The sequence below is a fragment of the Micromonospora sp. CPCC 205546 genome (assembly GCF_036902715.1).
Lineage (GTDB): Bacteria > Actinomycetota > Actinomycetes > Mycobacteriales > Micromonosporaceae > Micromonospora.
The window spans coordinates 1-57,671 of the sequence record NZ_JBAKHL010000041.1; the positions used below are offsets into that span (position 1 = coordinate 1).

Sequence of the window (57,671 nt, forward strand, 5' to 3'; positions counted from 1 at the left end):
CACCCTCGCCCGGGAGCCGGCCCCCGGGACCAGCCCGTAGGCCGCGGCACGGGGAGCGGGGCGCCACGGCCCGGGCCGTGCCGGCCCGGGCCGGCGGCCGGCGTCAGCCCGCGGGAGGGCTCGCGCGGCGGTGGGCGGCGGCGGCGACCGGGCGACGGGCCAGTCCGGCGGGGCTGCGAAACAAACCTTCATTGCCGACGGGTCAACATGTAGACAATATTCGTCGTTCTGTCTATCGTCAGCACCACTTAGCGATGTCCTTCGATTGAAAAGAGGTCGTCAATGGTGCACACCAGACGGTGGGCCGGCATCGCCACGGCGCTGCTGGCGACGGAGCTGCTGGTCGCGGGCACCGCCGCCCACGCCGCCGAGCCCACACCGGATCCGGTGCGGGTGAGCGTCGAGGACGCCGTGGCTGCCAAGCTCCGCGGGCAGGTCCAGGCCTCGGCGGCGGAACACGCCGAACGCGCCGACAGTTCCGAGGCGGAGCACGCCGAGAGCTCCGAGACCCGCGTGACCGTCACCCGCAAGAACGGCACGTGGGCCTTCGGCACGGCCGTGGCCGTCACCGGCCACGAGAAGGACGTCCACCCGACCGGCGCGATCTTCATCGCCCGTGCCGAGGCCGGCACGTGGCGGGTGAACTTCGACGGCGAGGCCGGGTTCAGCGAGCTGGCCGCCGAGTCGCCCCTGGTGAACAAGCAGGAGAAGGCGACCTTCACGCGTACGCCGGGCACCATGCAGGCGGGCGGCGACTACCGCACCGGGATGGCCCTGCCCTTCGCGGTGGGCCAGACGTGGACGCTGACCAGCGGCCCGCACGGCTGGGGCGGCTACGAGGCGCCGTACAGCTCGATCGACCTGGCCGGCGGCGACCAGGTGGTCCGGGCGGCGCGGGCCGGCACGGCGTACACGATGTGCACGGGGTGGATCCGGGTGATCCACGACCGCGGCTACTCGACCGACTACTACCACCTGTGGAGCAGCATCTCGGTCAACGGCGCCGCCGTCGGCCAGGGCGCGTACCTGGGCTACACGGGCACCGACGTCACCTGCGGCGGGGCGGCGTACGGCCGGCACGTCCACTTCGGGCTGCGGCAGAACAGCGCCTACGTCGGCATCGCCGGCCACAGCATCGGCAAGTGGGAGTTCGCCAACGGCGCTGCCGCCTACCAGGGCGGGGCGCGGCACGGCTCGGCCTGGGCCGGCGCCGGCGCCGGCCTCTACAACTACGGGGCGCTGGGCTTCAACCAGGCGGTGGTCGACGCCAACGGTGGGGGCTCGGTGAACAAGCGGTCCGGTCCCGGCACCGGCTATGCCGTGCGGGGATCGGTCGGCGACGGCGCCACGGTCACCGTCTCCTGCTCCGCCAACGGCACCTCCCACGCCGGGCGGTACGGCACCACCGCGCTGTGGAACCGGCTGAGCGACGGCACCTGGGTGTCCGACGCCTACCTGGCCAGCGGGGTGAACGGCCCGATCAACGGTTGGTGCTGACCGGCACCCGACCGGAGCGTCGACGCAGGGGCCGCGCCATCTCGGCGCGGCCCCTGCGCCTCGTGGGGGGCCGGGCGTCGGGCGGGTCAGCCGGGCAGGCCGAACTGGAGCGAGACGTGGACCCGCTCGGTGACCGTCTCCCGCCCGCCGAGGGCGTCGCGGACCTCGGCGGTGAACGCGGCCCGCTCCGGCGGCGAGGGCAACAGGCGGGGTGACATCGCGGAGAAGACGCCGCCGACCATGTCGTGCACGGTGAGCGGCGCGGCGTACTCCACCGACGACTCCACCACCCGGTAGCCGGCGGCGGCGAGGGCGTCCCGGTTGCGCCGGCGGCCGGCGGCGTCGGTCTGGCACGTCGCGGTGACGGGGTGCCCGAGCAGTCCTTCCAGGCATCCGCGCAGGGTCTGGGACCACTCGGCGTCCTGTGACCAGAGCGGTGCGCCGTTGGTGATCACGACGATCCCACCGCCGGGGCGCAGCAGCGGCCGGGTGGCCCGCAACAGCGCCTCGCGGTCCATGAAGTGGATCGCGACGGCGACAGACAGGGCGCCGACCGCCCCGTCGCCCAGCAGCCGGCCCAGGACGGGCAGGTCGGTGTCGGCGCCGAGCAGCCACGCGGCGTTGGTCGCTCCCGCGTCGAGGGCGGCCCGGCGGGCCAACGCCAGCATGTCCGGCTCCGGATCCACGCCGACGACCGTGCCCACCCGGGCGGCGAGCGGCAGGCTCAGCTGGCCGGTGCCGCAGCCGAGGTCGACGACCGTGTCGCCGTCGTCGAGACCGAAGGCCCCGACGACGGCGTCGATCACCTCCGGCGGGTACCCGCGCCGGTGTCTCGCGTAGTACGTGGCCACCTCACCGCTGAAGCCCGCTCCCATGCCGCCAGCCTCCGGTCCCACGGCCCGCGAGGCGAGCGATTCTGCTCAGGGCAGCGCGACCCGGGCCGCCGACGAACCGCCGGGCCGGTCGGCTCGGCCCCGGACTGCGAGGAGGAGGGGCCCCGTGGCTCCGGTCTCCGGCGCGGGAGTGTCCGGGGAGACGACCACGGGGATGGGATGACGGGTGCGGGAGGTGCGCGTCTGCGCGTACGCCGTCGAGGATGCGCAGCTCGCGCGCCGCCGTGACCCGGATGGCACCGGGACGAGGCCGTCCTCCTGCGCGCGACGCGACGGCCTAGAGCCGGTGGCTGACCCAGACGTTGGGCTCGACGTAGACCGCGTGGTCGTGCCTCACGTCGCAGTGCACCGGCGCGAGGGCCCCGGGCACGTGGACCGACCCGCTGGTGTCGAACGGCAGGCCCGTCCAGCGCCGCCAGTCGGCGAGCGTTCCGGTGATCGTCATCGACCGGGGGGCGACGCGTTCGATGCGCCCGCCCGCGCGGACGTGCACCCGCAGCCACGGGTCGACCGGCAGGCCGTCCTCGCGGACCTGCGCCGCGTACTCCTCCATGGGCAGTTCGGGCCGGGTGTGCTTGCGGCTCGGTCGTACGGGCGCGACCAGCGTGTCGTAGCCCAGTTTCGCGACGGCCTCGCGCATGGCGGCGAGCATCACGGCGGACAGCCCGGTGCCCCGGTGGTCCGGCCGGATGCAGATCTCCAGGGCCGAGACCATGTTCGTGTCGGCACCGGTGAGGCGGTCGAGGGTGCAGCGCTGGATCACCCGGTCCCAGCCGCCGTCGGGAAGCTCGGGTTCCGTCCAGCGAAACGGCGCCGCGTACGCCCGGGCGACCGGTCGTGCGGGATCGGCGGGGTCGACGGCGGCGAACACGAACCGGGGATACAGGTCGTGGGCGACGCCGTAGTACAGCGAGCCCATCGGGTCCCACAGCATGAACGGCGGCCACGCCCCGTCGAAGCCCTCGTCGAGCGGACGGGCGAGGTCGGGGCGGTCCGCCAGGCTCACGATGTCGAGGGTCACGGCGGAAACGTAGAGCGCCGGGGCGGCGCGCGCACCTCAGTTTCGGGGGACCCGGGCGGCGCCGTCGGACGCGCAGGTCAGCGGATCCGTCGACGTGTAGACGCCGGCACGGTCGGCCGCCGCCGCTTCGGCAGCCCGTCCGCCGAGGCCTCGTCGACGGGATCTCCGCTGATGAGCAGGCCGTAGCAGAGCGGTGCCGAGACGGCGCGGACGACTTCGGCCGCGTCCGTGCCGGCGGGCAGCTCCGCCCGCTGCACGGCCTGTCCGACGCAGGAGCCCACTCGGCGATGCGTACGGCACAGAAGCGATGCAGCGCCTCGGCGGCACGGGGGTCGCGGGTCGCGGGTCGATGACCGGGGACCGCGGGCGGGAGACGGGCGGCCGCCCGTCTCCCGCCCGCCCGCGGCATCCCTCCGGCAGGCGCCGTCCCAGCCAACCGGGTCGCGTCGCCGAGCGGTGTCGAGCCGGTGACACGTCGGATCCGGGCGCAACCCGTCGTCAGCGCAGCGGGTCGAAGGGGAGCAGCTCCACGGGCTGACCGCCGCCGGTGATCTGCTCGGCGAGCAGTTCGCCGGTGAGCGGACCGAGGGTGATGCCCCACATGCCGTGGCCGCCTGCGGCGAAGACGCGCGGCGACCGGGTCCGGCCGATCAGGGGAAGGCCGTCCGGGGTGCAGGGCCGCGACCCGACCCACTCGTCGGTACGGGCGTCCAGGTCGGCGCCCCGCAGCAGGGGTCGGGCGGCCTCGGCGATGGCCGAGATGCGGCGCCGGTCCAGCGGCGCCTCGGCGCTGCGGAACTCCATCATCCCGGCGACGCGCAGCCGGTCGCCCAGCGGCGTGCAGGCCACGCGCTGGGCGGGGAAGTAGACCGGTCCGGCCGGCAGGTGCTCGATCGCGACGCTGAAGCTGTAGCCGCGGCCGGCCTGCACGACGGTGCGGACGCCGAACCGCCGGGCGAGCTGGCCGAGCCAGGTGCCGGTCGCCAGCACCACCGCGTCGTAGCGCTCGTCGGTGCCGGCGGAGGTGACCACCCGGACCCCGCCCGCCTCGTCGCGGACGTCCACGACGTCCACCCCGGCCACGATCGCCCCGCCCCGCGCCCGCACGGAGTCGGCCAGCGCGTGCACGTACTGCCCCGGGTTGACGTAGCGCTGGTCGTGCAGGCGGATGGCGGCGCCGACCGCGTCCGACAGCGAGGGCTCGACCTCCCGCGCCTCGGCCCCGCTGAGCACGTCGAACTCGATCTCCTGGCCCGCGGAGCGGATGTGCGCCAGCTCGTCGAGCAGGACCGTCCGTTCGGCCTCGGTCCGGTACGCCGCGAGGAACGACTTCGCCTCGTGCGTCGGCGCCGCGACCCCGCCTTCCGTCAGCGCGTCGAACGCCGCCAGCGCCCGTCGGTTCATCGGGATGAAGGCCCGCATCGCGCTCTGCCACTTCGACGGCGTGCTGTGCCGCGCGAAGCCGGCCAGGAACCGCAGCAGCCGGGCGTCCGCGCGCGGCGGCACGTAGACCGGCGAGGACGGGCTCAGCACGGCGCGCACCCCGTAGCGCAGCACAGCCGGCTCCGGCAGCGGAGTGGTGATGCCGGGGGTGAGCCAGCCCGCGTTGCCCCACGACGCGCCCGCCGCCACGCCCGTACGGTCGAGCACGGTGACCCGGACCCCCCGCTCCTGCAGGAACCAGGCGGTGGCCAGCCCGACCATCCCCGCGCCGACGACGGCGACGTGCTGGGGGGCGGGCACTGACTCGACGGGGGACATGTCGTTTTCTCCTTCAGGCGCAACAGGGATTGCGGCCAATCCTGTCCCCGTCGGGCCGAGAGGTCATTGTCCGTTGCGGCCAAGGATCGCCCAGGTCATTGGCCCCGGCGCACAAGAGCGGGGCACAATCGCGGCATGCTCACCGTGGCTGGCGTGGTGGACGCGGCCGGTGCCGCGTTGCTCAAGATCGTCGTTCCCGCCGACGAGGCGGAGGTACGCGACGTGACCCTCGCCGAACTCGACGACGCCACGACCGGCCAGAGCGGGGACCTCGTCCTCGGTGCGGGCGTCGTGACCACGGCCCAGGCCCTCACCGTCGTCGCGCGCTGCCACGAGGCCGGGGCGGCCGGCCTCGTGCTCAAGCCGCCGCTGGCCGCGCACCCGGACGTGACGTCGGCCGCCACCGAGCGGCGACTGACCCTGGTCGAGCTGCAGCGCCACGGCTCGTGGGCCCAGCTCGTCTGGCTGCTCCGCGGGGTCATCGACCGGGCCGTCGCGCCCGGCTCGCCGGAGACCGGGGAACCCGGCGTGTACGACGAGCTGTTCGCCCTCGCCGACGCGACCGCCGCCGTCGTCGACGCGCCGGTGACGATCGAGGACGCCCAGTCCCGGGTGCTCGCGTACTCGTCGCGCCAGGACCGCACCGACCCGGCCCGCGTGTCGACGATCGTCGGCCGTCGGGCCCCCGGCAACGTCATCGCCCACTTCCGTTCCCGGGGCGTCTTCCGCAAGCTCGCGACGGGCAGTGAGTTGATCTTCGTGCCGCAGGGGCCGGACGGGACGTTGCCCCGCCTCATCATCCCCATCCGCGCCGGAGGGGAGCTGCTCGGCTCGATCTGGGCCGTCGTCGAGGGACCGGTGCCGGAGAGGCGGTTGCGCGACCTGCAGGGCACCGCGTCCGTGCTCGCCCTGCACCTGCTGCGCCTGCGCGTGCAGGCCGACGTCGCGCGCCGGGTGTCGGCCGACCGCCTGCGGGCCGTCCTGCGGACCCCCGGCGGGACGGGACGCGAGGAACTGGCGCTGCCCGAGGGACCGTGGCGGGTCGTCGCACTCGGCGCGCACGGCGGGGCAGGGGAGATGGTCGACAACCTCGCCCTGTGGGAGTCGATCAGCCGCCGGCACGGCTGGCGCCAGCCGCTGCTGGCAGACGTGGGGAACGTCCTGTTCGCCGTCCTGGCCGACGAGGGCGCCGCGCCGGGGTCGCGGCGGTGGATGGAGAAGCTGGTCCACGACGTCGCCGCGCACGACCCGGGGCTGTACGCCGCCTCCGGCGGTGTCGCCCGGGACCTGGCGGAGCTGCCGCGGTCGCGCGCCGAGGCGGCGGAGCTGCTCGCGTTGCGCGCCCCGACCGGGCGCCGCAGCCCGGTGCTGCGGTTCGAGGACCAGTGGGCCGAGGTGGTCGTGCACCGGGTGGTCGCCGCGGTGCCCGCCGTCGACCTGCTGGTGGGTGGGCCGCTGCCCGGCCTCGTGGCCCACGACCGGGAGCACGGCACCGACTACGTCGCGACGGTCGCCGCCTGGCTCGACCAGCAGGGCGACCCGAAGAGGGCCGCGCGGCAGCTGCACGTGCATCCCAACACGCTCCGGTACCGGCTACGCCGCCTCACCGAGGTCGTCCCGATCGACCTGGAATCGCCGCGTACGCGGCTGGCGTTGCAGATCCAGCTCGCGGCGCTGAGCCCCACCCTGTCCCCGCCGCGACCGACGGGGTGACAGCCGCCCCCGCAGGGCGGGCCGGGGCAGCGAGCGGACCCGGCGACTCCCCGTCGAGCCGCCCGGCGGCCGCGCGGCCCTGCCCGAGGGCCTCGGCTGGGGCCGGCGGCGGTGCCGGGACCTCGGCCCGCTCAGGCGAGACGGTGGTCCAGCGCGGTGTGGCGGCGCCCGGCGCCGACGGTGCGCACGGCGGCGGCGAGGGCGCGGCGGGAACCGACCAGGACGACGAGCTTCCTGGCGCGGGTGACGGCGGTGTAGAGCAGGTTGCGTTGCAGCATCATCCACGCGCTGGTGGTCAGCGGGATGACGACGGCCGGATACTCGGAGCCCTGCGAGCGGTGGATCGTCATGGCGTACGCGTGGGCGAGTTCGTCGAGTTCGTCGAAGTCGTAGTCGATGCTCTCGTCCTCGTCGGTGCGTACGGTCAGGGTCTGCTCCTCGGGGCTCAAGGCGGTGACGATGCCGACGGTGCCGTTGAAGACGCCGGCCTGGCCCTTGTCGTAGTTGTTGCGGATCTGGGTGACCTTGTCGCCGACGCGGAACACCCGTCCACCCAGGCGGCGCTCGTGCTGCCCCTCGCGGGCCGGGGTGAGCCGCTGCTGGAGCAGCGTGTTCAACGCCGCCGCGCCGGCCGGGCCGCGGTGCATGGGGGTGAGGACCTGGACCTCGCGGCGCGGGTCGAGGCCGAAGCGGGCGGGGATCCGGGCGCAGGCGACGTCCACGGTCAGCGCGGCGGCGGCCTCGGTGTCGTCGCAGGCGAACAGGAAGAAGTCGCTCAGGCCCTCGAGCAGGGGCGGCCTGCCGGCGTTGATGCGGTGGGCGTTGGTGACGACCCCGGACTCCGCGGCCTGGCGGAACACCCGCGTCAGCCGGACCCGGGGGATGGCCGGGGCGGCGAGCAGGTCCCGCAGGACCTCGCCGGCGCCGACGGAGGGGAGCTGGTCGACGTCGCCGACGAGCAGCAGGTGCGCGCCGGGCGGTACGGCCTTGACGAGCTTGTTCGCCAGGATGAGGTCCAGCATGGACGCCTCGTCGACGACGAGCAGGTCGACGTCGAGGGGATTGTCTCGGTCGTGGCTGGCCTCCCCACCGGGGCGCAGCTGCAACAGCCGGTGCACCGTGGCCGCCGGATGCCCGGTCAGCTCCGACAGTCGCTTAGCGGCGCGTCCCGTCGGCGCGACGAGGGTCACCTTGGCCTTCTTCGCGGCGGCGAGTTCGACGATCGAGCGGACGGTGAAGCTCTTGCCGCAGCCGGGCCCGCCGGTCAGTACGGCCACCCGGGAGGTGAGGGCGAGGCGGACCGCCTGCTCCTGCTCGGCGGCCAGCTCGGTGCCGGTGCGGGCCTTCAGCCAGGCCAGTGCCCTGCCCCAGTCGACGCCGGTGAAGTGGGGCAGCCGGTCGGCGCGGTCACGCAGCAGCCGCAGCAGGGACCCGGCGAGGGACTGCTCGGCGCGGTGGAACGGCACCAGGTAGACCGCCGCCGTGGGCTCGCCGTCCGGTCCCGGCAGCGTCTCGCGGACCACCCCCTCCTCGCCGACGAGTTCGTCGAGGCAGGCGGTGACGAGGCCGGCGGGCACATTGAGGATCTTGACCGCGTCGTCGACCAGCCGGGGGTGGGGCAGGTAGCAGTGCCCGTCGTCGGTGGCCTCCGACAGGGTGTGTTGCAGGCCGGCCTTGACCCGCTGCGGGCTGTCGTGCGGGATCCCGACGGCCTGGGCGATGGTGTCCGCGGTCTTGAAGCCGATGCCCCACACGTCGGCCGCCAGCCGGTACGGCTCGTCGCGCACCACCCTGATGGAGGCGTCGCCGTACTGCTTGAAGATCCGCACGGCCAGGGAGGTGGACACGCTGACACCCTGGAGGAAGACCATGACCTCCTTGATGGCCTTCTGCTCCTCCCACGCCGCGGTGATCTTCGCGGTGCGCTTCGGCCCCAGACCGGGCACCTCGACCAGGCGGGCCGGCTCCTCCTCGATGACGCGGAGCGTGTCGAGGCCGAAGTGGGCGACGATCCGCTCGGCGAACACCGGGCCGATGCCCTTGACCAGCCCGGAACCGAGGTAGCGGCGGATGCCCTGGATCGTGGCCGGCAGGACGGTGGTGTACGAGTGCACCTCGAACTGCCGGCCGTACTGCGGGTGCGACGACCACCGGCCGGACAGGCGCAGGCTTTCGCCCGGCTGGGCTCCCAGCAGCGCGCCGACCACCGTGAGTAGGTCGCTGCCGCGGTCGGTGGCCACCCGGGCGACGGTGTAGCCGGTCTCCTCGTTGACGTACGTCAACCGCTCGAGCACCGCGTCCAGCACGGCCGACGGCGGGCGGGTGGGGGCAGTCACCCGCCCATCCTGCCTCCTGCCGACGCGGGGGCGCCGCCGGCCCGGCGGGACGGGTGTCCAACCCGACGCGGCGGGCCGGACCCGGGGCGGCGACGGCGATCCGGGTGCCGGGAACCTGACTGTCGGGCTTCCTCGGTGGCGCCGTACCGGCACGATGGCATCGTGACCGAGCCTGAGAACGTCGGCGCCGATCTGGTCGTGGGCGCTGCCCACGCGGCGGTCGGTCGCATCGCCCCCGAGGAACTTCCGGTCTTCGACGAGGTGGCCGCCGGCTGGCGGCGGCAGCTGTCGAAGGGACACGTGAGCTGGTCCGTCCCGCAGGGTGGGGTCGGCTTCGGCATCGACGTCACCCTGGTCACCGAACTCGTGCTCCAGGTGGTGGCCGCCGCCGTGGGCGAGGTCCTGGTCCTCGGCGCCGCCACCGCCCGGGCCGGCCTGCTGCGTCGCCGTCGCCGCGAGCTGCCCGCCCCGACCGACGCCGGACCGGGCCTGGATCCCGAGCAGGCGCGTCGACTGCGCGAGGCGTGCCACCGGCACGCGCTGGCGCTGGGCCTGGACCCTGGCAGGGCGGAACTGCTCGCCGACGCGGCCGTCGGCGCGATGGTCGATCCGCCGGACGCATGACCGGGCCCGGCGTCGGCGGGACCCACCACGACGGCGGTACGGCCGCGAACGGCACAACTGGCGGCGAGGTCGGCGTCGGCCCCGGCCCACGTCTACCGCCGGACCGGCTCGGCTGGCTCTACGCCCTCGTGCTGGCGTCCCTGATCAGCGTCGGGATCAGCGCGGGTGGGCTCTACTTCCTCGCCGACCGCTCGCTCTCCCGGCCCTGGGCGGCCGCCGTTGACGTCTGCACCCGGGCCCATCCGATCGAGGCGGCGGCGCAGTCGGCCGCCCGCGACCGCTGCCTGGCCGGGCAGTTCCGCCGGCGGGGAGTGGTCATGCTCGCCGGGGCGGGGATCGCGCTGGGCGCGGCGGGGGCGCTCGTCCTGGTCCTGCCGCTGGCCGACCGGCGTCGGCTTCGCCGCCGGCTCACCGTGCCGGGCGCGCAGGAACGCTTCGCCGATCTCTGCGGCCGCAACGGATTGGCCGCCCGGCACCGGCCGAGGCTGGTCGTCGCCGCCCCGCCCGTACGGCAGGCGTACACCACCGGTGGCGTGGTCGGCCGGCCGACGGTGGTGCTCCCGGCGGCCGTCGCGGTGGCCCACGGCGACCCGGCGCGGTTCGACCCCGTGGTGGCGCACGAACTCGCGCACGTCCTCGCCCGGGACGTGGCCTGGGCGTCGGCCGTCCGGGCCCTGATCTGGCTGCCGGTGCCGGCGGTGCTCGCCGCAGGCCTGCTCGAGGTGGCCTTCTTCGGGCCGAACGCCACCTACCTGACGGCCCTCGGCCGGGCGACGGTCGTCGCGGTGTTGACCGCCCTGCTGGCGGCCGGGCTGCTGCGGCGGCGCGAGCGGGAAGCCGACCGGTACGCCGCCAGTGCCGGCCACGCCGAGCGTCTGGCCGCTCTGCTGCGCGCCGGGACGGCGGGTCCCACGCGACGGCGTCGGCTGCTCGCCCGACATCCGGATCCGGCGACCCGGGCGGCGGCGCTGGGCCGGCCGGCGGACCCGCCGGGCGGCCTGACCCACGGGCTGGCGGTCGGCGCGGTCGCGATGCTGGCGACGGGCGCCGCCGACGCCCTGGTGCGTGACCTCTTCCTGACCGCGCAGGCGGCCGTGGGCCCGCCCGTCGCGGTCTGTGTCGGCGCCGTCCTGCTGAGCCTCGGACTGCTGCCCGCGCTGGTCCGCCGGGCCGCCGCCGGGCCGGCCGGCTGGTGGCGACCCGTTCTCGGCGCGGCCATCGGCTTCGCCGTGACGGCGTTCCTCGCCACCGCACTGCCGGTTCCGGGCAGCTCGGGCGTCTCTGCCCGGCCGGACGTCTCCGTCGCGCTGCTCGTCGCCGCGCTCGCGGGGCCACTCGCCGCGTCGGTGGCCGGCCTCTGCGTGCTGCTGGCACGACTGGTGGTCGCCCGCCGGCCCGGGTCGGTCGGCTGGCGTACGGCCACCTACCTGGTGGCGGCCGCCGCCGGTGTCGCGGTCCTCTGGCCGTTGCCGGCGCTGGCGTCCGTGCCGACCGACGGCCACGCGGCCCGCAACTGGCTGGTCTTCGCGCTGCCCCGCAGCGGTTGGCCGCTGCTCGCGCTGCTGGTACCGGTGCTGGTCGGCCTGCTGCTGCGCGGGGCCGGGCAGGGGCGCCGACGCCCGCCGCGCCGGTGGGACCGGGGGGTCGTGGCGGCGGTCCTGACCGCCGTGCTGATCGGTGCCGGAGCCGCCGTGTGGCGGACCGAGCTGTTCCCGCCGCACACTCTGGCCGAGGCGAACCGGCAGGCCCAACAGCGCTGGCTGCTCTGCGCGCTCACCGGCTGGGCGGTCCTGGTGGTACTCGCGCTCGGCCGCCGCGCCGGTGTCGGCCGGGCGCTGACCGCCGGCTGGGCGGCCGGCACGGCGGCGGCGCTGTTGCAGTACGCACACGCCCTGGCGACCGGACGGGCGGACGGGTGGGACACCGCCGAGGCGCACCTGCTGGCCCCGCTGGCCTGGCTGGGCCACCTCGTCGCGGTCACCCTGCCGTTCCTGGTGTCCCGGCCGGCCGTGCCCGGACCGGCCCCGTCCTCGCCGGGCGGCGCCCGGGCGCCCGTCGCGGCGGTCGCGGTGCTGGCGGCCCTGCTCGCGGTGGCGGTGCTCGGGCCGGGGATCCCCGGGACGTACGCCCCGTTTCCGGTTGCCGGTCGGACCGGAGCCGCGGCGGCGTCGACGGCTCCGGTCGACCCGCCGGCGCCCGATGCCACCCCGGGGCCCACGCGGTCCGCGCCGGGGCGGGCCCACCCCCGCCGACCGGTCACCCCGGCGGAGGGCCGCCGGGGGGCCGGCGCGGTCGGGGCGGTGCTGCCCCGGGGCTGGCGGGTGCCACCCGACCGGGCTGAAGGCGGCGGCTCCCGGATAGACCCGTCGGCCTGCCGGCCCCTGGCCGAGGACTCCTACCTGGACCGGCTCGGCGGCGCCGAACGGGTCCGGGAGCGGGCCCGCTACGCCACGGCGCCCGGCCTGACCGCCACCGCGTCGGCCGAACTGGTGATCGAGATCAGGTCCCACGCCGAACCGGTGCCCGCCTCGGTGCTCGCGGAGGCGGAGTCGGCGCGCCGGGCCTGCCCCCGCTTCACCGCCCGGGGCACGGACGGCGCGGCGGTGCGGTTCGCGGTCGACGCGCAGCCGCCACCCGCGCTCGGCGAGCAGTCCTGGCGGGTGGACTACCGGCTGAGCGCGGGCAGCGGACGGGCCCGGATCACCGGGCGGTCGGCCTTTGTGATCGTCCGGGCGGGACACAACCTGGTGACCGTCTACGCCAACGCCGTTTCGGAGCCCCTGGACGAGCGGCTGCTCGGTGCGGCGGTCGAGGCCGCGGTGGCGGGACTGGGCGACTGACCGACCTGGGCGTTGGCGCGGCCGGCGCGCGTCCGGTCCTCACGGCGCCCAGGGCGCGGCGACGTTCCAGGTGCTGTCCGCGCTCCAGAGGGTGGGCGTGTCGTAGGCCGTGCCGCCGGCGCCGTCGCTGAGCCACACCTCGGAGTTGAAGTGGCGCAGGAACGAGCCCCGGAAGTTGTACGACTCCAGCGAGACCCCGCTACCGGTCAGCCCGGTGCGGGCGCACCAGGTGGCGTCGGCGCGCATCAGCGCCGAGCCGTCGTTCGGCGAGTTGCGGACCCGGGACTCGGCGTGCCGGAGGTACTGCCCCGGGAAGTTGACCGACTCGAAGGAGTAGCAGCTTGCGTCGGCCAGCCCCGCCCGGATCGTGTAGGTGGCGTCGTTCTTGAGCAGCGCCGTGCTGCCCGCGTCGACGATCTCGGTGTAGGCGAGGCTGTCGCGGTGCCGCAGGTACCTCCCCATGTGTCCGGGCGTGGTCACCTGCAACGACCGTCGTGTGTTCAGCGGCAGCGCCACCGGCTGGTTGTCGCCGAGCGACCTGGAGGCGTCGATGAGCGCCTGGTTCGCCGCCCGGACCCGGGACTCGACCATCTTGACGATCCGGCGGTCGTAGGTGAGGAAGCCGTTCAACTCGCCTTCGAGGTCGGTGATCTCGGTGTACACCGAGGCGCTGAGGCCCTTGCCGAGCATCAGGTTCCGGGTGCCCTGCACCAGCCCGACGTACCGGTCGGTCAGGGCGGTGGAGTTCGGCTGCCACTCGTAGGCGAAGAAGCTGCCGCTGGGGCTGTACTCGTGCCCCGGCGTCCGCAGGCCCAGGCCGCCGAACTCACCGAGCACGGCGATCCGGGAGGCCGACGGGCTCGGCGACGCGGGGCCGAGGTAGGCGTGCCAGTCGTCGATGTCACCGTTGCCCGGGTCGCCCAGGGACTGGCAGCAGTTGTGGCCGCTGTGCACGTTCACCAGGCGCGTCGGGTCCTGGTTGTTCACGTTCTGCCCGACCCGCCGGGTGTCGGCGAGCGCGCGCTCGCCCCAGCCCTCGTTGTAGACGGTGTACGCGACCACCGCCGGGCTGCTGCGGTGCTCGTCGACGACCTCCCGCGCCTCGGCCTCGAACTGCGCCTGCTGGGCGTCGTCGGCGTTGACGTCCTGCGCGGTCAAGGACGGGACGTCCTGCCACACCAGCAGGCCGAGGCGGTCGGCGTGGTAGAACCACCGCTGCGGTTCGACCTTGATGTGCTTACGGACCATGTTGAACCCGAGGTCCTTGTGTTTCTGCAGGTCGAAGGCGAGCGCCGCGTCGGTGGGGGCGGTGTAGAGCCCGTCCGGCCAGTACCCCTGGTCGAGGGTGCCCGCCTGGAACACGAACTGGCCGTTGAGCTTCGGACGCAGCACCCCGCCGACCATCCCGGTGCTGATCTCCCGCATCCCGAAGTAGTGCGTCGTCCGGTCCGTCCGGGCGCCGCCCGGGTCGCGCAGCGTCACCCGTAGGCCGTAGAGGAACGGATCGTCCGGGGACCACCGGCGGGCGTTCGGCACCGGCACGCTGAATTCGGTGAAGCCACCGGCGGCAGAGCCGACCACCGTGGTCCCGTCCAGCGCCTCGGCCAGCACACTGTGCCCGGCGACGTTCCCCCGGGTGAACACCCGCACCCGTAGCGTGTTGCTGGACAGGTTCGGGTACACGTCGACGCGGCTGATCGACGCGGTCGGCACCGGCTCCAACCAGACGGTCTGCCAGATGCCGGAGTTCGGGGTGTAGAAGATCCCGCCCGGGCTCTTGGTCTGCTTGCCGATCGGCGGCAGGCTGCCGTCCTGACGGCTGTCCGTCGGATCCCACACCTTCACCACGATCTCGTTCGTGCCACCGTTCAGATGCGGTGTGACGTCGAACGTGAAGGCGTCGTAGCCCCCGCTGTGCCCACCGACCTGAGCGCCGTTGACCCACACGGTGGCCTGCCAGTCGACCGCTCCGAAGTGCAGCAGCGTCCGGCGTCCGGACCAGTCGGCCGGCACGGTGAAGGTGCGCCGGTAGAACAGGTAGTGGCGGTTGTCGTTCGCGGCGCGCTGCACGCCGGACAGGGCGCTCTCCACCGGGAACGGCACGTTCACCCGCTCGGGGAGGTTCGTGCCGAACTGCGGGGCGTCGTTGGTGGCGGACTGGCGGAGTTGCCACTCACCGTTGAGGTTGAGCCAGTCGGGCCGGGTCATCTGCGGTCGCGGGTATTCCGGCAGGGGCGTGCCGGTGAGGGCCTGGCTGGTCCACGGCGTGGTCAGTGGGGGCGTCTTCGCGGGGGCCGCCCGGGCCGGGGACACCGGCGCGAGCAGGGCGGCCAGCAGGGTGAGGGCGGCCGTGAGCGGCAGGGTGCGGATGCGGGCGCGACGTGTCATGCCGTCTCCGATGTGGACGGGTCGGCGCGGGCGCGGGGACGCGCCCGTGCGACGGGACGGGGGCTCTCCGGGATCGGGCGTACGGCGGTGTAGGCCGGGGCAGGACGACCCGCGCGGGCCGTCCTGCCGCGGGTGGCGCGGTCAGCTCAGCGGCTCGACCCAGATGTTGCGGTAGTGGACGTTGAGGCCGGGGTCGCCGTGGTCCTGCAGCCGGATCGGCCCGACGGAGGGACCCTCCGGGGCGCCGTTGCCCGTGGGCCCGTTGATCACCGCGTTGTCGTGGACGGTGACGCCGTTCCACACGACCGTGACCCGGGCGTTCTCCGTCTTGGCTCCGGCACTGTCGAAGCGGGCCGCGCGGAAGGTGACGTCGTAGGTCTGCCACGTCTCCGGGGCGGTGGCCGCGTTGACCGACGGCGCGATCTTTCCGTAGATGGCGCCACCCTCGTCGTTGGCCGGGGTGGTGTCGCCGAAGGAGTCCAGGACCTGGAGCTCGTAGCGGTCCTGCAGGTAGATCCCGCTGTTCGCGCGGGCCTGACCGGTGACGTCCGGCGGGAGGTTGGGCAGCCAGAACTCGACGTGCAGCCGGAAGTCGCCGAAGCTCCGCCGGCTGCGGATGTCGCCGCCGAGAACCTCCACCCCGCCCTTGGCCAGCGGCCACGTCGCGGGGGTGCCGTTGGCGGACTCGAAGTTGTCGAGGCTGGACCCGTCGAGGAGCGTGACCCGGCCGGTGTCGACTCCGGAGCCGTGGGCTTCGAACTCGTAGATCCGGGCCGCGTTGTCGGTGGTGCTGGTGGGCTTGGTGACGTTGAGTCGGACGTATCTGGCCTGGGTGGGGGAGACGTCGTGGGTGGTGGTGCTGGCGGTGTTGGCGGTGACGTTGGTCGTCGTCGTCCACGTCGTGCCGTCGGTGCTGGTCTGGATGGTGAAGTCGCGGGTGTTCCAGGCGGTGTCCTCGCCGCCGGCGCCGGCGTGCCTGACGACGAAGCGGCTGACGCTCTGGGTGGCGCCGAGGTCGACCCGCAGCCACCTGCTCGTGCCCGACGAGCACCACTTGTCGCTGTTCCCGCCGGTCACGCTGCCGTTCACAGCCTTCGCCGGGCCCTCGGTGGCCGAACACGAACTGTCGGCCGTCGCCGCCCTGCCCAGCGCGAGGTTCATGGTGGCGGCCTGCCCACCGTAGGCCTCGAACTCGTAGATCCGGGCCGCGTTGTCGGTGGTGCTGGTGGGCTTGGTGACGTTGAGTCGGACGTATCTGGCCTGGGTGGGGGAGACGTCGTGGGTGGTGGTGCTGGCGGTGTTGGCGGTGACGTTGGTCGTCGTCGTCCACGTCGTGCCGTCGGTGCTGGTCTGGATGGTGAAGTCGCGGGTGTTCCAGGCGGTGTTCTCCCCGCCGGCGCCGGCGTGCCTGACGACGAAGCGGCTGACGCTCTGGGTGGCGCCGAGGTCGACCCGCAGCCACTTGTTCGTGCCCGTCGAACACCACTTGTCGAGGTTGCCGCTGGTGACCGTTCCGTTGACGGCCTTGGCCGGGCGCTCGGTGGCCGAGCAGGAACTGTCGGCCGTCGCCGCCCTGCCCAGCGCGAGGTTCACGGGCGGCTGCTGACCCGGGATGGCGTTGAGCGTGTACCACGCCTCGGTGCTCCACAGCGACTGACCGTTGCTGGCCGCGAACGGCCTGGGCGATCGGATGTGCACCACCCGACCGGGCTTGAGGCCGTTGATCACGAGCGTGACCGTCCTGCCGTCCTGCGACAGGCTGGCCGACGAGACCGGCAGGCTCTCCTCGTCGATCTTCGGCCCGCCGTACGCGGCCGTCGCCACGTAGCGCCACTGCTTCACCCGGTACCTGGTGGCCAGCGCCGTGGCGGTCGCCGCCGACAGCGGCTGGGTGTACTCGATCTCGAAGCCGTTGGGCAGCGCCCGCATCGCCCGCATGTCGAAGTGGTTGGCGCCGTTCGGGGCGATCTTCTGCAGGCCGTAACTGAGCTTGCCGTCCTGCCCCCAGTTTCCGCCGCCGTGCAGGCCGCCGGTGTAGATGGCGCCGTCGGGGCCGACGCTCACCTCGGACACCCCCGCCTCCAGGCCCTGGGTCATCCGGAACAGCGCACCCTGGTACTCGCCATTGACCTTCTCCAGGTAGGCGCGCTGGAGCCCGCCGTAGGTCACGTCGCCGATGACCATCTGCCCGGCGAAGGCGCCCTGGGTCAGCATGACCGGGGTGCTGGGCGAGTTGCCGATCTCGTTCTGCGGCATCCAGAGCACCGGCTGGACGACCGGGTTGTCGTCGAACGGCCCGGGCGGATTCATGTAGTGGTTGAAGAAGCGCCCCTGCTTGACGTGCACGAGCTTCGACGACGGCAGCCAGCCACCCTGGTTGTCGGTGACGAAGATGCCACCCTCGGGGCCCCAGCCGATGCCGTGGGGCGTACGCAGGCCGCCGGCCACGTAGTCGATCGCGCCGGTGCTCCGGTTCACCCTGACGGTCGTGCCCCGGTTCGGCGCCGGTTGCGGGTCGGTCGTGGCCCCACCGTAGTTGATGGACACCGAGAGGTTGAGGTAGAAGTACCCGTCCCGGTAGAGCAGGCCGAAGCCGAACTCGTGGAAGTTGCTGCCGAACGGCCAGGTGGCCACGGTGCGGTACTGGTCGGTCACCCCGTCGCCGTTGGTGTCGTTGAGCTCGGTGAGCTTCGCCTTCTCCGCGACGTAGATCTTGCCGTCGACGATCTTGAGTCCCATCGGCTCCTGCAGCCCGCTCGCCACCCGCTGCCGGGTCACCTGCGCGGGGCTGGTGGTGCCGGTGACGTTGCCCAGGATCCACACCTCGCCCACGCTGGTCAGGGAACCACCCCAGGTGGCCACGGCCAGGCGGCCGTCGGGGAACCAGTCGAACCCGGTCACCTGCGGCTGGAAGCCGCTCGGGCGCAGGTCGGTCAGGGTGTAGTTGGGGTGCACCGAGGTGAGCGGCAGCCCGTCGCCGGGGGAGTCGCCATTGGCCTCGCACTCCTTGCGGCCGGGTGCGGTCACCCGGACGACGCCGGCGTCGGTGCTCAGCGCGGAGTTCGGCACGTCCACGAACGCGCTGGAGCCCGGTGGCTGCCACTGCAACGTGAGCTGCTGGCCGCCCGTACGCTCGAAGTGCTCGATGCGCAGGGAGTGGGTTCCGACGGTCAGGTCGACCGCGCCGTCCTTCGGCGCCGGGCCGTGCGCGCCGTCGTGGTCGACGATCAGCGTGTCGTCGATCAGCAGGCGTGACCCGTCGTCGCTGATCAGCCGGAAGGTGTAGCGCCCGGCCTGGGTGACGTTGACGTTGCCGAGGACGTGGACCAGGAACTGGTCCTCGATGCCGAAGTCGGCCGCGGTCGTCCAGTTGATCGTCGGCATGAGCTTGTCGACGTTCGGGGTCTGGCCGGCCTTGAGGGTGCAGAGTCTCTCCAGCGGCACCTGCAGGTCGAAGACGCGCAGGGTGACGCCGGGTTCCTGCGGGGGCGCAGCGGCGGCCGCGCCCGGCGGGGACAGCCACAGGCCGGTGACCGCCATCACCGCGGCGATGGCGCTCGCGATGGGCACGCGTGCTCGTCGGGACGGTCCGGGCATTCTTCTCCTCCAGGGGAGCGGGACAACGACGTACGTCGTCGACGCGGCGCTCGGGCTCAGCGGCGGGCCCGGACATCGAACGGACATCGTTGTCATGTCCTGATGGTTGGCCTGGCACGCCGCTGCCTGGTCAGGCAAACATTATGATTCTTAAATCTAAATGTCTAGATGTTTGCGCGAGATCGTCTCAACTTTTGTCCGGACGATCAAAAGTCCCGGACGCCGCCCGGCGCCACCGCCGGCCCCGGTGCGGTGCGTCGGCCGAGCGCCGGTCGACGCCGCACCGTCTGCGACGGGGACGCGGGAGAGGTAGGCTGTGGGAGCGGGTACGCGTGGCCGAGGCCACGCCCAGACCACCCGCCACCTTCCCGGCCTGCGGCTGCCAGCGAATCCGTTCTGCGCCGCCCTGCGAAATCTTGGAGTACGTGTTGGCAGATATGACGCCGCCCACCCTGAACCCCTTCGAGTCGGCAGGAGACGCGCACCCCGACCGCGAACGCGCTCAGGCGGTGGACGTCAGCGCGGACGCGATGACCCGCATGCGCAGCCCGTTCGTCTCCCGGGACACCGATCGCGCCTGCGCCGACGAGGCCGACCGCCACTAGGCGCACGGGCGGGAGCCTGCGCACCAGATCCGCCACCTGACGGGACCGCGCCACCGTGCCGGCGGCCCGCCTCGTCCGACCGTCGAGTAGTGCTCCGACCGGTTCACCGGGTGGGGCCGGACTGTGCAGACTGGGACGATGCCCACCACCGAGTCGCCCACCCGCCGTCGTCGCACCCAGCCGCTCGTGGCGGTGGTCACCGTGCTCGCCGTGGTGATCGGGCTCGGCGCCTGGTCGCTGCGGGGCCGAATCGGCGGCGAGGACGCCCCACCGTGGCCCGAGGCCGGCGCGGCGTCGGGCGCCGCCCGGGCGGACGCCGTCCCCACCTGCGCCGGTCGGGCGGTCCGAGCGCCCCGCGAGCTGCGCGGCATGTGGATCACGACCGTGAACAACATCGACTGGCCGAGCCGGCGCGGGTTGCCGGCGGAGTCGGCGCGGGCGGAGCTCCGGGGCTGGCTGGACCTGGCGGTGCGGCGCAACCACAACGCGGTCTTCGTGCACGTGCGCCCGAGCGGGGACGCGCTCTGGCCGTCGGCGTACGCGCCATGGTCGGAGTGGCTGACCGGGCGACGCGACGGCCGCGACCCGGGCTGGGACCCGATGGAGTTCATGGTCGCCGAGGCGCACGCCCGCAACCTGGAGTTCCACGCCTGGTTCAACCCGTACCGGGGCGGGCAGCCGGCCACGGTGGGCGGGCCCGGCCCGAGGCTGGACCGGCTCGCGCCGACGCACCCGCTGCGACGGCACCGCGACTGGGTGGTGACCTATCCCAGCGCCGACCGGCCCGGCAGCCGCCTCTATTTCAACCCCGGCATCCCGGAGGCACGCGCGTTCGTCGAGGACGCGATGCTGGAGGCGGTCCAGCGCTACGACGTCGACGGGGTGCACTTCGACGACTTCTTCTATCCGTACCCCGAGGCCGGGCAGGACTTCCCGGACGACGCGACGTTCGCCCGGTACGGCCGGGGGTTCACCGACAAGCACGCCTGGCGCCGGGACAACGTCAACACGCTGGTGCGCGAGATGAGCGAGCGGATCAAGGCGATCAAGCCGTGGGTGAAGTTCGGCATCAGCCCGTTCGGCATCTGGCGCAACGAGCGCACCGACCCGGCCGGCTCGGCGACGGCCGGGTTGCAGAGCTACGACGACATCCACGCCGACACCCGGCTCTGGGTACGGGAGCAGTGGCTGGACTACGTCGTGCCGCAGCTCTACTGGCACATCGGGTTCGGCAGGGCCGACTACGCCAAGCTGCTGCCGTGGTGGGCGGCCACGGTGCGGGGCACCCGGGTGCAGCTCTACATCGGCCAGGCCGACTACCGGGTGGGCGAGCGCGGGGCCTGGCGCGACCCGGCCGAGCTGGACCGCCAGCTCGCCCTCAACCGCCGGTACGGCGTGAGTGGAAGCGTGCACTTCAGCGCCGCCCAGGTGCGCGCCGACAAGCTCGGGGCGGTCAGCCGGTACAGCGGCGCCCACTACGCGGGCCCGGCGCTGGTGCCCGCGATGGCGCAGCTGCCGGCGGCGCCGCCGGCCGCTCCCACGGTCACCGACGCGCGGCGCGCGGACACCGGCGGGGTGACGCTGGCCTGGCGCGGCGACGGCGCGACGAGCTTCGCCGTCTACCGCGTGGACGGCGACGCGGCCCGGCTGGTCGGCGCCGCCCGGGGTGCCGGCTGGGTCGACCGCACCGCACCCACCGGTCGACCGCTGTCCTACTGCGTGTCCGGCCTGGACCGCAGCGGCAACGAGGGCCCGATCAGCGCGCCGATCTCCGTCGACGCGCGGTAGCGCGCCGGGGCGCCGTCCGGCGGCAGCTCCATCGCTCCCTTGTAGCACCTCGCACGTCGGGAGGGCCGCCCCCCGGATCTGCGTCGGTGTCCGGGTGGTGCGGCGGACCGAGCACGGGGGCGACCCAGTGCCCGGGGCGCTCGCCCTCGTGCCGCCCCGCTGGCGAGGCGGGCCGACCCGCTGGCGAGGCGGGCCGATCGCGCGGGCTACCCTGCGGCGGTGGTGGACGGTGCGGACGGGGAGCGGTTGGCGGCGTCGCTGGCCGACCGGCTCGACGCGGTCACGTTCACCGACCTGACCACGGACGAGGTCACCGCCCGCCTGATCGACGCGGTGGTCGACTGGGCGGCGGAGCAGGGGTGGCGGGTCTACCGGCGGGCGTCGAGCGTGCTGCCGCTGCCGCCGCCGATGTCCGCGCAGCAGTCGGTGCTCGACGTCGCCTGTGCCCGCCCGGACGGGCCACCGGTCGTCGTCGAGGTCGATCACGGTACGCGCCGCCGCACCTGGGAGAAGCTGCTCGCCGAGGCAGACGCGGGGCGGATCCCGCTCTGGGTGCGCTGGGGCGCGGGCCGGCTGGCCCCGCCGCCCGCGCCGATCCTGATGGTGGCCTGCGAGGTCAGCAGGCGCCCGGACCCGACCGGCAAGGGCCGGGTGCACAGCCGCTCGGCGCGGGCCGACATGCCGCCGCCGGCGCATTCGGGCGTGCGGGCCGAGACGGTGGCCGCCGTCGAGTTGCCGCTGCCACCGCCGGAGGCACCCGGAACCGGGGCCTGATCCGTGGCCGGGCCGTGCCAGACTGTGATCGTGGACGAGACGCCGAGCTTCCTTCGCCCCTTCGTGCTGACGCCGGCCGCACGCCCGCACGAGCGGGAGGCGAACCTCGACTGGTACGTACCGGACGGCGGCGGTCCGCACCCCGCCGTGGTCCTCGTCCACGGTGGACCGCTACCGGACGACCTGCAGGTGGGTCCCCGCGACTGGCCGGTCTACCGCGGCTACGGTTGCCTTCTCGCCGACCTCGGCCTCCTGGCCGTCACCGTCGAGCACCGGATGCGCGTCGTCGCCGGTCCGCAGGGTCCCGTCACCGACTGCGCCACGGCCGCCCTCGACGTCGCCTCGGTGGTGGACCGGGTGCGCGCCGACCCGCGCGTCGACGGCGAGCGGATCGCCCTCTGGTTCTTCTCCGGCGGGGGGCTGTTGAGCACGGACTGGCTGCGCGACCGGCCTTCCTGGCTGCGGGCGGTGGCGTTGACGTACCCGCTCCTCGCGCCGATGCCGGGTTGGGGCGTCGACCCGCGCTTCGCGCCGGCCACGGCGCTCGGCGAGCCGGGTGCGCCCGTGCCGCCGCTGTTGCTCACCCGGGTCGGCCGGGAGCGTGAGGAGCTGGCCGAGACGGTCGCGGCGTTCCTCGACGCGGCGGGCGACGCCGGCGTACGGGTGGAGGTCGTCGACGTGCCGGGCGGGCAGCACGGGTTCGACATGCTGGACCACACCGACGAGTCCCGGCGGGTGGTCGGGCAGGCGGCCGACTGGGTCTCGCGGCGGCTGGCCCGGTGACCGGGCCCCCTGCCATCCGCTCCGGGGCCGCCCGCGGGAGTCTGCCGACCAGGGACACGGGCACCCGACACCGCAGTTCGCGGCGGGGATCTTGCGATCGTGGGTACGCCGACCCGCGCCCGAGGGGAAGTGATTCGTGATGGCAGGCGTCCCCGCCGATCCGAGCGTCCTGCATCCGGTGCCCGGGCAGCCGCGGGTGGTGTTGTTGAAGCCACTGGTCACCTCTCCGCTCATCGAGGTCGGCGAGTTCTCCTACTACGACGACGCGGACGACCCGACCTCCTTCGAGACCCGCAACGTGCTGTACCACTACGGGCCGGAGAAGCTGGTCATCGGGAAGTTCTGCGCACTGGGCGAGGGTGTGCGGTTCATCATGAACGGCGCCAACCACCGGTTGGACGGCCCTTCGACGTTCCCCTTCCCGATCATGGGCGGCTCCTGGGCCGAGCACGTCGACCTCGTCACCGGCCTGCCCGGACGGGGTGACACCGTCGTGGGCAACGACGTCTGGCTCGGTTACGGCGCCATGGTGATGCCCGGAGTCCGCATCGGCCACGGGGCGATCGTCGCCTCCGGTTCCGTCGTCGTCGACGACGTCCCGGACTACGGCGTCGTCGGCGGCAACCCGGCCCGGCTCATCCGCCGCCGCTACAGCGACGAGGACGTCGTCCGTCTGCTGGCGCTGGCCTGGTGGGACTGGCCGCTCCCGCACCTCACCGAGCACCTCCGCACGATCATGTCCGGCGGCATCGACGCCCTGGCGGCGGCGGCACCCGGGCGTCGGTAGCGAAGGTCCGGGGCCCACCGCCCGGGCAGATCCTGACGCCGCGGTCGCGCACCGCACCCACGTGCCGCGCTCCGAGGGCCGGCGTCGTCGGAGACCTCGCCCACCGCACCGACCTCGGACAGGGACCGGGAGCCTGGGCCGAGCTGGGTGCGGATACTCAGCGTCGGATCGGTGCGACAGCTCAGGCGTTTCCGGCCGGGCGCGCCGAGGATTCCCACATGACCGAGACGCTGCGTCGATATTCTGATCCGTCCCACCTCGCGTCACCACGACTGACCGTCGGCGAACGCTGGCGACGGGGACGACTGACGGTCTTCGGCCGGGTGCTCGGGGCGGCGGTGCGGCTCGCCGCACACCATCCCGCGTCGTGGCGGTGGTCCGCCCGGCGGCACCACCCGGTGCTGGACCGGCTCGCGGCGGCGAACGCGCGTGCCGGTTGCGCGCTCGCCGCGCTGGACGTCCCGGCGTACCGTGCCTACCTGCGTGCCCGGCCGGCCGGGCAGCGCCGCCGGCTGCGGGACTTCCCGGAGACCGACAAGGTGAGCTACGTCGTGCCCTTCGACCCCGCCCGGCGCTGCCGGGGCGGCCGGCTGCCGGGTCGGGGCGTGGTGGTCGACGAGTCGGCCGGCTCGTCGGGCCGCCCGTTCAACTGGCCCCGCGGCGAGCGGGAGCTGCGCGCGGTGCACCGCGACATCGTCGGCTACACCAGCCTGGTCTTCCCGATGCGGCGCCCGTTCGTCATCAACGCCTACTCGATGGGCGCCTGGGCGACCGGGACGACGACCGGCGCCGCCATGGCCCGGATCGCGGTGGTCAAGAACACCGGGCCCGACCTCGGCAAGATCGTCGACACGCTCCGCGAGTTCGGTCCCGACTTCGACTACCTGGTGACCGCGTACCCGCCGTTCCTCAAGCACCTGCGGGACCGGCTGGACGCCGACGGGTTCGACTGGTCGCGTCACCGCATCTTCGCCAGCTGCGGGGGAGAGGGGATGACGGAGGCGTTGCGCGGCTACCTGGAGGAGCGGTTCCTGCGGGTCCGCTCGGCGTACGGCGCCTCGGACCTGAGCATCGGCATCGGCGCGGAGACCCGGTTCACCGTGTGGTTGCGGCGACGCCTGCGCGACGATCCCGGGCTGCGCGAGGCGCTGCTCGGCGCCGACGAGCAGCGCTTGCCGATGGTGTTCCAGTACAACCCGCTGACCACCTATCTGGAGACCAACGAGCGCCGGGAACTGCTCTGCACCATCACCGGTCCCGACGTGCTGCAGCCCCGGCTGCGCTACAACGTCGGCGACGAGGCGCTGCTGGTCGACTTCCCGCGGATGCTCGACCTGCTCCGCGGTGACCCGCGGCGTTGGGCCGAGTGCCGCGCGGCACTGGCCAGCGAACGGATGACCCTGCCCGTGCTGCTGCTGTTCGGGCGCAGCGACTCGACGGTGTCCTACCTGGGCGCCAACCTCTACCCGCAGGACGTGGAGTACGGCCTCTACACCGGCAACCCGTACGCCGCCGAGATCAGCCGGTTCTGCCTGGCGCTGACCGAGGACGCCACGCTGGAGACCCGCCCCGTGATCCACCTCGAACTGCGCCGCCCGCTGTCCGGGTCGGAGCGCGAGGCGCTCGCCGCCGCCTGCCGCAGCGGCGTACGCCGGCACCTCGCGGCGGTCTCCCGCGACTTCGCGCAGTCGCTGAGCGAGGACCCGACCGCCGGTGACCTCCGCGTCGAGCTGCACGAACCGGACGCCGGCCCGTTCGCCGGACGACAGAAGATCAAGAACGTCTACCTGGTGGGTGAGTGATGCGTACCCGTGACTTCTCCCGCGCCCCGGCGCGCGCCCAGGCCGGCGCCATGTTCTTCGGCGCCACCCGCTACCGCGGGCCGCTGGCGATCCTGCGGCTCTTCCCGGCCTGGCGCCGGATGGTCCGCGACATGCGCCGCATGTCCGGATACCGCTGGCACCGGGTGTACTGGGAGTTCCCGTTCACCCTCGGCACCGTCGCGTTCTTCAGCGACCGCGAGGCCCTGCTGCGCTTCGCCCGCTCCCGCCACCACCGCAAGCTGATGGTCTGGCTCACCGACGGCGACCGCAACGCCACCGCGGGCTTCATCCGGCTCTTCACCGCCGAACCCGACGGCTACTCCAACGGGCTGTGGCGGGCCGAGTCCACCGAACTGGGGCACATCGAGACGTTCACGCCGCTGGGCTCGGAGACGGTGGGACCGGCGGTGCGGCGATGACCGCCCCGCACGCTCTCCAGCAGGTCGTCGACCGGCGCGGCCTGCGCGAGTTCGTGGCGCTCACCGACCGGGTGTACGCCGGCGAGCCGCGCTTCGTGCCCCCGTCGCGCCAGCAGGTGCGCCGGTGGTGGCGCGACGGCGTGCCGATGTACGTGCTGCGCGACGGCGACACGGGTGCGGTCGTCGGCCGGACCACCCTGCACACGGACGCCGCCCTCGACGCCAAGCTCGGCCGCCGGTGCCAGCTCTTCGGGCTCACCGAGTTCACCGACGCGGCGGCGCAACCGCTGTTCGAGGCGATGGCCGCCGCCGCCCGCGCCACCGGCGACCGCGAGGCGCTCTTCGGGCCGGTGGCGTTGCTGCCCAACGAGTCCGGCGGGGTCATCACCTCCGGGTACGCCGACCGGGGCTTCATCGACAGCGCCTGGAACCCGCCCCGGTACGTGAGCGCCTACGAGGCGTACGGATTCCACCGGCGGTTCGAGTCGGACACCTGGATCTGCCCGGTCTCCGCCGGCGGCGACGCCCCGATCGGCACCGACCCCGACGGCGCGCGGCTGACGGTGCACCGGGGCGACGTGCGTCGGCTCGCCGACCAGCTCGAGCTGCTGCGCGGGATGCTGAACGCGTCCTTCGCCCAGCTCGGCTACTACACCGAGATCTCCGCCGCCCAGCTGCGCCGGCAGACCGACGGGCTGGCGTACCTGCTGGACGAGTCGCTGCTGCTCTACCTGACCCGGGCCGGGCGGCCCGTGGCGTTCGTGCTGTGCGTGCCGGACATCAGCGAGTTCGTGGTGCGGGTCCGCGGCGACCTCAACCTGGTCAACCAGCTCCGGCTGCTGGCGGCCCGACGCCGCTACCGGCGGGAGGCGGTGCTGATCGTCAAGGGTGTGCTGCCCGAGCACCAGGGGCGCGGATACCAGCGCCTGCTCTCCGCCGCGCTGCGGCGCAACCTGCACGCCGGCGGGTACACGACGCTGCGCAGCACCTACGTCGGGCGGGACAACCCGGCGTCGGCCGCGCAGTACCGGGCGCTGGGCGGCCGGCCGCTGCACGGGTACACCTTCTACGAGAAGGCGCTGTGATGTCGCTCGCCGCGTTCCGCGCGCTGGAGCCGCTCTGCTGGCGGGCGCCGAGCGCGCACAACACCCAACCGTGGCGGCTCGACCACCGCGGCGGCGAGGTCCGGGTGGGCTGGGACCGGGCCGACGCGCTGCCGGCGGCCGATCCCACCGGGCGGGACCTGCGGCTGTCGCTGGGCGCGTTCGTCGAGACCTGCCTGGTCGTCGCGGCCGACGCCGGCCTGCGGATGACGTTCGTCGCCGACCACTGCGCCGACGAGCGCCGGGTGGGCTGGCTGCGGGCGTCACCGCACCGCTACGACACCCCGTTCGGCGCGATGCAGGTGCTCACCCGTCGCACCCACCGGGGTCGGTTCTCGGCCGGGCCGCAGGCCGCGGTGGTGGCGGCCGTCGACGCCGTCGCGCGGGCCCGCGGCGGGGCGGTGCGCACCGTACCGGACGCCGGCCTGCTGGCCCGCCTGCTGAGGGTCGCCGACCGGCGGATGTACGGGGATCCCGCGGTGGTCGGCGAGTTGCGGTCGTGGCTGCGGCTCACGCCGGCGCACCCGGACTACCGCCTCGACGGGCTCACCGACCGTTGCCTGAACCTGTCCGGACGCGAGGCCACCGCGTTGCGGGCGGCGCTGGCGGCCTACCCGGGACTGCGCCGGCTGGGCCTGCCCCGGCTGCTCGCGGCCGCGTCCGGCAATCCGCTCGCGCTCGGCGGCGCCGTGCTCGTGCTCGTCGGGCCGGCCGGCATGGACGACGCGGCCCAGGTCGAGTTCGGCCGGGTGCTCGCGCGCACGTGGCTGACCCTGCACGCGGCCGGGCTCGCGGCGCACCCGCTGAGCCAACTCGTCGACGCGCCCGCCACCCGCGACGCCCTGGGCTCCCTGCTGGGCGTGGCGCCGGAGCGCCTGCTGCACGTGGCCCGGGTCGGCCGACCGGTGGGGCCGGCGGCACCCTCGGCGCGCCGGGTGGGCGGCGTCGGGCGGAGCGTGCGTTGACCCCGGCGATGGCGGCACGGCCGCGTCGCGCACGGCGGGGCCGGCGTTCGAGGTCAGGACGCCTGGCTGGTCGCGGCCCGCCGGATCGCCGAGCGGTCGGCCGCCGGCTCCGACCCGGCGCGGCGGATCGGGGTGAACAGCCCGCCGACCGCGACCAGCAGGCACCCCGATCCCGCGACGAGGGTGACCGCGGTGACGCCGTACCGGCTCGCGGCCCACGTCAGCACCGCCGCGCCGGCCGGGCCGAGCGAGTAGTGCGTGCTCCAGAACGCCGAGGTGACCCGACCGAGCAGGTGGTCAGGCGTGATCTCCTGGCGCAGCGACATCGAGCAGATCCCACCCACGCTGACGCCGCAGAGGTACACCGCGCTCAGCACGGTCACGCCCCGCACGCTCCCGACGACGCCGATGCCCACGATGGCGAGACCGCACGTCGCAAGCGCGCCGATCCAGGTCGTGCCGAAGCCGCGCCGGCGGCGCAGGGGCGCCACCAGCAGCGCTCCGACGATCGTGCCCAGCGCCGCCAGGCCCAGCACCGTGCCGACGGTGCGGTCGGAGCCGCCGAGGTCGTGCTTGACGTGGTAGACGAGAACGTCGGTGAAGCCGTACGTCAGGAAGATGAAGACCGACAGCAGGACGGTCAGGGAGCGGAGCACGGGTTGCCGCCAGAGGAACCGCGCGCCGGCGAGGAACTCGGCCAGCCGACCCTCCCGCCGCGCCGCGCCGTCGACCGCCGCGCCCTCGTCGGGCCGCCGCAGCCGTACCAGCCAGAGGCCGGCGGCCGACAGGGCGAAGCTGGCCGCGTTGACGGCGATGGCCGCCGTGGGACCGAACCGGGCCGACACCACGCCGGCGAGCAGCGGCCCCACCACGGCTGCCGCCGCGTACGTCGCCTGGAGACGCCCGTTGGCCTCGGTGATCCTGGGCCGGTCGACGAGGTTGCGCACCGCGGTCACCGCGGCGACCTGGAACACCATGCCGGCCGCCTCGCAGATCGGCAGGACGACGAAGAGCAGCCAGACCTGCGGACCGGCGAGCCACGCCAGGGGAACGAGGCCGTAGAGCACCAGCCGGGCCAGGTCGGCGGTGATCATCAGTTTCCGTCTGTCGTACCGGTCGACCAGGATGCCGCCGAAGATCCCCGCACCGACGGACGCGGCTCCGGCCACGGCCGTGAGCAGGCCCATCTGGGCGACCGATCCGGTCGCGTGGAGCACGAGCAGCGGCACCGCGAGGTAGGCGAACGAGTCACCGGCGGCGGAGAGCGACTGCGCAGCCCAGTAGGCGCCGAAGTCGCGGTCACGCCACAGGGGACGCCGGGCCGGGTCGGTGCGTCGGCTCATGTCGGCGAGGGTAATCCGGCCCTCGACGCAGCGGTGTCCCCGGCACGCCCGTCCTGCCGCGCGGCGGCGGGCAGCACGCCGGTGGCCGGTGTGCTCGCCGCGCCGGTGTGGTTATGTAGGCTCGTGTCGATCTTCGCGGGAGGCCAGTCGGTGATTGAACTTCACGTCGAGCCGGAGCTGCTGGAGAAGGCGGCGCGGGTCTGCGACGACCTGCGCGACGACCTGCGCGGTGGCGTGTCCGACCTCGGGGACGAGACGCGGACCGCGGTCGCCGGCCTGCCCGGCTGGCAGACCCGGACGGCGTTGGAGCGGCTGCGCTGGTCGTGGTCGGACGACCTGAGGAAGCTGGACAGACACGTGTCGGCGGTCGGCGACGCCCTGCAGGGCTGCGCGATGGACTACCGCTACAGCGACGAGGCCAGCGCCGCCCACTTCGACCTCCCCGGGCGGTGACCGCTCCGTGGTGACGTACGCGGACCTGCGCGAGGCGCGCCTCGCGCCGCTGCGTGACGCCGCGCAGGCCTGGACGGACCTGTCGCGGGCCTGCGCGAAGCTGGAGGAGCGGTGCGGCGCCGAGCTGACCCGGCCGCTGCGCGGCTCGGGCTGGCAGGGCCCGGCCGCCACCGCGGCGTTCGGCCGCCTCGACGAGCTCGACGACGAGTTCGAGGTCGCCAGCCTGCAGACCCGCACCGCCGCGAGCGTGCTGCGGGAGGCGGCGCAGGAGTTCGGTGACCTGCAGCGGCGACTGGAGTCGGCCGTGGGCGCCGCCCGGTCCCTCGGCCTGAGCGTGGACGACGCCGGACGGGTCTCCGCGCCGGCGCCCGGGGCGGAGGGCGGGCAGGACCCCGACGCGGACGTGATCCACCGCCGGCACGTCCAGAACGCCGCGACCTACACCGACCTCATCACGCGGATCGTCGCCGAGGCCACCGAGGTCGACGGCCGGATCGCCCATGCCCTGACGCGGTTGACGGCCAGCGCCCCGGGGGAGTCGGCCTGGGAGTACGACAAGGCCCGGGACGGCGCGCTCGCCGCCGCCGCGGCACTTCGGTTGCGCGAGGAGGACATCCCGGCACCGGGCAGCGACCCCGCCGACGTACGTGCGTGGTGGAGCGGTCTGTCCGACGACGAGCGGCAGGTCTACCGCACCGCCTACCCGGAACGGATCGGCGCGCTCGACGGACTGCCCGCCGTCGACCGCGACGCGGCGAACCAACTGGCGCTGCGCGCCTTCATCGGCGACGACGTCGAGCGCCGCGACCGGGCCGACCCGCGGCACACCGCCGCGGTCATGCTGTTGGACAAGCTGGAGGGCGCGGAGAACGCCGCGCCGCACGAGCGGCTCTACCTGCTCTCGCTCGACCCCACGGGTGACGGGAAGGCGGCGGTCGCGATCGGCGACCCGGACACCGCCGCGCACACGGCCGTCCTCGTTCCCGGCGTCGGCACCGAACTCGCCGACATCCGTGGCCTGATCGGGCGGGCCAACGACCTGCGGGAGGCCTCGGTCGAACTCGCCCCCGCCGGCGCCGACGTCTCCGTCGTGGCCTGGCTCGGCTACGACACCCCGTCGGCCAACCTCGACATCGTCAGCGCCGTCTTCGGCGCCAGGTCCGAGGCCGGCGCCCGCGCGCTCGACGGCTTCGTCGACGGGCTGCGCGCCTCCCACGACGACGGTCCCTCCCACCTGACCGCCATCGGCCACAGCTACGGCTCGACGGTGCTCGGCGAGGCGGCCAGCAACGGTGACGGCCTGGCCGTGGACGATCTGATCGCCGTCGGCAGTCCCGGCATGCGCGTCGAGAACGCCGGCGAGTTCAACGTCGACCCGAGACACGTGTGGGCCGGCGCCGCGGCCGACGACACCGTCGTCGCGCGACCGGAGGAGACGGTCGGCTGGCTCGACGGCGTGCCCGTCGTCGGTGACTGGCTGCTCGACAGCGTCGTCGGCATCCATGGTCCCGCCCCGCACGAGCCGGAGTTCGGCGGCAACGTCCTGGAGGTCGACACCTCCGGCCACAGCGGATACTGGGCGCAGAACAGTCAGATGCTGCGCTCCCAGGCGGCCGTCATCGTCGGCGACTACGAGGCGGCCGCGCTCGCGCACGGAAGGGCGCCATGACCCTGCGGCGCCGTGCGCCCCGGTGGCCCGCCGTGGCGCTGGCGGCCGTGCTGCTGCTCTCCACCGCCTGCGCCGGCGGTGACTCCGGTTCCTCGACAGGAAAGGACGACCCGTTGCAGACCAAGGCCATCGCCGAGGTGAGCGCCCTGGCCGAGGCTCGCGCCCGGGCCGTCGCCACCACCGCCGGTGTCGGGCTCGACGACTGGCGGACCAACACCTCGCCCTGCCAGGGCCGGCGGGGCGAGATCGCCGACGACGGACGCTGGACGTTGAGCGGCTTCGCCGGGCTGCCGGTCCCGCCCGCCGACCAGATCCCGACGCTGCGACGGATCCGGGACATGTGGCAACAGCAGGGCTACGAGGTCACCGAGGACCGCACCTTCGCCGACGGCACCCGGGGGGCGCTGTCCATGCGCGACCCCGACACCGGGATCACGATCAGCCTCACCACCACCGCGAGCCGCGACCGCGTCGCCCTCATCCTGGCCAGCGACTGCTACCGGCCCGCAGCCGGGGAGGATCCCGCCAACGGGTAGCTCGCGTCGGCCGCGCGCCGGGCGGCCGAGCGCCCTCGTCCGTGGTCGGGCCGCTGCGCGCGGGGTCTGCGCCGGCGGCCGGGGCGTGGGCGGCCGTCCGGCGTCTCGCCGAGCCGGCCAGCGGCGTGCCGGCATCCGCGCTCAGTGCGCGGCGCGCTTCCAGTAGCCGCCGAAGTAGACGCGCTCCTTGGCGATGCCGCGTTCGGCGCACAGGTGCCGCCGGACGGTCGTGACCATGGCGGACTCGCCGGCGACGAAGGCGTACGGCGTGCCGGCCGGCAACGCCAGGTCCCGCAGCGTACGGATCACCACGTCACTGCCGCCCGCCGGTGCGCCGCCCCGGTGCAGCCACGTCAGCGTGACGCCGGGCGGCGTGCGTACCTCGATCTCGTCTTCTGCCGAACCCACCTCGATCAGCGCGATCGCCCGCGCCTGCGGCGGTAGCGCCTCGACGGCCGCGGTGATCGCCGGCATGGCGGTCTCGTCGCCGACGAGCAGCTGCCAGTCGGTGTCGGCGGGCGGGGCGTACGCGGCGCCGTCACTGAGCACGCCGATCGGGTCGCCGGGCGCGGCGCGCAGCGCCCACGCGGAGGCCGGCCCGGCGTCGCCGTGCAGGACGAAGTCGATGTCGAGCTCGCGCCGCCCGACGTCCAGGCGCCGGGCGGTGTAGTTGCGGACCACCGGCCGCCGTTCGGCGGGCATGGCCTGCAGGGCGGGCCACCACTGCGCCGAGTCGGGCAGGTGCAGTTCGGCGCCGGGCGCGGGGGCGAGGAAGATCCGCACCAACTGGTCCGGACCGTCGTGACCGAAGCGGTCGATCTCGGCGCCGGTCAGGGTGATGCGCCGCAGGTGCGGCGTGAGCGCCCGGTTGGCGACGACCTCGGCGAGCATCGGGCGCTTGATCAACCCGGCGTCGACCGTAGCGGTGCCGACGGTCATGCTGCGCTCCTTCGCGGCTCGCGGGCCACCTTCCGTGTCCACGTCGAGTTAGGTTAGCCTGACCTGACAAAAACGCGTCGGCGCACCCTCTCCGATCGATGTTCATCCACATGCTCGGGGGGTTCGGGCGGTGCTGCGGCCTCCGGTCGTCCCAGCTCGGACGGCATGCGATGGGTCGCCTTCGATCGAGTCGCGGTAGATCAAGACCCCCCGGAACCGTGTGTTAGGTTAGCCTCCCCTTACCTGACATCGAGGTGTAGTTCCATGCGCGCAAACCGCTTCCTCACCGGAGTCGTCGCCCTGGCCGCCACGTTGGCGCTCACCGCCTGCGGCGGGTCGTCGGAGGCCGAGGAGGCCTCCGACAGCGGCAGCTCCGCGGCGTTCCCGGTCACCATCACGCACGCGCTCGGCACGACGACGATCAAGGAGAAGCCGAAGCGGGTGGCGACGGTCGCCTGGGCGAACCACGAGGTGCCGCTGGCTCTCGGCGTCGTTCCCGTGGGGATGGCGAAGGCCAACTTCGGCGACGACGACAACGACGGCGTCCTGCCCTGGGTCTCCGAAAAGCTCAAGTCGCTCGGCGGGACAACACCCGTGCTGTTCGACGAGAACGACGGCATCAACTTCGAGGCGGTCGCCGACACCAAGCCCGACGTCATCCTCGCCGCGTACTCGGGCCTGACGCAGCAGGACTACGACACGCTGAGCAAGATCGCCCCGGTCGTCGCCTACCCGAAGGCGCCCTGGGCCACCGCCTGGCGCGACACCATCAAGCTGGAGAGCCAGGCCCTGGGCCTGGCGAAGGAGGGCGACGCGCTGATCGCCGACTTCGAGAAGCGGATGGGCGAGGCCGCCGCGAAGCACCCGCAACTGGCGGGCAAGTCGGCGATGTTCATGACGCACGTGGACCCGACCGACCTGAGCAAGATCGGCTTCTACACGACGCACGACACCCGGGCCCAGTTCTTCAACGACCTCGGGATGAAGGTCCCGGCCGGCATCGCGAAGCTCTCCGCCGGCACCGACAAGTTCACCCTGAACCAGAGCGCCGAGCAGATCCAGGTCTTCGACGACGTCGACGTCATCGTCGCCTACGGCGACGAGAAGCTGCTTGCCGCCGCGCAGGCCGACCCGCTGCTGTCGAAGATCCCCGCGATCAAGCGCGGCTCGGTGGTCATGCTCTCCGGCGCCACGCCGCTGGGCACCGCGGCCAACCCGACCCCGCTGGCCATCCCGTTCGTGCTGGACGACTACGTCGCGATGCTCGCCAAGGCCGCCGACCGGGTGTCATGACCGCACTCGACCGGTGTGCCCTGCCGGACGTCGCCGTGGTGCGGCGTCCGGCGCGGGTACGCCTGCTGTGGTTCCTCGTCGCGGCCGTGGTGCTGCTGGCGCTCATGGTGGCGTCGGTCGCGCTGGGCTCGCGCGACGTCGGCTGGTCCGACATCCTCGCCGCGCTGCGGGGCGCGGACGCGACCATGGAGCAGGCGGCCGTCACCAAACGGATCCCGCGCACCCTGCTCGCCGTGACCGTCGGGGCGGCGCTCGGCCTGGCCGGGGGAGTCATGCAGGGCGTGACCCGCAACCCGCTGGCCGACCCCGGCATCCTGGGCGTGAACATGGGGGCGTCACTCGCCGTGGTCGTCGCGATGGTCACGTTCGGTCTGTCGTCGGCGACCGGCTACCTCTGGGCGGCCATCCTCGGCGCGGCGATCACGGCCGTCTTCGTGTACGCCGTCGGCTCCCTGGGCCGCGGCGGCGCGACGCCACTCAAGCTCGCGCTCGCGGGCGCCGCGACGTCCGCCGCGCTCGCGTCGCTGATCAGCGCCTTCGTGCTACCGCGCAACGACGTCGCCGGCAACTTCCGTTCCTGGCAGATCGGCGGGGTCGGCGGCGCGACGTACGACAGCATCCGACAGGCCATGCCGTTCCTCCTGGTGGGCTTCGCGATCTGCGTCCTGTCGGCCCGGGCGCTGAACTCGCTCGCCCTCGGTGACGAGCTCGCGGCGGGGCTCGGGGAGCGGGTCGCGGTGGTGCGGGCCGTCGCGGCACTCGGCGCCGTGCTGCTGTGCGGCGCCGCCACGGCGGTCGCGGGACCCATCGGCTTCGTCGGTCTGGTCGTCCCGCACGTGTGCCGCCTGCTGATCGGCCTCGACCACCGGTGGCTGCTGCCGTTCTCCGCGCTCCTCGGCGCGGCGCTGCTCACCGCCGCGGACGTCGTCGGCCGGGTGGTGGCGCGCCCGGCGGAGATCGACGTGGGGATCGTGACGGCGCTGATCGGCGCGCCGTTCTTCATCTACATCGTCCGTCGGCAGAAGGTGCGCGAGCTGTGAGCAGCACGACTCTCGAGGCCGTCACCCACGGCCGGGTACGCCGTACGCGCCGCAGGCGCGGCGTGCTCGTCGTGCTCACCGTCCTGGTCCTCGCCGCGTTCGCCGTCTCGCTGATGGTGGGACACACCTTCTACCCCCCGGCGGACGTCCTGGCGGTGATCGCCGGCGAGGACGTCCCGGGGGCGTCCTTCACCGTGGGCACGCTCCGCCTGCCCCGGGCGGTGCTCGCGATCCTGGCCGGGGCCTGCTTCGGGCTGGGCGGGGTCACCTTCCAGACGATGCTGCGCAACCCGCTCGCCAGCCCCGACATCATCGGCATCAGCTCCGGGGCGAGCGCCGCGGCGGCCTTCGCGATCGTGACGCTGCACCTCGGGGAGGCGGGGGTGTCGGCCTTCGCGATCGTCGTCGGGCTGGCGGTGGCACTGGTCGTCTACACCCTGTCGTTCAAGGACGGCGTCGCCGGCACCCGCCTCGTGCTGATCGGCATCGGCATCGCCGCGATGCTCGACAGCGTCACCGCGTACGTCCTGACCCAGGCCGCCGAGTGGGACCTGCAGGAGGCGATGCGGTGGCTGACCGGCAGCCTCAACGGCGCCACCTGGCGGGAGACCCTTCCGGTGGCCGTCGCCGTGGCCGTCCTCGCGCCGGTGCTGCTGGGTCAGGCCCGCAACCTCGCCATGATGCAGCTCGGCGACGACACCGCGGCGGCGCTCGGCGTACGCCTGGAGCGCACCCGGCTCCTGGTCATCGTCGCGGCCGTCGGCCTGATCGCCTTCGCCACCGCGGCCACCGGGCCGATCGCCTTCGTCGCCTTCCTTTCCGGGCCGATCGCCGCCCGGATCGTCGGCCCGGCCGGCTCGCTGCTGCTGCCCTCCGCCCTCGTCGGCGCCCTGCTGGTGCTCGTCGCGGACTTCGCCGGCCAGTTCGCCTTCGACACGCGCTACCCGGTGGGCGTCGTCACCGGCGTGCTCGGCGCCCCCTACCTCATCTACCTGCTCATCCGCACCAACCGCGCGGGAGGCTCGCTGTGACCACCACCCACACGCTCGCGGTCGAGAGCCTGACGCTCGGCTACGCCGACCGCGTCGTCATCTCCTCGCTCGACCTCGTCGTGCCGCCCGGGAAGATCACGGCGATCGTCGGCGCCAACGCGTGCGGCAAGTCGACCCTGCTGCGATCGATGTCGCGCCTGCTGGCGCCCCGCGCGGGCCACGTCCTGCTCGACGGGAAGCAGGTGCACCGGCTGCCGGCCAAGCAGCTGGCCCGTACCCTCGGCCTGCTTCCGCAGTCGCCGACGGCGCCCGAAGGGATCACGGTGGCCGACCTCGTCGGCCGCGGGCGCAACCCGCACCAGCGCGTGCTGTCCCGCTGGAGCAGGGAGGACGACGCCGCCGTGGCGGCGGCCCTGGACGCGACGCAGACGGCGGACCTCGCCGACCGCTCGGTCGACGAGCTCTCCGGCGGCCAGCGGCAACGGGTCTGGATCGCGATGGCCCTGGCCCAGCAGACGGACCTGTTGCTGCTCGACGAACCGACGACGTTCCTCGACGTCAGCCACCAGGTCGAGGTCCTCGACCTGCTCACCGACCTCAATCTGACGCGCGGGACGACGATCGTGATGGTGCTGCACGATCTCAACCTCGCCGCTCGCTACGCGGACCACCTCATCGCTCTGGCCGCCGGGAGGCTGTACGCCGCGGGCGAGCCGGCACAGGTGCTGACGCAGGAGTGCGTCCGTGCCGTGTTCGGCCTCGAAAGCCAGGTGATCATCGATCCGACGTCGGAGAAGCCGCTGATGCTGCCGATCGGCCGTCACCACGTCACGGCCCGTCCGGGCCTCGACCTGGGGGTGGGTAACTGACGACTCGTCGAGCCCCCGTTCGCCGGGGCCATTAGGTGAGGCTAACCTGGCCCTCGATCGCTGGGAGGGCGCATCTCGTGTACACCTCGTTCGTCCAGGCCGCCCCGGGCCGCGGAGTGCGGACCATGACCACCACCCGCGCCGACGGCACCGTCGCGCCGCGCTCCGGCGCCCCGTCCGCCGGCCGCCGCGACGGTGCCCTCGTGCCGTCCACCCGCTCCTGACGCTCGTGGCAGCCGAGAAGATCAGCGGTGGGACGGTCCTGCGCCGTGCCCTGCGCCGCCAGCGCGGTCGCGTGGTGGCCGGCACCGCGCTGCTCTGCACCCACCAGGCCGCCGAGGCCCTCGTCCCGGTCGCGATCGGCGTGATCATCGACCGCGCGGTCGCCACCGGGGACGTACGCGCGCTGCTGCTCTCCCTCGCCGGCCTCGCCGCCCTGTTCACCGTCCTCGCCTTCGCCTACCGCACCGGCGCCCGCCTGGCGTACGCCGCCGTGGAGCAGGAGGCCCACCTCGTTCGGGTCGAGATCGCCCGCAGCGCCCTCGACCCGCGCGGGAACCGCTCGGGCATGCGCGACGGCGAACTGCTGGCCGTCACCGCCTCCGACGCCGAGTTGTCGGCGCTCGTCGTGCGGGTCGCGGGGCTCGGCGCCGCCGCGCTCACCGCCGTCGTGGTCGCCGCCGTCGCGCTGCTCGTCGTCGACGTCCCGCTCGGCCTCGGGGTGCTCGTCGGCGTGCCGCTGGTGGTCGTCGCCCTGCAGCGGATGGCGCCGTTGCTCAGCCGGCGCAGCGCGTCGCAGCAGGAGACCCTCGCCACCACGACCGCGCTCGCCGTCGACCTGGTCACCGGCCTGCGCGTGCTGCGCGGCATCGGCGCTCAGGACCACGCCGCACGCCGGTACGCGGCCGCCAGCCGCCACGCCCTCGACGTGACCCTGCGCGCCGCCACCACCAAGGGCCTGCACCTCGGGCTCACCACCACGGTGAACGGTCTCTTCCTCGCGGCGGTCGCCGGCGTCGCCGGCTGGCTCGCGATCGAGGGCCGGCTCACGATCGGCGAACTCGTCGCCGTCGTCGGGCTGGCCCAGTTCGTCGCCGAGCCCGTGCAGACCCTCGGCTACTGCGTGCAGCTTCTCGCCATGGCCCGCGCCTCCGCCGGGCGGGTCGCCCGGGTGCTCGGCGCGGAGCCACTCACCCGGCCGGGCGACGCCGGGCCGCCCGCCGCGACCGGGTCCCGGCTCGCCCTCGACACCGTGCGGTACGCCGGCCTCGACGGGGTGTGCCTGCGGGTGGGCGCCGGTGAGGTCCTCGGGGTGCTCGCCTACGACCCGGGCGAGGCCGAGGCACTGGTGGCGCTGCTGTCCGGCCGCGTGCCGCGGGAGGACTACCGGGGCACGGTGTACGTCGACGGCGTGCCCGCCGACGACCTGCACATCGACGCCGTGCGGAGCATCCTGCTGGTGGAGCAGCATGACGTGGCGCTGTTCGAAGGGACGCTGCGCGCCAACATCGCCGCCGGCGCCGAGGTCGACGAGGCGGTCCTGCGTGCCGCGGTGCGCGCCGCGGCGGCCGAGGACGTGCTCGCCGCGCACCCGCACGGCATCGACCGCCTGCTCATCGAGCGGGGGGCGAACCTGTCCGGCGGGCAACGCCAGCGGATCGGGCTGGCCCGGGCACTCGTCGCCGACCCGCCCGTGCTGGTGCTGCACAACCCCACCACGGCGGTCGACGCGGTGACCGAGGCGCTGCTCGCCGAGGGACTGGTGGCCGCCCGTGCGGCGGCGGCCCGCGGCACGGTGCTGATCACCAACAGCCCGGCCCTGCTGCGGGTAACGCAGCGGGTGGCCGTGATCGACCACGGGCGGGTCGTCGCCGAGGGCCCGCACGAGCAGCTGCTCGCGCGCGACGCCCGCTACCGGGAGGAGGTCCTGCGGTGACCGAGGAGTCGACCACGCTCGGCGTCGGATCCCGACAACTGCTGCCCACGGCCACCGGACGGCAGACCTGGGCCGCCCTGCGGTCCGAGTTCGCCCGGCTGCCCGGGCTCAGCGCCGCCGCCGGCGCGTTGCTGGTCGCCGCCGCCGCGACCGGGCTCGTCGCCCCGTGGGTGCTCGGCCGCCTCGTCGACGACGTCATCGCCGGGTCCGACACCCCGCGGATCGTGGTCTGGGCGGGCGTGATCGCGGGCGCCGCGGTGCTCGCCGGCCTGCTCACCGCGATCGGCGCCGCGCTCGCCGCACGCCTCGGCGAGACCGTGCTGGCGCGGCTGCGGGAGCGGGTCCTCGACCGCGCCCTGCACCTGCCGTCGGCCACGCTGGAACGTGCCGGGACCGGAGACCTGGTGGCCCGCGCGGGCGACGACGTGGCCGTGGTGACGAACGTGATCGCCACCAGCGGCCCCGCCTTTCTCGGCGCGCTGCTGTCCATCGTGCTGACCGCGGTGGGGCTCTTCGCGCTGGACTGGCGGCTCGGCCTCGCCGGGCTGGCCGCGGCCCCCGCCTACGCGTTGGCGCTGCGCTGGTACCTGAATCGCTCGATGCCGTACTACGCGCGTGAGCGCGTGGCCACGGGCGAGCGGACGCAAGTCATGGCCGGCGCGCTGCGCGGCTCCGCGACCGTGCGCGCCTACCGGCTGGAGGACGCGCACGTCGGTCGGATCGCCGATCGCTCCGCCGTGGCCCGTGACCTGTCGTTGGAGATCTTCAGCCTGCACACGCGGTTCGGGCTGCGGATCAACCGGTCGGAGTTCGTGGGGCTCGCCGCCGTGCTGCTCGCCGGGTTCCTGCTGGTCCGCGACGACCTGGTCACCGTGGGCGCGGCGACCACCGCCGCGCTCTACTTCCACCGGCTGTTCAACCCGATCGGCCTGCTGCTGCTCCAGTCGGACTCCGTGCTGCAGGCCGGGGCGAGCCTCGCCCGGCTGGTCGGCGTCACCTCACTGCCCGGCTCCGCCGCGCCCGACGGCTCCGCACCGGCCCGCGAGGGACGCCCTGGGACCGTGGCGCAGGACAGCCCCGGGCCGGCGACGCTGGAGGTGGTCGTCGCCCGGCACTGCTACGAGGACGGACCCGTCGTGCTGCGGGACGTCGCGCTGCGCCTGGCGCCGGGCGAACGCGTCGCTCTCGTCGGCGCGAGCGGGGCGGGCAAGAGCACGCTCGCCGGCATCGCCGCCGGGATCATCGCGCCCACCCAGGGCGCGGTCCGCCTGCGCGGCGTGCCACTGACGGAACTGGACGAGCACCACGTCCGCCGCGAGATCGCCCTGATCAGCCAGGAGGTGCACGTCTTCGCCGGGACGCTCGGCGACGACCTGCGCCTCGCCAACCCGGACGCCACCGACGCCGAGGTGCGCGCCGCACTCGACCTCGTCGGCGTCACCGGCTGGCTCCGCGCCCTGCCCGAGGGCCTCGACACGTGCGTGGGGGAGGGCGGGCGGCAGCTCACCGCCGCCCAGGCCCAGCAACTCGCCCTGGCGCGCCTCGTCCTCGCCGACCCGTCCGTCGCGGTGCTCGACGAAGCCACCGCGGAGGCGGGCAGCGCGGGCGCGCGCGACCTCGACCGCGCCGCCACGGCGGCCACCGAGGGCCGCACCACCCTGATCGTCGCGCACCGCCTCAGTCAGGCGGCCACCGCGGACCGCGTCGTCGTCCTGGAGCACGGGCGCGTCGTCGAGCACGGTACGCACGCGCAGTTGCTGGAGGCCGGGGGCGGCTACAGCGACCTGTGGCGTTCCTGGAGCACGCCCGATCCCGTGCCGCCGAAGGGACGCGAGGGCGAGGAGGCCCCCGCCGCCCGTCGTCAGCGGCCGGGCGCGCCGTCGGGTCGGGACGCGAGCGCCACCCGCGCGCCGGCGTGAGTCGGGCGAGGCGACGGTCGGCCTCCGACCCACCTCGGCACCGGCGGCGGGCGCTGCCCGGGTGACGCGCCCACCGGGGTGCGGCAGGATGGATCCGTGGACATCGAGCCGGTCGAGGCCGCACCCGCGCAGGCGTTCCCCCGGGCGGTCCTGCGGCAGCGCTGGGACGACCTGACGTTCCTGCACTGGGCGGTCGCCCCGGAGCTCGTCGCACCGATGCTGCCCGCGGGGACCCGTCCGGACACCCTCGACGGGGTCAGCTACGTCGGCCTGATCGGCTTCCGGATGGTGGGGCTGGGCCTCGGCGGGGGACCGGGGGTGCCGTACTTCGGCACCTTCGCGGAGACCAACGTGCGGCTCTACTCGGTCGACGGCACCGGCCGGCGCGCCGTGGTGTTCCGTTCGCTCGACGCGTCGCGGCTGGTCCCGGTGCTGGTCGCCCGGGCGACCCTGCGGTTGCCGTACATGTGGTCGGCGATGCGGCTGGAGCGCGACGGGGACCGCTACACGTACCGGTGCCGGCGCCGCTGGCCCGGCCCGGTCGGCGCGGCGAGCCGGATGGTGGTGCGGGTGGGGGAGCCGATCGCCGATCCGACCCCGCTGGAGCACTTCGTCACCGCCCGGTGGGGCCTGCACACCCGGGCGCACGGGCGGACGCTGCACCTGCCGAACTGGCATCCCCGGTGGCCGCTGCACCGGGCGCGGTTGCTGCACCTGGACGACGAACTGGTGGCGGCCGCCGGGCTGCCGGCGCCCGTCGGGGCACCGGCCAGCGTGCTGTATTCCCCCGGCGTCCCGGTCCGGTTCGGCCCGCCGGTCAGCCTGCGGCGGGCGCGTCCTGCCCAAGTCAGGCAGTCAGCCTGAGCCGCCGACCCTCGGTTGCCGATGGTCGGTCAGCCGGAACCCGACGCCACGCACCGAGTCGATGGCCACGCCGGTGCCGAGTTCGTGCAGCTTGCGGCGCAGCCGCTTGACCAGGGACTGCACGTCCGCCCTGCGTTCGCGCCCCTCGTCACGCCAGACCGAACGATGCAGTTCGGCGTAGCTCCACACCCGCACCGGCTCGGTGGTCAGGCAGGCGAGCAGGTCGTGTTCGAGCCGTGTCAGGCCGACCTCGCGGCCCCGGCTGCGGACCGTCGACCGGGCCGAGTCGATCAACAGCACGTCGTCGTCCGCGGCGGCTGGCGCGCCGACCGGCGCCGACGGGGCGAGCGGCGTCGGCGCCGCGATCAGCCTGCGCAACTCGTCGAGGTCGGCGACCAGCAGCAGCGGCGCGACGCCGTCCAGACGCTCCGCGAGTCGTATCCGCTCGGCTGGCGACGGCGTCACCGCGATGATCAGCGGAAATGGTTCCTCTGCCGGGCCTGGACCAGCCGGCGCCGTGCCTTCGTCGCGTGCCCCCACAGCACCCACCCGGAAACTACGGGCAGCCTCTGCCCATCTTCGTCATGACAGTGCCAATCATTGGCAAGCGCCCCATTCGCCGGCCAACGGCTAGTGACAAATTGCTTACGGCAAGTCTTGATCGTCCATTCTTGTCGATCATAGTGTCCAGACGGGCAGCCGGCGCGACCCGCGCGGTGCCTGGGGGGCATGCAGGGGGCGGATCCGGATCGACCGAACGGAGCCGGGCCCCGGCACCCTCCACCATGGCTCGTTCCACTCTGGGTCGTTCTGGAGGACACCACCGATGTTCACACGTCCACCCACGAGGCGCCTGGCCAGATCTCTGGTCAGCGCCGGTGCGGCGATGATCCTCGCCGCGACAGGCCTGGCCGCCACAGGGTCAGGCGCGCAGGCCTCCCCGACCGACAAGATCCGGCCGGAGCTCACGAAGGCGTTGCAGGGTAAGACCGAGGGCGACTTCTGGATCCGCTTCAAGGACCGGGCGGACCTCAGCGAGGCCGCCGCCATCAAGGACTGGGCCAAGCGCGGTACCGCCGTCGCCGACGCCCTGAAGAAGACCGCCGCCGGCAGCCAGTCCAAGATCCGGGCCGAGCTCGACGGCTCGGGCACGAAGTACGAGACCTTCTGGGCGACCAACGCGATCAAGGTCAGCGGCGGCTCCCTGACGATGGCGCAGAGCCTCGCCGCGCACGCCGAGGTCGAGGGCCTGTACGCCCCGGTCGCCTACCAGGTGCCCGAGGTCTCCGAGGGCACCGACGAGAAGACGGTGAACGCCCTCGAGTGGGGCATCGCGAACATCAACGCCGACGACGTCTGGTCCCAGTACGGTGCCAAGGGCGCCGGCATCACGGTGGCCAACATCGACACCGGGGTCCAGTTCGACCACCCCGCGCTGGTGAACTCCTACCGGGGCAACAACGGCGACGGCACGTTCGACCACAACTACAACTGGTACCGCGCCACCGGCTCCTGCGCCGCGCCCTGTGACACCAACGGCCACGGCACCCACACGATGGGCACGATGGCCGGCTCCGCCGGTGCGAACCAGATCGGCGTCGCACCCGACGTGAAGTGGATCGCGGCCAACGGCTGCTGCCCGAGCGACGCGGCGCTGGTCACCTCCGGCCAGTGGATGCTCGAGCCGACGGACCTCAACGGCCAGAACCCGGACGCGAGCAAGCGCCCGAACATCATCAACAACTCGTGGGGAACCACGCTGCCCTCCAACGACCCGTTCATGGAGGACGTGACGCTGGCCTGGACCGCGTCGGGCATCTTCGGCGTCTGGTCCAACGGCAACAGCGGATCGGCCTGCCAGACCAGCGGCTCACCGGGCAGCCTGGTCAGCAACTACTCCGCCGGCGCGTACGACGTCAACAACAACATCGCCAGCTTCTCCTCCCGCGGCGCCGGCCAGAACGGCGAGATCAAGCCCAACATCGCGGCGCCCGGGGTGAACGTCCGGTCGAGCATTCCGGGTGGCGGCTACGCCAGCTACAACGGCACCTCGATGGCCGCCCCGCACCTCGCGGGCGCGATCGCGCTGCTGTGGTCGGCCGCGCCGGCGCTCGTCGGCGACGTCACCGCCACCCGCGCGCTGCTGGACGGCTCGGCGGTCGACAAGGCCGACGCCCAGTGCGGTGGCACCGCCGACGACAACAACGTCTTCGGCGAGGGCCGCCTGGACGCGCTCGCGCTGCTCAGCGCCGCCCCGATCGGCGACACCGGCACCCTGGCCGGCAAGGTCACGGACGCGACCACCGGCGCCCCGATCGCCGGCGCCACGGTCACCCTGACCGGCGCGGCGGAGCGCGAGCTGACCACCGGGGCCGACGGGACGTACTCGTCCCTGCTCCCGGCCGGCGACTACCAGGTCGCCGTGGCGGCGTTCGGCTACCAGGCGAAGACGACGCCGGCCACGGTCGCCCGCAACGCGACCACGACCGTCGACGTGGCGCTGACGGCGGTGCCGAGCGTCACCGTCAGCGGAACCGTCACCGACGGCTCCGGGCACGGCTGGCCGCTGTACGCGAAGGTCACCGTGGAGGGCCAGTCGGGCGTGTCCGACTACACCACGCCCGTCAACGGCCGCTACAGCCTCAAGCTGCCGGCGGGGAGCACCTACAACCTGAAGGTCGAGCCGCAGTACCCGGGCTACCAGACAGTGACCAAGCAGGTCGTCGTCGGCACGGGCAACGCCACGGCCAACGCGGCGGTGCCGGTGCGGACCAACGCCTGCACGACCGCACCGGGATACCGGTTCGGCTCCGACGGAGAGTACGAGACCTTCGACGGCAGCACCGTGCCGGCCGGCTGGTCCGTGGTGGACCACGCCGCGAGCGGCCAGGTCTGGAAGTTCACCGACGACGGCGCCCGGGGCAACCTGACCGGCGGCACCGGCAACTTCGCGATCGTCGACAGCGACGAGTACGGCTCCGGCGGCAAGCAGGACACCTCGCTCGTCAGCCCGGTCGTCGACCTGACCGGCGTCACGGCCCCGGTCATCCGGTTCAACCAGGACTACAACTGGCTGGGCAGCGACCGCGCCGACGTCGACCTCAGCCTCGACGGCGGGACCACCTGGACCAACGTGCTCCGGCAGGCGGCCGACGTGCGCGGCCCGAAGGTGACCGAGGTCGCCATTCCGCAGGCCGCGGGCCAGGCCCAGGCGCGGGTCCGGTTCCGCTACTACGACGCCTCGTACGAGTGGTGGTGGTCGATCGACAACGTCCTGATCGGCAGCCAGCTCACCTGCCAGCCGATCGACGGCGGCCTGGTGCTCGGCCACGTGCGCGACAAGAACGACAACGGTTACGTCAACGGCGCCACCGTCACCAGCGACGACCGTCCGACTGAGAAGGCCACCACCGTGGCGACCCCGGACGACACGGGGCTCGCGGACGGCTTCTACTGGATGTTCTCGACGCTCACGGACACCCACAAGTTCACCGCCCGGGCCGGAAACTACGTCAGCCAGAGCAAGCAGGTCGACGTCCAGGCGGACTGGGCGACCGCGGCGAACTTCCAGCTGGCGGCCGGCCGACTGTCGGTCAAGCCGGCCCAGGTCACCGGCACCGCCCGGATGCCCAGCGGCAAGGTCACCAAGGCGTTCACGGTGACCAACACCGGCGGGGCCCCGGTCGCCGTCGAGTTCAGTGAGCGCGCTGGCGGGTTCGAGCTGCTGCGGGCCGACGGGACCCGGATGAGCACGCAGGAGGTGCTCGGCTCCCAGGGCGCGCCGGTGCAGCGGCTCGAGGTCCCGACCTCGTTCGCGGCGAGGACGTCCGGCAAGTCGACGGCGGCGGCGTCGCCCGAGGCCGGCCCGCAGGCCGCGCCCTGGACCGACATCGCCGACTACCCGGCCGTGGTGATGGACAACCGGGTGGTCAACCTCGGCGGCAAGGTGTACTCCATCGCCGGCGGCACCGGATCGGTGTCCTCGGCGAAGAACTACGCCTACGACCCGGTCGCGCAGACCTGGACCGCGATCGCCGACCTGCCCGGTGCGCGTACCGCCATGACGGTGGGCGTCCTGGACGGCAGGATCATCGCGACCGGCGGCTGGGCGGCGGCCGGCCCGGACGGCACCACCTGGTCGTACGACCCGGCGGCCAACACCTGGACGGAGAAGGCCGACAACCCCGCGCCGCGCTCCGCGGCGGGCCAGGCGGTCGCGGGCGGCAAGCTGTACGCCATCGGCGGCTGCACCACGGCGTCCTGCACGCCGATGTCGAACGACGTCGTGCGCTACGACCCGGCCAGCGACAGCTGGGAGACCATGGCCGACTACCCGAAGTCGGTGGCCTTCCTCTCCTGCGGCGGGATCGACGGCATCGTCTACTGCACCGGAGGCAACGACGGCTCCGCGGCGCAGAAGGCGAGCTACGCCTTCGACCCGGGCGCCAACGCGTGGACGGCCATCGCCGACGCGCCGGCCGACAACTGGGCCAGCTCGTTCGCCGTGGCCAACGGAAAGTTCCTGGTCGTCGGCGGCTCGCAGGGCGGCGCCATCACCAACGTCGGCTTCGCCTACGACCCGGCCACCTCCTCGTGGTCGAGCCTGCCGAACGCCAACACGGCGCGTTACCGCGGCGGCGCGGCGTGCGGCTTCTACAAGGTCGGCGGTTCCTCCGGCGGCTTCACCGCGACGCGTGACAGCGAGGCGCTGCCGGGCTTCGAGGAGTGCGCCGTCAGCAGTGCCGACGTCAGCTGGATGACGATCGACAAGAAGGCGGCCACCCTGGCGCCGGGCGAGGCCGTCACGGTCAACGTCGGCATGACGGCGAACGTGGACCAGCCGGGCACCTACACCGCCTCGGTCGCCGTCAAGGAGAACACGCCGTACGCGGTGGAGCCGGTGGCGGTCACGATGAACGTGCTGCAGCCGACGACCTGGGGCAAGCTGACGGGCACGGTCACCGGGACGAGCTGCCAGGGTGCCGGCTCGCCGCTCGCCGGTGCCACCGTCCAGGTCGACTCGTGGGCGCAGTCCTGGACGTTCGCCACGGACGCCGAGGGCAAGTACGCCTACTGGATGGACCGTCGGAACAACCCGTTGACGATGATCGTCGCCAAGGACAACTGGAAGCCCCAGACCCGGCAGACGAGGATCAACACCACCGCACCCACGGTGGAGGACTTCGCGTTGTCCCCCGTCCGCTGCTGACCCCGACCGTCAGCTGACAGCTCCGGCCCGTCGTGGACGGGGCCGCCCCGCCCGGTCCTCAGACCGGGGCGAGGCGGAAGCCCACCCCGCGGACCGCGTCGATGGACGCCGGGGCGTTCAGCCGGGCGAGCTTGTGCCGCACCCGGCGCACCACGGAGTGCATGTCGGAGCCCCGTCCCAGGTGCACGTTGCCCCAGACCTCGAGGTGCAGCCGCTCGTAGGTCCAGACCTGCCCCGGCGCGCCGAGGAGGCACCGGAGGAAGTCGTGCTCCAACCGGGTCAACTCGACCTCGCCGTCCCGCCAACGCAGCACCCGGCGGTCGGAGTCCACGCGCAGGCCGGTCGGTGGCGCCACCGCGGGCGCCACGGGCTCCGCCGGCACGGTGGGCGCGGGTGCGACCGGTGGCGCGGTGCGCGGTGTCCCGGGCACGCCGAGAAACGTACGCGCCTGATCGACGCTCGACACGATCAGAAATGCCTCGGTCCCGCCGAGCAGACGCGCGAGCTGCCTGCGTTCGGCCGGCGAGGAGGCAATGCCGATGACCATCGGAGCCACCCCCCTCATTCCCACCCCTTTCGGTTCCCACCATTGCCGGTACCGATTTCGCCACGACGCCGGTCGATCGGTTTCCTGACCCTAGTGGCGTCTCGCCCCGCTTCGGTAAAAGACCGCGACACGTTGCCATCGATAAATTGCTTGCATTCCGCAGCCAGATTCGGAGTGTCGCCCTTATGCTGTCTTGACCCGTTTCGGCGGTGTCTGCTCCCCGCCGCCCGCCAGGTTTCCGCACCGACTCCGCCCGGCTCGCGTCGGCGCGGGGTGGTCGGCACGCCTGGGGCGCCCGCCGACGGCGTGGGCGGCGTCCCGCCCGCCGCTGCCGTACGGCGCGTGGGTGCGCCGCCGGGGGAATCCGACCGGTCAGGCGCGGGCCGGCGTCCACCCGCTGGCGACGAGCCGCGTGGCGTCGCCGCCCTCTCCCTGGAAGAGCGGTCCGTCCCCGTCTGACGCCGTGATCCGGTCCACGTAGACCCCGCGGCCCTGGCCGGAGGCGTCGGTGGTGCTGCTGAAGCGCAAATGGGTGGCCCCGTCGGGCAGTTCGGCCGTGACCTGCCACCAGACGCGACCGCCGTGGCCGGTGACCGTGCCGTCGCTGGTCCACCGCCGGTGGGCGTGGCGCAGCAGCATCCGGGCCGCGGCCCAGGTCGAACCCCCGTCGGTGGAGACCTCGAACCGGGCGCTGTCGTAGCGGGGCTCGGTGTCGTACCAGAGCAGGAAGCTCGCCGTGCCGCCATCCCGCGTCGCCCGGCGCAGCGGAGCGGCGAGGGTGGCCGTCGCGAGGTCGCGCGGGTCGGCCCGCCACGCCTCGCGGGAGCGGGGCCGCACCGGCATCGCCTCGGCGAGATCGCGGGCGACGGCGCGTCGGGCGGCGTTGTTGCTGCCCCAGCCGCGATCGGGGTGCACCCGGTTGCTGAGCAGGACGACGAACGAGTGGGAGAGCGGGTCGACGACGATCGAGGTGCCGGTGAACCCGGTGTGCCCGAACGTCACCGGGGAGGAGAGACCCATCATGTACCAGTGCTTGTCGAGCTCGAAGCCCAGCCCGCGGTCGCTCTCGGGGTAGGCCTGCTCCAGCGGGGCGTTGTGGTTGACCAGCATCGCGCGCACCGTGTCGGGGCGCAGGATCCGCCGGCCGCGGTACTCGCCGCCGTTGAGCAGCGTCTGGCAGAGCACGGCCAGGTCCGCCGCCGTGGAGAAGACCCCCGCGTGCCCGGCCACGCCGCCGAGCGACCACGCGTTCTCGTCGTGCACCTCGCCGTGGACCATGCCCCGCCCGGCGTACGGCTGGTACTCCGTCGCGGCGATGCGCGACCGCAGCTGCGGCCCCGGGTTGTAGCCGGTGTCGGTCATGCCCAGCGGCGCGGTGACGCCGTCGGCGACGAGCGTGGCCAGCGGCTGCCCGCTCACCCGTTCCACCAGCACGCCCAGCGCGATCAGCCCGAGGTCGGAGTACACGTAGCGGGTACCGGGCAGCACCCCGGGCGCGAGCGGCGTGGCGAGCGCGGCGGCGAAGCGCTGCGCCGGCGTCGGGTACCGGCTCCACAGTGGCGTGAAGGCGGGCAGCCCCGAGGTGTGGGTGAGCAGCATCCGTACGGTGACGGTCTCCTTGCCGCCGGCGGCGAACTCGGGGACGTACCGGGCGACGGGCGCGTCGAGGTCCACCCGTCCCCGCTCGACCTGCTGCATGGTCACGACGGCGGTGAACAGCTTCGACACCGAGGCCAGGTCGAAGATGGTGTCGGGCCGCATCGGGACCTGCTCGTCGGCGGGGAGTTCCACCCCGACCAGGCCGGGCGGTGGACCGACGGCGGCGTACCTCACCGCGGAACCCACGGCGGCGTGCTGCACGACCACGCCGTCCTTGGCCGCCAGCACCACGGCGCCGGCGTACGCGGGGTGGCCGGGGTGCTCCGGCGTCGGTTCGAGGTGCGCCGCCAGGTCGGCGGGGAGGCGGTCCACGTGCTCGGGGAGCAGGCCGACCTCGCGGGCGTGCCCGGGGCGCAACGTGTCGTGTCGGAACCGGATGTCGGCGGGCGTGACGACCGGCGGCGCCGCGTCGGCCGGGGGAGCGGCCCCGGCGGCCGGGGCCGCGAGGGTGGCGCCCAGGACGGCCACGGCCAGGCCGAGCGCCAGCGGACGGATCGCGAGCGGGCGGAGCGACGTCATGGTGGGCTGCCTCCTACCAGCTCGTGCCGTGGCCGTAGGGGTAGAGCACGGTGCCCGAGCCGTCGGCCGTGGGAATCGTGACGGGAAGCCGTCCACGGGGGGACAGCTCGCCGTGCAACGCACGGACGAGGGCGTCCATCGCCGCCCGGGTGTACGAGTAGGTCGCCAGGTAGGTGCTCACGCCGGGCAGGTACGCGATGTCGTAGGGGTCCCGGACCGCCACCACCACCACGGGTCTGCCGGTGGCGAGCAGCGCGGCGACGAGACGCTGCTGGGTGCCGCGCGGATCGGTGACGGCGGTGTCCCACGCCTTGTTGGTCAGCACGACCGTGAGATCGTGCTCGGCCGCCAGGGCGGCCGTCGAGGCGATCGTCTGCTCCGACGGCAGGGTCGCGGGGCGGCCGGTGGCCCGGGCGCCGCGGGCGGAGAAGCCGCCGGCGACGGTCTCCACCGGCGCGAAGGCGGCGCTGTTCCAGCCGGTGACCAGCACCGACCGCTGTCCGGGGGCCAGCGGCAGCAGCCCCGCGTCGTTGCGCACCGCGGTGAGGGTCGGGTCGGTGACGCGCGCCACGGCGGCGAGGTGCCCGGGCGCCCCGACCGTGCGTACGGCCCCCTCGACGTCGACCAGCGGCGACCGGGCGAGGCCCTGGCGGTACTTCATGGCGAGGATGCGCCGGACAGACTCGTCGACGCGCCGTTCGGTCAGCTCGCCGGTGGCGACGGCCCGCAGCACCGCGTCCCCGGCCAGCCGCAGGTCCGGCGGCATCAGGAGCTGGTCCGCGCCGGCCTTGAGCGCCAGCACGGGCACCCGGTCGTCGCCGTACTTGCGCCGGACGCCGGCCATGTTCAGCGCGTCGGTGACGATGACTCCCCGGAATCCGAGCTCGCCGCGCAGCACGCCGGTGAGGATCGTCGGCGACAACGTCGCCGGGTCGCCGGAGGGGTCGAGCGCGGGCACCACGATGTGCGCCGTCATGATCGACTCGACGCCCGCGTCGATCGCCCGCCGGAACGGCGGCGCGTCGATGCGGTCCCACTCCTGCCGGCTGTGGTCGATGACCGGCAGGTCGGTGTGGCTGTCGGTGGCCGTGTCGCCGTGGCCGGGGAAGTGCTTCGCCACGGCGGTCGCCCCGGCCGCGTCCTGGAACCCGGCGACCTGGGCGGCGGTCAGGTCGGCCACCAGGTCGGGGTCGGCGCCGAAGGACCGCACGCCGATCACCGGGTTGCCGGGGTCGACGTTGACGTCGGCGATCGGCGCGTACGGCTGGTGGATGCCGACCGCGCGCAGCTCGCGCCCGGTGATCTCCGCGGCCTCGCGCGCGGCCCGCGGCGACCGCCCGGCGCCCAGGGCCATCGACCCGGGGAACTGCGCGGCGGGGGCGGGCATCCGCAGCACCACGCCCTGCTCCTGGTCGGTGGAGACGAGCAGGGGAACGCGCCCCTTCGCGCCGTCGCCGAGGGCGGCCCTCTGCAACCCGTTGGACAGGGTGGCGATCTGGCGCGGGCTGTCGAGGTTGTGCGACCAGGAGAAGTAGCAGACGCCGCCGAGGTGGAACCGCTCGACGACCTCGGCCGGCGTCTCGACACCGAACGCCGCGCGGTTGGCGGCGCGGTCGGCGGCCGTGGGTTCGGTGGCGTCGCCGCCGTAGACGTAGGTGGCGAAGAGCTGCCCGACCTTCTGCGCCAGGCTCATGTGCCGCAGCGTCGAGGTGACCCAGCCGTGTTCGGCGCCGGGCGGGCGCGCGGGCGCGGCGGCGGCCTGGACGGGGGGCGGCGCGAGGGTGGCCGACAGGACGGCCACCAGGACGGTCGCGGTAACGAGTCGGACCTTCATCGACGACGACCTCTCAGTCCGGATGGCTGAAACTTAGCTACGCATCGATGAATCGTCAAGAAGGTTTGCTACAGGATCACCGGGCGTCGGGCGTGGGCCCGGCCGGGTGCGGCGCGCCGACGCCGATCGGGCCGGCATCCTCCGGCACGACGGAACCCGCGGGGCGTGGGTGGTGTCATCAAGGCGTTCCCACCGGAGGTGTCCCTGAACGACGAAGAGTTGGTCACCCGCGTCCGGGCGGGCGACCTGAAGGCGTACGAGATCCTGGTCGCCCGGCACACCGCGTCCGCGTACCGGACGGCGGTGCTGCTCGGCGCGGGTCCCGACGCGGAGGACGTCATCCAGGAGGCGTTCGTGAAGGGCCATCGCAAGATCTCCCGCTACCGGGGAGAGTCGTCGCCTCCAGGGCCCGCCCGGTGGGGTCCGGCGAGCCGCCGCACGCCCGGTCACCAGGGGCGGATGAGGCACATCCCGCCGCCGGGGTGGGGGCCGTCCATCGTGGCCAACGCCCGCGGCACCTCCGTGAGGCCGATGGTGCGGGTGATCAGCTCGGCGGGGCGCAGCACCCCGGCGGTGACCAGCCGGAGCAGCTCCGGATAGGCGTGTGCGGGCATCCCGTGGCTGCCCCGCAGCTCCAGCTCGTACGCGATCACCAGATCCATGGGCAGGGCCGGGCGGCCCTGCGCGGCGGGCAGCAGGCCGACCTGCACGTGCCGCCCGCGCCGCCGCAGGCTCTCGATCGAGGCGCCGCACGTGGCGTGACTGCCCAGTGCGTCGAGCGACAGGTGGGCCCCGCCGCCGGTCGCCTCCCGCACCGCCGCGCCCACCGCGCCGGCAGCGGTGAGGGCGCCGCCGTCGAGACACACCGACGCCCCGAAGCGCCGGGCCAGCTCGAGTGCGCCCGGCGCGACGTCGACCGCCACCACCCGCGCCCCGCACGCCGCCGCGATCATCACCGCCGAGAGCCCCACGCCGCCGCACCCGTGCACCGCCACCCACTCGCCGGCGGCGACGCGCCCCTGGTCGACCACGGCGCGAAACGCCGTGGCGAAGCGGCACCCGAGGGCCGCCGCGGCCGGGAAACCCAACCCGTCGGGCAACCGGATGAGGTTGATCTCCGCGTCGCGCACCGTCACGTACTCGGCGAACGAGCCCCAGTGGGTGAAGCCCGGCTGCGTCTGCCGCTCGCAGACCTGCTGGTCGCCGGAGAGGCAGGCGGGGCATCGCCCGCACGCGCAGACGAAGGGCGCGGTGACCCGGTCGCCGGGCCGCCACCCGCGTACGCCGGCACCGACCGCCGCGACGACGCCGGCGAACTCGTGGCCGGGGACGTGCGGCAGGCGGATGTCGGGATCGTGTCCCTGCCAGCCGTGCCAGTCGCTGCGGCACAACCCCGTCGCCTCGACGCGGACGACCGCGCCCCCGGGCGGCGGCACCGGCTCCGGGACGTCCCGGACCTCGGGCGCGGCACCGAACCCGTCGAACACCACGGCACGCATGTGCCGCATCCTGACATGCCCCGACCGGCCGGCGCGACGCCGTCCGCTCCTACCGGGACGGCGCCGCCAGCGTCGCGTGCCGGCCGTCCGCCGGAGCGGTCCTGGGGCCACATCCGCCGGTCGCGGCAGCTTTGCCGCGGCTTTGCAGCGCGTGGCAGGATATCGACCATGACAAGCGACGAGCAGGTGAAAGCCAGCCACCGCAACACCCCGACGAGCGACGCGTTCCGCGCTTTCATCGCCTCCGGTTGGGCCAGTCCGGATGGGGCACCTGTGGCGCGCGCGGAGGTCGCCGACCACGCGGCCCGTCGCCGGGCGGCCTTGTCACGGCGATTCCCGGGCGAGCGTCTGATCATCCCGGCCGGCGGCCTCAAGGTCCGCAGCAACGACACGGACTACACGTTCCGTCCGCACACGGCATTCGCCTGGCTGACCGGTCTCGGGTTCGACACCGAGCCCGACAGCGTCCTGGTGCTGGACCCCAGGCCGGACGGCCACGAGGCGATCCTGTTCTTCCGGCCGCTCGCCCCGCGCGACAGCGAGGAGTTCTTCGCGGACTCCCGCTTCGGTGAGTTCTGGGTCGGGCCGCGCCCGACCATGGGCGAGATCGAGCAGCGCCTCGGCATCGGCACCCGGCACATCGACTCGCTTCCGGACGTCCTGGCCAAGGACGCCGGTGCGACGTCGGTGCGCGTCGTGCGGGGCGCCGACGGCGAGCTGGCCCGGCTCGTCGACGAGACGCGGGCCCAGGCGGAGACGCCGGCGTCGGCGACGCAGCAGCACGAGGCGGACGAGGAACTGGCCCGCCACCTCTCGGGGATGCGACTGCGGAAGGACGAGTGGGAGGTGGGCGAGATGCGCAAGGCGATCGCCGCCACCCACCGGGGCTTCGAGGCGATCATCGCCGGGCTGCCCGAGGCCGTCGGCAAGGAGCGCGGCGAACGGTGGGTCGAGGGACTCTTCGGCCTGTACGCCCGCCACGACGGCAACGGCATCGGCTACGAGACGATCTGCGCGTCCGGCGACCACGCCAACACCATCCACTGGACGAAGAACACCGGTCCGGTCCGCGAGGGCGACCTCATCCTGGTGGACGCCGGTGTCGAGGTCGACTCCCTCTACACCGCCGACATCACGCGCACCCTCCCGGTGAGCGGTCGCTTCACCGACGTGCAGCGCAAGATCTACGAAGCGGTCCTGGAGGCGCAGGAGGCCGGCCTGGCGGCGGTGAAGCCGGGCAACAGGTTCAGCGACATCCACGCCGCCGCGAACGTGGTCATCGCCCGGCGGCTGCACGAGTGGGGTCTCCTGCCGGAGGGGGTGACCCTCGAGCAGACCCTGGACCGCGAGCGTGGCGGCTGGCACCGGCGGTGGATGGTCCACGGCACGTCCCACCACCTCGGCATGGACGTCCACGACTGCCAGATGCTGCTGCGCCAGGACTACATGGACGGCGAGCTGAAGCCCGGCATGATCCTCACGGTCGAGCCCGGCCTGTACTTCAAGGCCGACGACCTGCTGGCGCCGGCGGAGTTCCGCGGCATCGGCGTCCGCATCGAGGACAACGTGCTGGTCACCGAGGACGGTCACGAGAACCTGTCGGCGGCCATGCCGCGTACCGCCGACGACGTCGAGGCCTGGATCGACCGGGTGCGCTCCGGCGCGGGTGCCTGAGCACCACCCATCCGGCCGGCACGTGGGGGCGCGCCGCGCCCGGCCGTGCCGGCCGCAGCGCCCGGGCGCACACCGCCGCGCCTGTCGGGCACCGCGAACCGGTGCCCGACAGGCGGCGGGGGCTCAGCCTCCGTGGAAGGTGCAGCCGATCCTCGCGCCGCCGGCCATGCTGACCACCCCGACCCCCGCGTCGGTGCTGCCGCGCACGAGGCAACCGGCGTATCCGTCCTCGTCGACGACGTCGCGGTCGGCCAGGTAGACCCCCCAGTTGAGATAGAGGTCCTGCACGCCGCCCGCGCCGTCGGGAAACGGCTCGGCGACGGGCCGGACACGGCGCTGCAGCACGAACGGACCGTCCAGCGCGGAGTCGAGCCGGGCCTGCCACTCGTCCCCGCCCACCGTCCATCCGGCGAGCACGCCGTTGCCGCCGTGCAGCAGCGTCGGCTTCAGGACCAGCTCGTCCTGCCGTGCCCGGGCGTACGCCATCAGGTCGACCTCGGCTCCCTCGGGATCGGTGCCGCGCGGGCGTACGTGCCGGGTCCACGGCAGGAGCCGGTCGACGCAGGCCAGTTCCCCGGCGTCGAACAGGCCCCGGTGCCGGTCGTCGGAGAGCATGGCCAGGGCACCCTTGTTGCCGTAGAGCTCGGCGTCCAGGCGGCTGAGCAGACCGACCTTCTCCTGCTCGACGGCGACCAGCAGCGGCTCGAGCTGGGCCGCCACCGCCGGGTCGGCCAGGTCCTCGGGCAGGAAGAAGCGCAGGACGACGTCGACGGGGCGACCCGCCACGGTCGGCCGGCCCCGCGGGTACGTGAACTGGCCCAGGTGGCAGCCGATGCCCTCGATCCCGTACCTGCCCAGCATCTCGGCGAACACCTCGAGCCGCGACCCCACGATCGGGAAGTTCTCGATCGTGTCCACCACGGCGACGACGGGCGGTCGGTCCGCCGGCATCATCGCGGCGCACTCCGCGTACATCGTGCGCACGATGCAGCCGAGCGTGTCCCGGTACCGCAGCCGGTGCCGGTCGACGAACTCGCGCAGCGGCGGGTACGCCAGCATCGCCCGGTTGATGTCGGCGCTCTCGAAGCCCCCGAGCGCGCTGGTCACGTTGAACTCGAGCAGGCGGAACCCCGCGCCGTCGTGGTAGAGGTCGGCTCGCCCCAGGGGGGCGAGCGACCCGGCGCGGGCGCCCCTCGTGATCAGCGCCGTCTGCAGGGGATCCATGCCGACGGCCGTGGCGAGTGCGGTGAGGTCCCCGCCGAACACCCGCTCCGGCAGGGCGCGCAGCAGGTCGTAGACCGTGCGCAGGTCCCGCGCGACGGCGCGGCACTCGGCCTCGCCCAGGAAGGCGGGGCCATTCATGAACCGGTCCCAGAACGGCTCGAGGACGGCCGAGTCCCGGCCGGCGGCGGCGGGGTCGTCCGTCGACGCGCCGTGGGCGAGACGTTCGGCGTACGCGCGGCCCAGCGGTGACCTGCTCAGTGCGGATGGCCGGGTGGTCGTCATGAGGTGTCCTCTCGGGGCGGGGGTGGCGCGTCCGGTGCCACGCGGGCGGGCGGGGCGCGGCGGCGGGGTACGGCCCGTCGCCGCCCTGGTTCTGCCGACGGCTCAGCGCGTCCGCTCTGGCACTGCCGACCCACCGCCCCGACAATCGACCGGCGCGTCCGAAATGCCAGCACGGTGGTGCTGGCGAAGATGGTCGCAAATGGCGGCGACGGCAACGACGGCGCCGTACCGCCGGTGCCGCCCGGCGGATCGGCCTCCCGCCGGCGGACGACCCGAGCCGGGAAGGAAGGCGCCCGCCCGGGGTGGGTGCGAACTGCCCGGGGACGTCCCGAGGTGTCGCGGCCGGTCGGTCGGTGCCGCGACCGCCCCGGGCCCCACCCGGTGGTGACCATCCGCGCTCCAGGATGGACTGTCGTGAGAGTGACGTAACAGCCGGGTCCCCTCGGCGAGGCCATCTGATAGCTTCGATGTCGGCGGATCGCTGCGGCTGACCGAAGCGCAATCTGACTTTGTTTGTCGTGCGGGTAGACGGGGGCTTCTTCGGTTATTGCGTCGAGACTTCTGAGATCCAGCCCTATGTCCGATTGTCGCTCGCCGGAACGGCATTTCCGGTCGATCGGAATTCGCCGAGCCGGTCCCGGTCACGACGCGTCCCGGCCTCCGCCCGGCGTCTGCGTTCCCGGCGGCCATCGGCTGCGGCGCCCGAGGGCGGCCGCGCCGCGGTGGGCTCCGGGGTCCCGGTGGGCGAGGGCGCCGGGGGCGGCCTGGCCGGGCGGCCCGGCGGCGACACCCGACAGCCGGCCCTCCGCACCCGTGGTCGTGGTGCCGGCGCGACCTTACGCCCGAGGCCGCCGCACAGATCGAACGGTGAGGACGACGCACATGAGAATCAACGACCCGGACACCGCGCACCACGCGACCTGCGCCGGGCGGTCCGCAGTCCCGGCCGCGCACCGCGGCCCCCGGCAGTGAGGAAAGGCGACATGGGAGTTTCGGACGAGGTGTCCAGGGCGGACGGTTCGGCGGGCGTCCCGGTGGCCCGCATGACGTTCGACGAGTTCATGGCCGTCGGCCCCGGCGGCCTGTTCAAGGCCGACGTGCCCGTGGTGATCGCGCTGCCGGGTGACGTGCAGGGGCTCGGCCGCGACGGCGTGGCGAGCCGGCTGGCCGACATGACCGTCACCCTGTTCACCGAGCCGGGCGACAAGAACCACCCGGGTGCTCTCCGAGCGCAGGACCGGGCGCGAGGGCCGCGAGGTCGACCTGCTCCCGTTCGTCGTGGCCAACCGCGACCTGCTGGTGCTCAAGGCGGGCCTGGGTGAGAGCGGCAAGCAGGTGGTCATCGGCGCCGAGGTCGACCAGGCGACGTGGGAGTCCGCCGTCGCCGAGGCCGCCGCCGAGGGCACCAGCGTGGTGCAGGACTTCGTGGCGCCGCGTACGTGCCGCGTCGCGCTGGTCGCCGACGGGGCCGACGAACCCCACGACGTCGAGGTCGCCCCGGTGATCGGGCCGCTGCTGTTCGGCGGGCGTCCGGCGGGCCTGTTCTGCCGCTACTACGGCGACGGCACCGCCGGGATCGTCAGCGCCCGGGGGCGCGACAGCGGCTCCGACAACTGCATGGTGGCGGTCTGATCGCAGGGACGCGTCGCCGCCG

At 73.8% G+C, this 57,671-nt stretch carries 40 protein-coding genes and 2 pseudogenes; 27 read left to right on the top strand and 15 right to left on the bottom strand.

The window, feature by feature from the left end:
* Nucleotides 1–282: 282 nt before the first annotated feature.
* Nucleotides 283–1,497, top strand: a complete 1,215-nt coding sequence (locus V6U77_RS19445) for a peptidoglycan DD-metalloendopeptidase family protein (RefSeq protein ID WP_334607749.1) — start codon at nucleotides 283–285, stop codon at nucleotides 1,495–1,497.
* 86 nt (nucleotides 1,498–1,583) lie between these two features.
* Here the strand turns inward: V6U77_RS19445 and V6U77_RS19450 are convergent, their stop codons facing one another.
* The 4 genes from V6U77_RS19450 to V6U77_RS19465 form a co-directional block, all read right to left on the bottom strand.
* Entirely contained in the window at nucleotides 1,584–2,372 is a 789-nt protein-coding gene (locus V6U77_RS19450) for a class I SAM-dependent methyltransferase (protein WP_334607750.1), read from the bottom strand.
* A 295-nt stretch (nucleotides 2,373–2,667) separates the two neighbouring features.
* Nucleotides 2,668–3,411 carry an N-acetyltransferase gene (locus V6U77_RS19455; protein ID WP_334607751.1) on the bottom strand — a complete coding sequence of 248 codons (744 nt, stop codon included), beginning with the start codon at nucleotides 3,409–3,411 and terminating at the stop codon, nucleotides 2,668–2,670.
* Between the two features lie 77 nt (nucleotides 3,412–3,488).
* A complete protein-coding gene (locus V6U77_RS19460; RefSeq protein ID WP_334607752.1) occupies nucleotides 3,489–3,692 on the bottom strand; it encodes a TetR/AcrR family transcriptional regulator C-terminal ligand-binding domain-containing protein in 204 nt (67 codons plus the stop codon).
* A 217-nt stretch (nucleotides 3,693–3,909) separates the two neighbouring features.
* On the bottom strand, nucleotides 3,910–5,172 hold the full coding sequence (locus V6U77_RS19465; protein WP_334607753.1) for an NAD(P)/FAD-dependent oxidoreductase: 1,263 nt from the start codon (nucleotides 5,170–5,172) through the stop codon (nucleotides 3,910–3,912).
* Between the two features lie 135 nt (nucleotides 5,173–5,307).
* On the opposite strand from V6U77_RS19465, the gene V6U77_RS19470 reads away from it, so the two are divergent.
* Nucleotides 5,308–6,885 (top strand): helix-turn-helix domain-containing protein, encoded by a 1,578-nt coding sequence (locus V6U77_RS19470; RefSeq protein WP_334607754.1) that lies wholly within the window; start codon nucleotides 5,308–5,310, stop codon nucleotides 6,883–6,885.
* Nucleotides 6,886–7,016: 131 nt separating this feature from the next.
* On the opposite strand, the gene recD2 is transcribed toward V6U77_RS19470, so the two are convergent.
* A complete protein-coding gene (gene recD2 / locus V6U77_RS19475) occupies nucleotides 7,017–9,221 on the bottom strand; it encodes an SF1B family DNA helicase RecD2 (RefSeq protein WP_334607755.1) in 2,205 nt (734 codons plus the stop codon).
* A 162-nt stretch (nucleotides 9,222–9,383) separates the two neighbouring features.
* On the opposite strand from recD2, the gene V6U77_RS19480 reads away from it, so the two are divergent.
* A complete protein-coding gene (locus V6U77_RS19480) occupies nucleotides 9,384–9,845 on the top strand; it encodes a hypothetical protein (protein WP_334607756.1) in 462 nt (153 codons plus the stop codon).
* Complete coding sequence (locus tag V6U77_RS19485) at nucleotides 9,842–12,685, top strand: M48 family metalloprotease (RefSeq protein WP_334607757.1); 2,844 nt, start codon at nucleotides 9,842–9,844, stop codon at nucleotides 12,683–12,685. The genes V6U77_RS19480 and V6U77_RS19485 overlap by 4 nt, the downstream gene beginning before the upstream one ends.
* 39 nt (nucleotides 12,686–12,724) lie before the next feature.
* Here V6U77_RS19485 and V6U77_RS19490 read toward each other — a convergent pair whose 3' ends face one another.
* Together V6U77_RS19490 and V6U77_RS19495 are read right to left on the bottom strand one after the other, a co-directional pair.
* Entirely contained in the window at nucleotides 12,725–15,073 is a 2,349-nt protein-coding gene (locus V6U77_RS19490) for an AbfB domain-containing protein (protein ID WP_334607759.1), read from the bottom strand.
* A 141-nt stretch (nucleotides 15,074–15,214) separates the two neighbouring features.
* Nucleotides 15,215–18,613, bottom strand: a complete 3,399-nt coding sequence (locus V6U77_RS19495; protein WP_442934463.1) for a discoidin domain-containing protein — start codon at nucleotides 18,611–18,613, stop codon at nucleotides 15,215–15,217.
* Nucleotides 18,614–19,107: 494 nt separating this feature from the next.
* Here V6U77_RS19495 and V6U77_RS19500 point away from each other — a divergent pair, with 494 nt between their 5' ends.
* From V6U77_RS19500 to V6U77_RS19540, 9 genes are all read left to right on the top strand, one after another.
* Nucleotides 19,108–19,275, top strand: a complete 168-nt coding sequence (locus V6U77_RS19500) for a hypothetical protein (protein WP_334607764.1) — start codon at nucleotides 19,108–19,110, stop codon at nucleotides 19,273–19,275.
* Between the two features lie 138 nt (nucleotides 19,276–19,413).
* A complete protein-coding gene (locus tag V6U77_RS19505) occupies nucleotides 19,414–21,063 on the top strand; it encodes a glycoside hydrolase family 10 protein (protein ID WP_334607765.1) in 1,650 nt (549 codons plus the stop codon).
* Between the two features lie 219 nt (nucleotides 21,064–21,282).
* A complete protein-coding gene (locus tag V6U77_RS19510) occupies nucleotides 21,283–21,837 on the top strand; it encodes a hypothetical protein (RefSeq protein WP_442934462.1) in 555 nt (184 codons plus the stop codon).
* Between the two features lie 30 nt (nucleotides 21,838–21,867).
* Nucleotides 21,868–22,620, top strand: coding sequence for an alpha/beta hydrolase (locus V6U77_RS19515; RefSeq protein WP_334607767.1), 753 nt, complete (start codon nucleotides 21,868–21,870; stop codon nucleotides 22,618–22,620).
* Nucleotides 22,621–22,759: 139 nt separating this feature from the next.
* Complete coding sequence (locus V6U77_RS19520) at nucleotides 22,760–23,407, top strand: CatB-related O-acetyltransferase (protein WP_334607768.1); 648 nt, start codon at nucleotides 22,760–22,762, stop codon at nucleotides 23,405–23,407.
* Nucleotides 23,408–23,625: 218 nt separating this feature from the next.
* Nucleotides 23,626–25,209: a phenylacetate--CoA ligase family protein gene (locus V6U77_RS19525; protein WP_334607770.1), complete on the top strand. Its 1,584-nt coding sequence runs from the start codon at nucleotides 23,626–23,628 to the stop codon at nucleotides 25,207–25,209.
* Nucleotides 25,209–25,649 carry a DUF4188 domain-containing protein gene (locus V6U77_RS19530; protein WP_334607771.1) on the top strand — a complete coding sequence of 147 codons (441 nt, stop codon included), beginning with the start codon at nucleotides 25,209–25,211 and terminating at the stop codon, nucleotides 25,647–25,649. Before V6U77_RS19525 ends, V6U77_RS19530 begins: the two co-directional genes overlap by 1 nt.
* On the top strand, nucleotides 25,646–26,734 hold the full coding sequence (locus V6U77_RS19535; protein ID WP_334607772.1) for a GNAT family N-acetyltransferase: 1,089 nt from the start codon (nucleotides 25,646–25,648) through the stop codon (nucleotides 26,732–26,734). The genes V6U77_RS19530 and V6U77_RS19535 overlap by 4 nt, the downstream gene beginning before the upstream one ends.
* Nucleotides 26,734–27,717: a nitroreductase gene (locus V6U77_RS19540; RefSeq protein ID WP_334607773.1), complete on the top strand. Its 984-nt coding sequence runs from the start codon at nucleotides 26,734–26,736 to the stop codon at nucleotides 27,715–27,717. The genes V6U77_RS19535 and V6U77_RS19540 overlap by 1 nt, the downstream gene beginning before the upstream one ends.
* A gap of 53 nt (nucleotides 27,718–27,770) precedes the next feature.
* Here the strand turns inward: V6U77_RS19540 and V6U77_RS19545 are convergent, their stop codons facing one another.
* Nucleotides 27,771–29,060, bottom strand: coding sequence for an MFS transporter (locus V6U77_RS19545; RefSeq protein ID WP_334607774.1), 1,290 nt, complete (start codon nucleotides 29,058–29,060; stop codon nucleotides 27,771–27,773).
* Nucleotides 29,061–29,210: 150 nt separating this feature from the next.
* On the opposite strand from V6U77_RS19545, the gene V6U77_RS19550 reads away from it, so the two are divergent.
* From V6U77_RS19550 to V6U77_RS19560, 3 genes are read left to right on the top strand one after another with little or no spacing between them, the layout of a single operon-like run.
* Nucleotides 29,211–29,513 (top strand): WXG100 family type VII secretion target, encoded by a 303-nt coding sequence (locus V6U77_RS19550; protein WP_334607776.1) that lies wholly within the window; start codon nucleotides 29,211–29,213, stop codon nucleotides 29,511–29,513.
* A gap of 7 nt (nucleotides 29,514–29,520) precedes the next feature.
* The gene (locus tag V6U77_RS19555; protein WP_334607778.1) at nucleotides 29,521–31,182 is read left to right on the top strand and encodes an alpha/beta hydrolase; all 1,662 of its coding nucleotides are present in this window, start codon (nucleotides 29,521–29,523) and stop codon (nucleotides 31,180–31,182) included.
* Nucleotides 31,179–31,718 carry a hypothetical protein gene (locus V6U77_RS19560; protein ID WP_334607779.1) on the top strand — a complete coding sequence of 180 codons (540 nt, stop codon included), beginning with the start codon at nucleotides 31,179–31,181 and terminating at the stop codon, nucleotides 31,716–31,718. Before V6U77_RS19555 ends, V6U77_RS19560 begins: the two co-directional genes overlap by 4 nt.
* A gap of 141 nt (nucleotides 31,719–31,859) precedes the next feature.
* On the opposite strand, the gene V6U77_RS19565 is transcribed toward V6U77_RS19560, so the two are convergent.
* On the bottom strand, nucleotides 31,860–32,657 hold the full coding sequence (locus tag V6U77_RS19565) for a siderophore-interacting protein (protein ID WP_334607781.1): 798 nt from the start codon (nucleotides 32,655–32,657) through the stop codon (nucleotides 31,860–31,862).
* A 264-nt stretch (nucleotides 32,658–32,921) separates the two neighbouring features.
* Here V6U77_RS19565 and V6U77_RS19570 point away from each other — a divergent pair, with 264 nt between their 5' ends.
* The 7 genes from V6U77_RS19570 (at nucleotide 32,922) to V6U77_RS19600 (ending at nucleotide 41,570) form a co-directional block, all read left to right on the top strand.
* Nucleotides 32,922–33,950 carry an iron-siderophore ABC transporter substrate-binding protein gene (locus V6U77_RS19570; protein WP_334607782.1) on the top strand — a complete coding sequence of 343 codons (1,029 nt, stop codon included), beginning with the start codon at nucleotides 32,922–32,924 and terminating at the stop codon, nucleotides 33,948–33,950.
* A complete protein-coding gene (locus V6U77_RS19575) occupies nucleotides 33,947–34,990 on the top strand; it encodes a FecCD family ABC transporter permease (protein ID WP_334607783.1) in 1,044 nt (347 codons plus the stop codon). Before V6U77_RS19570 ends, V6U77_RS19575 begins: the two co-directional genes overlap by 4 nt.
* Nucleotides 34,987–36,021 carry a FecCD family ABC transporter permease gene (locus tag V6U77_RS19580; RefSeq protein ID WP_334607784.1) on the top strand — a complete coding sequence of 345 codons (1,035 nt, stop codon included), beginning with the start codon at nucleotides 34,987–34,989 and terminating at the stop codon, nucleotides 36,019–36,021. The genes V6U77_RS19575 and V6U77_RS19580 overlap by 4 nt, the downstream gene beginning before the upstream one ends.
* The gene (locus V6U77_RS19585) at nucleotides 36,018–36,851 is read left to right on the top strand and encodes an ABC transporter ATP-binding protein (protein WP_334607786.1); all 834 of its coding nucleotides are present in this window, start codon (nucleotides 36,018–36,020) and stop codon (nucleotides 36,849–36,851) included. Before V6U77_RS19580 ends, V6U77_RS19585 begins: the two co-directional genes overlap by 4 nt.
* Before the next feature lie 229 nt (nucleotides 36,852–37,080).
* On the top strand, nucleotides 37,081–38,787 hold the full coding sequence (locus V6U77_RS19590) for an ABC transporter ATP-binding protein (RefSeq protein ID WP_334607787.1): 1,707 nt from the start codon (nucleotides 37,081–37,083) through the stop codon (nucleotides 38,785–38,787).
* Nucleotides 38,784–40,706: an ABC transporter ATP-binding protein gene (locus V6U77_RS19595; RefSeq protein ID WP_334607788.1), complete on the top strand. Its 1,923-nt coding sequence runs from the start codon at nucleotides 38,784–38,786 to the stop codon at nucleotides 40,704–40,706. The genes V6U77_RS19590 and V6U77_RS19595 overlap by 4 nt, the downstream gene beginning before the upstream one ends.
* A gap of 96 nt (nucleotides 40,707–40,802) precedes the next feature.
* Nucleotides 40,803–41,570 (top strand): YqjF family protein, encoded by a 768-nt coding sequence (locus V6U77_RS19600; RefSeq protein WP_334607790.1) that lies wholly within the window; start codon nucleotides 40,803–40,805, stop codon nucleotides 41,568–41,570.
* Here the strand turns inward: V6U77_RS19600 and V6U77_RS19605 are convergent.
* The gene (locus tag V6U77_RS19605) at nucleotides 41,562–42,035 is read right to left on the bottom strand and encodes a winged helix-turn-helix domain-containing protein (protein ID WP_334607791.1); all 474 of its coding nucleotides are present in this window, start codon (nucleotides 42,033–42,035) and stop codon (nucleotides 41,562–41,564) included. The two genes, V6U77_RS19600 and V6U77_RS19605, sit on opposite strands and share 9 nt — an antisense overlap.
* Before the next feature lie 361 nt (nucleotides 42,036–42,396).
* On the opposite strand from V6U77_RS19605, the gene V6U77_RS19610 reads away from it, so the two are divergent.
* On the top strand, nucleotides 42,397–46,779 hold the full coding sequence (locus V6U77_RS19610; RefSeq protein WP_334607792.1) for a S8 family serine peptidase: 4,383 nt from the start codon (nucleotides 42,397–42,399) through the stop codon (nucleotides 46,777–46,779).
* A 58-nt stretch (nucleotides 46,780–46,837) separates the two neighbouring features.
* Here V6U77_RS19610 and V6U77_RS19615 read toward each other — a convergent pair whose 3' ends face one another.
* From V6U77_RS19615 to V6U77_RS19630, 4 genes are all read right to left on the bottom strand, one after another.
* A complete protein-coding gene (locus V6U77_RS19615; protein ID WP_334607793.1) occupies nucleotides 46,838–47,326 on the bottom strand; it encodes a winged helix-turn-helix domain-containing protein in 489 nt (162 codons plus the stop codon).
* A 372-nt stretch (nucleotides 47,327–47,698) separates the two neighbouring features.
* Nucleotides 47,699–49,504: a serine hydrolase domain-containing protein gene (locus V6U77_RS19620; protein WP_334607795.1), complete on the bottom strand. Its 1,806-nt coding sequence runs from the start codon at nucleotides 49,502–49,504 to the stop codon at nucleotides 47,699–47,701.
* A 13-nt stretch (nucleotides 49,505–49,517) separates the two neighbouring features.
* Entirely contained in the window at nucleotides 49,518–51,338 is a 1,821-nt protein-coding gene (locus V6U77_RS19625; RefSeq protein ID WP_334607797.1) for a glycoside hydrolase family 3 protein, read from the bottom strand.
* A 446-nt stretch (nucleotides 51,339–51,784) separates the two neighbouring features.
* Entirely contained in the window at nucleotides 51,785–52,837 is a 1,053-nt protein-coding gene (locus V6U77_RS19630; RefSeq protein WP_334607799.1) for a zinc-dependent alcohol dehydrogenase family protein, read from the bottom strand.
* Nucleotides 52,838–53,005: 168 nt separating this feature from the next.
* Here V6U77_RS19630 and V6U77_RS19635 point away from each other — a divergent pair, with 168 nt between their 5' ends.
* Nucleotides 53,006–54,511 (top strand): aminopeptidase P family protein, encoded by a 1,506-nt coding sequence (locus tag V6U77_RS19635; RefSeq protein WP_334607800.1) that lies wholly within the window; start codon nucleotides 53,006–53,008, stop codon nucleotides 54,509–54,511.
* Between the two features lie 123 nt (nucleotides 54,512–54,634).
* Here V6U77_RS19635 and V6U77_RS19640 read toward each other — a convergent pair whose 3' ends face one another.
* Nucleotides 54,635–56,017 carry a hypothetical protein gene (locus tag V6U77_RS19640; protein ID WP_334607801.1) on the bottom strand — a complete coding sequence of 461 codons (1,383 nt, stop codon included), beginning with the start codon at nucleotides 56,015–56,017 and terminating at the stop codon, nucleotides 54,635–54,637.
* Nucleotides 56,018–57,060: 1,043 nt separating this feature from the next.
* Here V6U77_RS19640 and V6U77_RS19645 point away from each other — a divergent pair.
* Together V6U77_RS19645 and V6U77_RS19650 are read left to right on the top strand one after the other, a co-directional pair.
* Nucleotides 57,061–57,255 (top strand): annotated as a pseudogene (locus V6U77_RS19645) (cupin-like domain-containing protein); the annotation flags it as partial.
* A pseudogene (locus tag V6U77_RS19650) lies at nucleotides 57,230–57,649 on the top strand (hypothetical protein); the annotation flags it as partial. The pseudogenes V6U77_RS19645 and V6U77_RS19650, both read left to right, overlap by 26 nt.
* Nucleotides 57,650–57,671 lie beyond the last annotated feature (22 nt).

Coding starts and splice junctions, on each gene's coding strand:
- V6U77_RS19445 (WP_334607749.1), top strand. CDS start 283: ATGGTGCACACCAGACGGTGGGCCGGCATCGCCACGGCGCTGCTGGCG.
- V6U77_RS19450 (WP_334607750.1), bottom strand. CDS start 2,372: ATGGGAGCGGGCTTCAGCGGTGAGGTGGCCACGTACTACGCGAGACAC.
- V6U77_RS19465 (WP_334607753.1), bottom strand. CDS start 5,172: ATGTCCCCCGTCGAGTCAGTGCCCGCCCCCCAGCACGTCGCCGTCGTC.
- V6U77_RS19470 (WP_334607754.1), top strand. CDS start 5,308: ATGCTCACCGTGGCTGGCGTGGTGGACGCGGCCGGTGCCGCGTTGCTC.
- V6U77_RS19485 (WP_334607757.1), top strand. CDS start 9,842: ATGACCGGGCCCGGCGTCGGCGGGACCCACCACGACGGCGGTACGGCC.
- V6U77_RS19490 (WP_334607759.1), bottom strand. CDS start 15,073: ATGACACGTCGCGCCCGCATCCGCACCCTGCCGCTCACGGCCGCCCTC.
- V6U77_RS19495 (WP_442934463.1), bottom strand. CDS start 18,613: ATGGCGGTCACCGGCCTGTGGCTGTCCCCGCCGGGCGCGGCCGCCGCT.
- V6U77_RS19500 (WP_334607764.1), top strand. CDS start 19,108: ATGACGCCGCCCACCCTGAACCCCTTCGAGTCGGCAGGAGACGCGCAC.
- V6U77_RS19505 (WP_334607765.1), top strand. CDS start 19,414: ATGCCCACCACCGAGTCGCCCACCCGCCGTCGTCGCACCCAGCCGCTC.
- V6U77_RS19520 (WP_334607768.1), top strand. CDS start 22,760: ATGGCAGGCGTCCCCGCCGATCCGAGCGTCCTGCATCCGGTGCCCGGG.
- V6U77_RS19525 (WP_334607770.1), top strand. CDS start 23,626: ATGACCGAGACGCTGCGTCGATATTCTGATCCGTCCCACCTCGCGTCA.
- V6U77_RS19530 (WP_334607771.1), top strand. CDS start 25,209: ATGCGTACCCGTGACTTCTCCCGCGCCCCGGCGCGCGCCCAGGCCGGC.
- V6U77_RS19535 (WP_334607772.1), top strand. CDS start 25,646: ATGACCGCCCCGCACGCTCTCCAGCAGGTCGTCGACCGGCGCGGCCTG.
- V6U77_RS19540 (WP_334607773.1), top strand. CDS start 26,734: ATGTCGCTCGCCGCGTTCCGCGCGCTGGAGCCGCTCTGCTGGCGGGCG.
- V6U77_RS19545 (WP_334607774.1), bottom strand. CDS start 29,060: ATGAGCCGACGCACCGACCCGGCCCGGCGTCCCCTGTGGCGTGACCGC.
- V6U77_RS19560 (WP_334607779.1), top strand. CDS start 31,179: ATGACCCTGCGGCGCCGTGCGCCCCGGTGGCCCGCCGTGGCGCTGGCG.
- V6U77_RS19565 (WP_334607781.1), bottom strand. CDS start 32,657: ATGACCGTCGGCACCGCTACGGTCGACGCCGGGTTGATCAAGCGCCCG.
- V6U77_RS19570 (WP_334607782.1), top strand. CDS start 32,922: ATGCGCGCAAACCGCTTCCTCACCGGAGTCGTCGCCCTGGCCGCCACG.
- V6U77_RS19575 (WP_334607783.1), top strand. CDS start 33,947: ATGACCGCACTCGACCGGTGTGCCCTGCCGGACGTCGCCGTGGTGCGG.
- V6U77_RS19610 (WP_334607792.1), top strand. CDS start 42,397: ATGTTCACACGTCCACCCACGAGGCGCCTGGCCAGATCTCTGGTCAGC.
- V6U77_RS19615 (WP_334607793.1), bottom strand. CDS start 47,326: ATGGTCATCGGCATTGCCTCCTCGCCGGCCGAACGCAGGCAGCTCGCG.
- V6U77_RS19620 (WP_334607795.1), bottom strand. CDS start 49,504: ATGACGTCGCTCCGCCCGCTCGCGATCCGTCCGCTGGCGCTCGGCCTG.
- V6U77_RS19625 (WP_334607797.1), bottom strand. CDS start 51,338: ATGAAGGTCCGACTCGTTACCGCGACCGTCCTGGTGGCCGTCCTGTCG.
- V6U77_RS19630 (WP_334607799.1), bottom strand. CDS start 52,837: ATGCGTGCCGTGGTGTTCGACGGGTTCGGTGCCGCGCCCGAGGTCCGG.
- V6U77_RS19635 (WP_334607800.1), top strand. CDS start 53,006: ATGACAAGCGACGAGCAGGTGAAAGCCAGCCACCGCAACACCCCGACG.
- V6U77_RS19640 (WP_334607801.1), bottom strand. CDS start 56,017: ATGACGACCACCCGGCCATCCGCACTGAGCAGGTCACCGCTGGGCCGC.